The 57,671-nt window shown below is 73.0% G+C and carries 46 protein-coding genes (1 of these 46 running past the window's edge); 40 read left to right on the top strand and 6 right to left on the bottom strand.

Translation table 11 applies throughout. From position 1 onward, the window contains the following. On the top strand, positions 1-921 hold the 3' portion of the coding sequence (locus tag FYW99_RS26605; RefSeq protein WP_150254770.1) for a DUF11 domain-containing protein. 102 nt of this gene lie to the left of the window's left edge; 921 of the gene's 1,023 nt are visible here — the last part of the coding sequence; its start codon lies off the left edge, out of view; its stop codon occupies positions 919-921. A 56-nt stretch (positions 922-977) separates the two neighbouring features. Here the strand turns inward: FYW99_RS26605 and FYW99_RS26600 are convergent, their stop codons facing one another. After that, positions 978-2,210: a DUF349 domain-containing protein gene (locus FYW99_RS26600; protein ID WP_150254769.1), complete on the bottom strand. Its 1,233-nt coding sequence runs from the start codon at positions 2,208-2,210 to the stop codon at positions 978-980. A gap of 453 nt (positions 2,211-2,663) precedes the next feature. Between FYW99_RS26600 and FYW99_RS26595 the strand changes: the two genes are divergently transcribed. The 4 genes from FYW99_RS26595 (at position 2,664) to FYW99_RS26575 (ending at position 9,503) form a co-directional block, all read left to right on the top strand. Next, positions 2,664-3,341: an MBL fold metallo-hydrolase gene (locus FYW99_RS26595; protein WP_150254768.1), complete on the top strand. Its 678-nt coding sequence runs from the start codon at positions 2,664-2,666 to the stop codon at positions 3,339-3,341. Between the two features lie 276 nt (positions 3,342-3,617). Next, positions 3,618-5,372 (top strand): aspartate--tRNA ligase, encoded by a 1,755-nt coding sequence (gene aspS / locus FYW99_RS26590; RefSeq protein ID WP_150254767.1) that lies wholly within the window; start codon positions 3,618-3,620, stop codon positions 5,370-5,372. A 726-nt stretch (positions 5,373-6,098) separates the two neighbouring features. Next, positions 6,099-8,129, top strand: coding sequence for a SpoIIE family protein phosphatase (locus FYW99_RS26580; protein WP_150254766.1), 2,031 nt, complete (start codon positions 6,099-6,101; stop codon positions 8,127-8,129). A 30-nt stretch (positions 8,130-8,159) separates the two neighbouring features. Continuing rightward, positions 8,160-9,503 carry a replication-associated recombination protein A gene (locus FYW99_RS26575; protein ID WP_150254765.1) on the top strand — a complete coding sequence of 448 codons (1,344 nt, stop codon included), beginning with the start codon at positions 8,160-8,162 and terminating at the stop codon, positions 9,501-9,503. A 102-nt stretch (positions 9,504-9,605) separates the two neighbouring features. On the opposite strand, the gene FYW99_RS26570 is transcribed toward FYW99_RS26575, so the two are convergent. Continuing rightward, entirely contained in the window at positions 9,606-11,198 is a 1,593-nt protein-coding gene (locus FYW99_RS26570; RefSeq protein ID WP_150254764.1) for a serine/threonine-protein kinase, read from the bottom strand. A 386-nt stretch (positions 11,199-11,584) separates the two neighbouring features. Between FYW99_RS26570 and FYW99_RS26565 the strand changes: the two genes are divergently transcribed. From FYW99_RS26565 to FYW99_RS26390, 34 genes are all read left to right on the top strand, one after another. Beyond that, positions 11,585-11,977 carry a DUF948 domain-containing protein gene (locus FYW99_RS26565; RefSeq protein ID WP_150254763.1) on the top strand — a complete coding sequence of 131 codons (393 nt, stop codon included), beginning with the start codon at positions 11,585-11,587 and terminating at the stop codon, positions 11,975-11,977. Further along, positions 11,974-12,252, top strand: a complete 279-nt coding sequence (locus FYW99_RS26560) for a hypothetical protein (protein ID WP_150254762.1) — start codon at positions 11,974-11,976, stop codon at positions 12,250-12,252. The genes FYW99_RS26565 and FYW99_RS26560 overlap by 4 nt, the downstream gene beginning before the upstream one ends. A 55-nt stretch (positions 12,253-12,307) precedes the next feature. Next, positions 12,308-12,892, top strand: coding sequence for a proline-rich domain-containing protein (locus FYW99_RS26555; protein ID WP_150254761.1), 585 nt, complete (start codon positions 12,308-12,310; stop codon positions 12,890-12,892). Between the two features lie 398 nt (positions 12,893-13,290). After that, positions 13,291-13,803, top strand: coding sequence for a hypothetical protein (locus FYW99_RS26545; protein WP_223839606.1), 513 nt, complete (start codon positions 13,291-13,293; stop codon positions 13,801-13,803). Between the two features lie 238 nt (positions 13,804-14,041). Further along, on the top strand, positions 14,042-16,708 hold the full coding sequence (gene alaS / locus FYW99_RS26540) for an alanine--tRNA ligase (RefSeq protein WP_150254759.1): 2,667 nt from the start codon (positions 14,042-14,044) through the stop codon (positions 16,706-16,708). A gap of 686 nt (positions 16,709-17,394) precedes the next feature. Next, positions 17,395-17,880 (top strand): Holliday junction resolvase RuvX, encoded by a 486-nt coding sequence (gene ruvX / locus FYW99_RS26530; RefSeq protein ID WP_150254758.1) that lies wholly within the window; start codon positions 17,395-17,397, stop codon positions 17,878-17,880. After that, positions 17,880-20,375, top strand: coding sequence for an endolytic transglycosylase MltG (gene mltG, locus FYW99_RS26525; protein WP_150254757.1), 2,496 nt, complete (start codon positions 17,880-17,882; stop codon positions 20,373-20,375). Before ruvX ends, mltG begins: the two co-directional genes overlap by 1 nt. Positions 20,376-20,387: 12 nt before the next feature. After that, on the top strand, positions 20,388-21,224 hold the full coding sequence (locus tag FYW99_RS26520) for a shikimate dehydrogenase (protein WP_190394819.1): 837 nt from the start codon (positions 20,388-20,390) through the stop codon (positions 21,222-21,224). Positions 21,225-21,624: 400 nt separating this feature from the next. Then, on the top strand, positions 21,625-22,209 hold the full coding sequence (gene infC, locus FYW99_RS26515) for a translation initiation factor IF-3 (protein ID WP_150254756.1): 585 nt from the start codon (positions 21,625-21,627) through the stop codon (positions 22,207-22,209). A gap of 176 nt (positions 22,210-22,385) precedes the next feature. Then, on the top strand, positions 22,386-22,580 hold the full coding sequence (rpmI, locus tag FYW99_RS26510) for a 50S ribosomal protein L35 (RefSeq protein WP_013154086.1): 195 nt from the start codon (positions 22,386-22,388) through the stop codon (positions 22,578-22,580). A gap of 163 nt (positions 22,581-22,743) precedes the next feature. Further along, the gene (gene rplT, locus FYW99_RS26505; RefSeq protein WP_150254755.1) at positions 22,744-23,115 is read left to right on the top strand and encodes a 50S ribosomal protein L20; all 372 of its coding nucleotides are present in this window, start codon (positions 22,744-22,746) and stop codon (positions 23,113-23,115) included. Between the two features lie 10 nt (positions 23,116-23,125). Next, entirely contained in the window at positions 23,126-23,977 is an 852-nt protein-coding gene (locus FYW99_RS26500) for a TrmH family RNA methyltransferase (protein WP_150254754.1), read from the top strand. A gap of 536 nt (positions 23,978-24,513) precedes the next feature. After that, complete coding sequence (locus tag FYW99_RS26495) at positions 24,514-25,653, top strand: sensor histidine kinase (protein ID WP_150254753.1); 1,140 nt, start codon at positions 24,514-24,516, stop codon at positions 25,651-25,653. 186 nt (positions 25,654-25,839) lie between these two features. Next, positions 25,840-26,958 (top strand): phenylalanine--tRNA ligase subunit alpha, encoded by a 1,119-nt coding sequence (pheS, locus tag FYW99_RS26490; protein WP_150254752.1) that lies wholly within the window; start codon positions 25,840-25,842, stop codon positions 26,956-26,958. Then, complete coding sequence (pheT, locus tag FYW99_RS26485) at positions 26,958-29,444, top strand: phenylalanine--tRNA ligase subunit beta (protein WP_150254751.1); 2,487 nt, start codon at positions 26,958-26,960, stop codon at positions 29,442-29,444. Before pheS ends, pheT begins: the two co-directional genes overlap by 1 nt. A 511-nt stretch (positions 29,445-29,955) precedes the next feature. Then, positions 29,956-31,182, top strand: coding sequence for an aminotransferase family protein (locus FYW99_RS26480; protein WP_150254750.1), 1,227 nt, complete (start codon positions 29,956-29,958; stop codon positions 31,180-31,182). A gap of 273 nt (positions 31,183-31,455) precedes the next feature. Next, positions 31,456-31,998 (top strand): MarR family winged helix-turn-helix transcriptional regulator, encoded by a 543-nt coding sequence (locus FYW99_RS26475; RefSeq protein ID WP_394350380.1) that lies wholly within the window; start codon positions 31,456-31,458, stop codon positions 31,996-31,998. A gap of 196 nt (positions 31,999-32,194) precedes the next feature. After that, complete coding sequence (locus FYW99_RS26470) at positions 32,195-33,718, top strand: NAD(P)/FAD-dependent oxidoreductase (RefSeq protein ID WP_223839596.1); 1,524 nt, start codon at positions 32,195-32,197, stop codon at positions 33,716-33,718. Between the two features lie 1,026 nt (positions 33,719-34,744). Next, on the top strand, positions 34,745-35,773 hold the full coding sequence (argC, locus tag FYW99_RS26465) for an N-acetyl-gamma-glutamyl-phosphate reductase (RefSeq protein ID WP_150254749.1): 1,029 nt from the start codon (positions 34,745-34,747) through the stop codon (positions 35,771-35,773). Beyond that, positions 35,770-36,540 (top strand): bifunctional ornithine acetyltransferase/N-acetylglutamate synthase, encoded by a 771-nt coding sequence (locus FYW99_RS26460; protein WP_150254748.1) that lies wholly within the window; start codon positions 35,770-35,772, stop codon positions 36,538-36,540. Before argC ends, FYW99_RS26460 begins: the two co-directional genes overlap by 4 nt. Then, complete coding sequence (gene argB, locus FYW99_RS26455) at positions 36,537-37,538, top strand: acetylglutamate kinase (protein WP_150254747.1); 1,002 nt, start codon at positions 36,537-36,539, stop codon at positions 37,536-37,538. Before FYW99_RS26460 ends, argB begins: the two co-directional genes overlap by 4 nt. Beyond that, positions 37,535-38,746, top strand: a complete 1,212-nt coding sequence (locus tag FYW99_RS26450) for an acetylornithine transaminase (RefSeq protein ID WP_150254746.1) — start codon at positions 37,535-37,537, stop codon at positions 38,744-38,746. Before argB ends, FYW99_RS26450 begins: the two co-directional genes overlap by 4 nt. After that, positions 38,743-39,690: an ornithine carbamoyltransferase gene (argF, locus tag FYW99_RS26445; RefSeq protein WP_150254745.1), complete on the top strand. Its 948-nt coding sequence runs from the start codon at positions 38,743-38,745 to the stop codon at positions 39,688-39,690. Before FYW99_RS26450 ends, argF begins: the two co-directional genes overlap by 4 nt. Then, on the top strand, positions 39,687-40,220 hold the full coding sequence (locus FYW99_RS26440; RefSeq protein WP_150254744.1) for an arginine repressor: 534 nt from the start codon (positions 39,687-39,689) through the stop codon (positions 40,218-40,220). Before argF ends, FYW99_RS26440 begins: the two co-directional genes overlap by 4 nt. Positions 40,221-40,344: 124 nt before the next feature. After that, positions 40,345-41,763, top strand: a complete 1,419-nt coding sequence (argH, locus tag FYW99_RS26435; RefSeq protein WP_150254743.1) for an argininosuccinate lyase — start codon at positions 40,345-40,347, stop codon at positions 41,761-41,763. Positions 41,764-42,068: 305 nt separating this feature from the next. Further along, positions 42,069-44,570 carry a nitrate- and nitrite sensing domain-containing protein gene (locus tag FYW99_RS26430; RefSeq protein ID WP_150254742.1) on the top strand — a complete coding sequence of 834 codons (2,502 nt, stop codon included), beginning with the start codon at positions 42,069-42,071 and terminating at the stop codon, positions 44,568-44,570. A gap of 1 nt (position 44,571) precedes the next feature. Then, on the top strand, positions 44,572-45,009 hold the full coding sequence (locus FYW99_RS26425; protein WP_150254741.1) for a roadblock/LC7 domain-containing protein: 438 nt from the start codon (positions 44,572-44,574) through the stop codon (positions 45,007-45,009). Next, on the top strand, positions 45,006-45,500 hold the full coding sequence (locus FYW99_RS26420; RefSeq protein WP_150254740.1) for a DUF742 domain-containing protein: 495 nt from the start codon (positions 45,006-45,008) through the stop codon (positions 45,498-45,500). The genes FYW99_RS26425 and FYW99_RS26420 overlap by 4 nt, the downstream gene beginning before the upstream one ends. Next, positions 45,481-46,077, top strand: coding sequence for a GTP-binding protein (locus FYW99_RS26415; protein WP_150254739.1), 597 nt, complete (start codon positions 45,481-45,483; stop codon positions 46,075-46,077). Before FYW99_RS26420 ends, FYW99_RS26415 begins: the two co-directional genes overlap by 20 nt. A gap of 156 nt (positions 46,078-46,233) precedes the next feature. Then, a complete protein-coding gene (locus tag FYW99_RS26410) occupies positions 46,234-47,151 on the top strand; it encodes a sirohydrochlorin chelatase (protein WP_150254738.1) in 918 nt (305 codons plus the stop codon). A 323-nt stretch (positions 47,152-47,474) separates the two neighbouring features. Next, the gene (locus tag FYW99_RS26405; protein WP_150254737.1) at positions 47,475-50,102 is read left to right on the top strand and encodes a nitrate- and nitrite sensing domain-containing protein; all 2,628 of its coding nucleotides are present in this window, start codon (positions 47,475-47,477) and stop codon (positions 50,100-50,102) included. Further along, on the top strand, positions 50,092-50,553 hold the full coding sequence (locus FYW99_RS26400; RefSeq protein ID WP_150254736.1) for a DUF742 domain-containing protein: 462 nt from the start codon (positions 50,092-50,094) through the stop codon (positions 50,551-50,553). The genes FYW99_RS26405 and FYW99_RS26400 overlap by 11 nt, the downstream gene beginning before the upstream one ends. A 47-nt stretch (positions 50,554-50,600) precedes the next feature. Next, entirely contained in the window at positions 50,601-51,812 is a 1,212-nt protein-coding gene (gene lhgO, locus FYW99_RS26395; RefSeq protein ID WP_150254735.1) for an L-2-hydroxyglutarate oxidase, read from the top strand. Between the two features lie 243 nt (positions 51,813-52,055). Further along, entirely contained in the window at positions 52,056-52,463 is a 408-nt protein-coding gene (locus FYW99_RS26390) for a hypothetical protein (RefSeq protein WP_150254809.1), read from the top strand. A gap of 7 nt (positions 52,464-52,470) precedes the next feature. Here FYW99_RS26390 and FYW99_RS26385 read toward each other — a convergent pair whose 3' ends face one another. From FYW99_RS26385 to FYW99_RS26370, 4 genes are all read right to left on the bottom strand, one after another. Then, the gene (locus FYW99_RS26385; RefSeq protein WP_150254734.1) at positions 52,471-53,178 is read right to left on the bottom strand and encodes an HNH endonuclease family protein; all 708 of its coding nucleotides are present in this window, start codon (positions 53,176-53,178) and stop codon (positions 52,471-52,473) included. Positions 53,179-53,324: 146 nt separating this feature from the next. Then, the gene (locus FYW99_RS26380) at positions 53,325-53,906 is read right to left on the bottom strand and encodes a permease (protein ID WP_150254733.1); all 582 of its coding nucleotides are present in this window, start codon (positions 53,904-53,906) and stop codon (positions 53,325-53,327) included. Positions 53,907-53,909: 3 nt separating this feature from the next. Continuing rightward, positions 53,910-54,518: a TetR/AcrR family transcriptional regulator gene (locus FYW99_RS26375; protein WP_150254732.1), complete on the bottom strand. Its 609-nt coding sequence runs from the start codon at positions 54,516-54,518 to the stop codon at positions 53,910-53,912. Continuing rightward, a complete protein-coding gene (locus FYW99_RS26370; RefSeq protein WP_150254731.1) occupies positions 54,511-55,320 on the bottom strand; it encodes an alpha/beta fold hydrolase in 810 nt (269 codons plus the stop codon). Before FYW99_RS26370 ends, FYW99_RS26375 begins: the two co-directional genes overlap by 8 nt. 255 nt (positions 55,321-55,575) lie before the next feature. Here FYW99_RS26370 and tyrS point away from each other — a divergent pair, with 255 nt between their 5' ends. Further along, positions 55,576-56,874, top strand: coding sequence for a tyrosine--tRNA ligase (tyrS, locus tag FYW99_RS26365; protein WP_150254730.1), 1,299 nt, complete (start codon positions 55,576-55,578; stop codon positions 56,872-56,874). Positions 56,875-57,671 lie beyond the last annotated feature (797 nt).

Genomic DNA, 57,671 nt, shown 5'->3' with positions numbered 1-57,671 from the left:
GTCGTGCCCGGCGCGGACAGCCTGCACGTGGCCCTGGAGTCCCGCGCCGACGCGCAGCGGCCGGGTCCGGGCGACCGGATCCACTACACGGTCAACGTGCGCAACACCGGCGAGGAGGCGGTGTCCGACGCCGAGATCGTGCAGTTCCTCCCCCCGACGGTGCGCTACGTCTCGGGGACGTCCGGGGCCGAGGCGGGGGAGGGGCGGGTGACCTGGTCGCGGTCCCTGGAACCCGGCGACCGCGCGACCATGCGGTTCACCGGCGAGATCACCGCGGTCCGCGGCGGGGGGCTGCACCCGGTCGCCACGGTCTGCGCGCGCCCGGAGCCGGGAGCGGTGCTGGTCTCCTGCGACGCCGCCGTGCACCGGGTCCACGGTGTGGTGCCGCCGGTGTGGGTGGTCACGGTACTGGCCTTCGCGGCCTCCGTGGCGCTGTGCGTCGGCGGCCTGGTGCGCCACCGCGACACCCGGGCGCGGCTGGAGCGGGAGCCCGGACCGGGGGCGGTGCTCGTCTCCGCGGGCGCTGACGGAGCGGAGGGGACCGCGGCGAGCGCGCCCCGGGAGCCCGCCGGGGCCGGGTCCCTCCCGGAGGCGGAGAGGGCCGCTGACCGGCCGCGGACCGTGCTCGAGTCGCTGATCGTCCACAGGGCGGCGCCCGATCGCGTCACCGGGGAGACCGCCGGAGCACGGGCCCGGGCGGTCCTCGCGACCGCGGAGGAGCCCGAACCGGCAGAGGCGCCCGAGGCCGTCCGCGTGCCCGGCCTCGGGACGGAGCCCGAGGCCGGTCCCCGGGCCGAGCGGGAGCGCGTACCCGCCGAACCCGCACCCGAGTCCGCGGAGGAGTCCGAGTCCGCACCCGAGTCCGCGGAGGAGCCCGAGTCCGCGGAGGCACCCGAACCGGTCGCCGGGCCGCGCGCCTGACACGCGGACGGGCCGCGCCCCCGGTGCATTCCGGGGAGCGCGGCCCGTCCGGGGGCTCAGCTCAGCTCGTCGAGGGCCTTCTCCGCCTCGGCCAGCCACGAGCGGCGGGCCTCCAGCGCGTCCTCGTACTCCCTGACCCGGCGCTCGTCACCCTTCTCCCTGGCCTTGTCCAGCTTGGCCTCCAGGTCGGCGATCGCCGACGCCAGCTGGGCGGCCGTGTCCCTGGCGCGGGCCCGCGCCTCGGGGTTGCTGCGCTCCCACTCGGCGTCCTCGGCCCGGCGCACACCGTCCTCGATCTGGCGGAAGGCGCCCTCCAGCTGGTCGCGCACGTCGCGCGGCAGCTCACCGGCCTCCTCCCAGGCGTCCTGGAAGTCGCGCAGCCGCGCACGCGCCCGGCGCGGGTCGGAGATCCCCGGGATCTCCGCCTTGGCCTCGGCCAGGATCCGTTCCTTGGCCTCGGCGTTGACCCGCAGTTCGGCGTCGCGCTCGGCGAAGGTCGCGTTGCGCGCGTCGAAGAAGGTGTCCTGCGCGGCCTTGAAGCGCGCCCACAACTTGTCCTCGCTCGCCCGGTCCGCGCGGCCGCTGCGCTTCCACCGCTGCATCAGGTCGCGGTAGGCACGGGCCGTGGCCCCCCAGTCGGTGGAGTCCGACAGGGACTCGGCCTCCACCACGATGCGCTCCTTCTCCACGCGCACCGACTCGCGCTCCTGGTCCAGGTTGGCGAAGTAGGCCTTGCGCCGCTTGGAGAAGGAGTTGCGCGCCGCCGACATGCGCTTCCACAGCGCCTGCTCGGTGGGCCGGTCGGCCCGCGGGGCCTTCTTCCACTCCTCGATGAGCTGGAGCATCCGCTCGCCGCCGGACTTCCAGTGCGTCGTCTCCACCGCGACCCGCTCGGCCTCGGCGACGATGCGCTCCTTGACCTCCCGGGCCTGGCCGCGCGCCTGCTCCTGCGCCTGCTTCTGCTCGACCTTGCGCTCCTCGGCGCGGCCCGCCAGCGCGTCCAGGCGTCCCATCAGCGACTCCAGGTCGCCGACCGCGTTCGCCTCCCGGACCGAGTCGCGCAGCTTGTCGATGTTCGACATCGCGGCGGAGGCGGACAGGTCGGTGTTGCGGAGCCGGTTCTCCAGCAGCTCCACCTCGGTGACCAGGGAGTCGTACTTGCGCCGGAAGAAGGTCAGGGCCTCCTCAGGCGCCCCCGCCTGCCACGATCCGACGACCCGCTCGCCTTCGCTCGTGCGCACGTAGACCGTGCCTTCGTCGTCTACGCGGCCCCAAGGGTCCGTGGTCACCGTGTCCTCCTGCTGTCATGAACCCGGCCGTGGGGCGGGTTCGGGTCGTCGCGTCGCACTCCTCGCCGGTTCGTGATGGGAACCACCGTGCTGAGCACGATATCCCCGCGATCCGGTGAGGGGCGCCGCGCCGTGAATTCACGTCTGCGCGGATCACGCTGGTCCGCGCGCCCTCGGGTATCGGGCCGGGCCGCCCTCCCGCCCAGCGCAGGCGCAGGTCGGGGCCCCGGCGTGCACCAAGGACGGTGACCAATATGGCATTACCACGCGGTTTGGCAAAGAGGCCAGCCGCGGGCGGTGATCGAATGGTGATCAAACGCGTACCGGGGCAAGACAACCGGGTCGCCGACCCTCCCGTGCCTCGATAGGCTGCACCCGGGGGACGCTGCGTCCGGACCGCGGACCCGCCGCCCCGCGACCGCGTACCCGACCGAGGACAGGACGACATCCGCCGTGCTCATCGCCGCACTTCCCACCGGGCCCCTCGCCGCGAACTGCTACGTGCTCGCACCGGCCCCGGGCGGCGACTGCGTCATCGTCGACCCCGGCCAGGAGGCCACCGAGCAGGTCGACAAGGTCCTGTCCGAGCACGGGCTGACCCCCGTCGCGGTGCTGCTCACCCACGGCCACTTCGATCACGTCTGGTCGGCCGCCGACCTGTGCGCGCGCCACGGCGTCCCCGTCCACCTGCACGCCGAGGACCGCGGGCTGCTCACCGAGCCCGCCGCGGGGGTGGACCCCGGTTTCGCCGCGCAGCTGTCCGCCCTGCTGGGCCCGGGCCCGCACGCCGAGCCCGACGACCTGGTCGAGGTCTCGGGCGGCGAGACCCTCACCCTGGCCGGACTGGACTTCGGGGTCGAGCACACCCCCGGCCACACCCCCGGATCGGTCGTGTACACGGTGACCACCGAGGACGGCGTCCCCGTGATGTTCGCCGGGGACCTGGTCTTCGCCGGTTCCATCGGCCGCACCGACTTCCCCGGCGGCGACCACACCGCCATGCTGCGCAGCCTCGCCAGCGCGGTGCTGGGCCGCCCCGACGCCACCCAGGTCCTGCCCGGCCACGGCCCGGCCACCACCGTCGAGCGCGAGCGCGCCACCAACCCCTACCTGCGCGATATCACCGGCTGACCCCGCCTCCCGGCCGCCCTCCCGTCCCGCAGGAACGACGTATGACCACCCCACGCCACCGAGGCGCCCACCGTCCGAGCGCGCCCGCGCGGCCGCGCGGCGGACGAGATACCCGCACCGGCCCCGCCTGAGGGCGGGCTGCCGGTGGCTTCGCACGCCCTTCCCCGGGCTTCCCCCCAGCGGGTGCCCGAAGGCCGTGTGCGCAGGATCTGGCCCGCACCCGAGCGCAGGTCGGGCACACTTGACACGAACTGAAGACGCTGAAGGAGTAGTCCGTTGATACGCACGCATGAGGCAGGTGCGTTGCGCGCCGAGCACGCAGGCGCGACCGTCGTCCTCGCCGGGTGGGTGGCACGCCGCCGTGACCACGGCGGGGTGGTCTTCCTCGACCTGCGCGAGGCCTCCGGGGTGGTCCAGGTCGTCGTCCGCGAGGACGACCTCGCCCACGACCTCCGCGCCGAGTACTGCATCAAGGTCACCGGCTCGGTCCGGGTCCGCCCCGAGGGCAACGAGAACCCCGAGATCCCCACCGGCGCCGTCGAGGTCGTCGCGGACGAGATCGAGGTGCTCAGCGAGGCCGCGCCGCTGCCCTTCCAGCTGGACAGCGCCGCGGACGTGGCCGAGGAGACCCGGCTGCGCTACCGCTACCTGGACATCCGCCGTCAGGAGATGGCCGACAACCTGCGCCTGCGCTCCAAGGCGACCTACGTCGCCCACGAGGTCATGCGCGACCTGGGGTTCACCTACGTCGAGACCCCCTACATGACCCGCTCCACGCCCGAGGGCGCCCGCGACTTCCTCGTCCCGGTCCGCCTCCAGCCGGGCCACTGGTACGCGCTTCCGCAGTCCCCGCAGCTGTTCAAGCAGCTGCTCATGGTCGGCGGCATGGAGCGCTACTACCAGCTCACCCGCTGCTTCCGCGACGAGGACCTGCGCGCGGACCGCCAGCCGGAGTTCACCCAGATCGACCTGGAGATGAGCTTCGTCGACGAGGAGGACCTCTTCGCCGTCGGCGAGAAGCTGTTCACCCGCCTGCTGCGCGAGGTGCGCGGCGTCGAGCTGCCCGAGCGCTTCCCGCGGATGCGCTACGCCGAGGCCATGGACCGCTTCGGCTCCGACAAGCCGGACCTGCGCTTCGGCCAGGAGCTGGTCGAGGTCACCGCCTACTTCGCCGACACCCCCTTCCGGGTCTTCAAGGCCCCCTACGTGGGTGCCGTGGTCATGCCGGGCGGCGCCTCCCAGACCCGCAAGGAGCTGGACGCCTGGCAGGAGTGGGCGCGCTCGCGCGGCGCGAAGGGCCTGGCCTACGTGCTCGTCCAGGAGGACGGCTCCCTGGGCGGCCCGGTGGCCAAGAACCTCTCCGAGGCCGAGCGCGAGGGCCTGGCGGCCCAGGTCGGCGCCGCGCCGGGCGACGCGGTGTTCTTCGCCGCGGGCCCCCGGACCGGGAGCCAGGAGCTGCTGGGCGCCGCCCGCCTGGAGATCGGCAGGCGCTGCGACCTGATCGACACCTCCCGGTGGGAGATCCTGTGGATCACCGACATGCCCCTGTTCGAGGAGGCCGACGAGGAGGGCTCCTGGAAGCCGGTGCACCACCCCTTCACCGCTCCGGCGGTGGAGGACGAGGCCGACTTCCAGGACCACCCGGGCACCACCGACTCCCGGGCCTTCGACCTGGTGCTCAACGGCTACGAGCTGGTGTCGGGCTCCATCCGTATCCACCGGGCCGAGATGCAGCAGCGGATCTTCGACGTCATCGGCCTGAGCAAGGCCGAGGCCGAGTCGAAGTTCGGGTTCCTGCTGGAGGCGTTCAAGTTCGGCCCGCCGCCGCACGGCGGCCTGGCCGTGGGCTGGGACCGCATCGTCATGCTGCTGGCCGGGCAGCCGACCATCCGCGAGGTCATCGCCTTCCCCAAGACCGCATCGGGCGGCGACCCGCTGACGGGCGCGCCCACGCCGATCACCGCTGACCAGCGGGCCGAGGCCGGGGTGGACGCCGACCCCGAGGCCGAGGAGAGGGAGAAGCAGAAGTAGGGGGACGCGGACCCCGTCGGGGGGGGGGGGGGGCGCCCGCGCCCCCCCCCCCCCCCCCGGGGGGGGGGGGGGGGCCCCCCCCCCCCCCCCCCCCCCCGACTCGTGTTCCGGGGGAGGGCACCGAAGGACCGGATCCGTCCTCCGGGCGTCCCCGGGGGCCGAAGAATTTCGCGGCTTCCGTGAGGTGCCCGAATTCATCCTATTTTGAACCTGTCTCATTCGGTCACTCGGCGAAAACAGGCGGTTATCGGGCGTCATGAAAGGGTGTGCGCGTGGCCGGACACGGCCCCGGGGCCCCGGTACGGATGCGCGGACAGCCGTCATCCCCTACCGTTGAGGGCGAATCACCCCTTCCGAGCCGCGATGAGAACGTGTTGTGGAGTGGACACGGATCTCACGGGGACGCCCCGCCCGCGGGTGGAAGTGGTGGCGGAGTGCATTCTGCGCTGTTGAGTCACACGGGCGTAACGATTTCCATCCTGCGGTCGATCGGGTGCGACCGCGGGTGCGGAGTCCGGCGCCCTCCCGTCGCGCCGATGGAGTACGCGGGTCCGCGTCCAGCCAGTTCACACGGACACCGGACGACGCGTGCGTCGGCCCCGCCCCCGTTCCGGCACCGGATCCGGCCCAGCCCCGGACACTAGGATGAGCCGGTCGGAACGTTTCAAGGGTGACCGCGCCTGAGCGCGGGTGTGACGTCCGAGACGACATGAGGATGAGTCATACGTGAACGGAAAACGCGCTTCAGGCGATGGTTCCGAGAGCGCTCTCGCGGAGGCGTTCTCCCACGCACCCGAGCCCATGGCGCTCGCCCTGGCCGACGGCGCGATCGTGCACGCCAACCTGGCCTTCACCGAACTCTTCGGCCGCGACGCCCCCGAGCTCGCCGGGGGAGCCTGGTTCGACCTCCTCGACGGTGACGACGCCCAGCGCGGCGCACGCGTCCACGACGAGGCCCTCGCCGGGCGCTGGGGGCGCCGCTCCCGCCTGCGCCTGAACGTCGCCGACAAGGCCGCCCACCTGGTGGAGGCCGAGCTGCGCCCCCTGCCCGGGGACGGTGCGGAGGGCGCCCGCGTGGTCGTCCTGCTGCACGTGCTCTCCACCGAGGAGGCCGATCTGCGCGTGATCGGCGAGCTGCGCACCGACAACTCCGACTCCGTGCTGTGGAGCCTGGACCCGGTCAGCGGACGCCTGCGCGAGATGTTCGGCCCCACCCCGCTCGGCGCGCTGCTGGCCGGGAACGACCGCGAGCTCGAACGCATCCTGGAGCGCGTCCACCCCGACGACATCGCCCGCGTGCGCGACGCCATCTCCGCCTCCTTCGCCGGACGCGACTACGAGCAGCGCTTCCGCGTCTTCGACCGCCTCGGCGACGAGCGCTCCCTGCACGTGCGCGCCCGCTACGTGCCAGGCGACCCCGACCGCCTCGTGGGCATCGTCGACGACGTCACCGAGCACGTCCAGCTCGTGCGCCGCCTCGCCGACCGCCGCCGCACCGAGGCCGAGCACGGCCGCCTGGTCACCGAGCTGTCCTCCAAACTCGTCTCGGCCACCACCGTCGACAAGGTCATGGACCTGCTCAGCGAGGAGTTCCTGCCCATCTTCGGCGGAGTCCACGCCGTCGCCCTCTACGTCGAGGGAGGGCTGCTGCGCAGCTCGCCCAGCGCCCACACCAAGGGCGGCGACAGCAACATCGACCACATCGACGGCCGCCGCGCCGACGACACCGACTTCCCCATGGGCGCGGTCATCCAGGACCGCCAGCCCCGCTTCTTCGAGAGCCGCGCCGAGATCATCAGCCGCTTCCCCGCCGCCGTCGAGCTCATGCGCCAGGTGCGCGGCCAGGCCTGGGCCACCGTGCCCATCTTCGGCGACGGCAAGGTCGCCCTGGGCGTGTGGCAGATGGTCTGGGACCGTCCCCACCACGCCAGCCGCGACGAGCGTGCCCTCATGCTCACCTTCGCCGGGCTCGCCGGGCAGGCGCTCCAGAGGATCAAGGCGCAGCAGGCCGAGCTGGAACTGGCCGACGCGGTCCAGCGCCGCATGCTGCCCCGCCAGGTGGCCAGCTTCCCGGACATGGACATCGCCACCAAGTACCTGCCCTCCCGCGCGGACTGGCGCATCTGCGGCGACTTCTACGACGTCATCGAACTCCCCGAGAACAAGGTCGGCCTCCTGGTCGGTGACGTCCAGGGGCACGGCGTCGAGGCGGCGGCCGCCATGGGCCAGATCCGCGTGGCCTTCCGCGCCTACGCCACCAACCAGTCCGACCCCGGCGTCGTCCTGGGCGAGACCAACCGCCTGCTCACCGAGACCGGCGAGATCGTCTTCGCCACCTGCGGCTACCTCGTCGTGGACCGCGAGAGCGGCGTCATGCAGGCGGCCTGGGCCGGACAGCCGCCCGTCGTCCTGGCCACCCGGAGCGGCTACGAGCTCTGGGAGCCCGAGACCGGTCCTCCGCTGGGCGTGCTCTCCGACCCCGAGTACACGGTCACCACCCGCATGCTCCCGCCGGGCACCGCCCTGCTGCTGTGCTCCGACGGACTCGTGGAGAGCTCCGAGGTGCCCATGGGGGACGGGCTGGCCCGGGTCGGCGCGGCGCTCGCCGAGCACCACGAGAGCCCCGAGGCCGCCGCGCACGTCATCGCCGAGATGGCCCCGGCCGGACGCGGCGACGACATCGCCCTGCTCATCACCCGCATGATCCCCTCGACCGAGCCCGCGCGGAACCGCGCCGCCGTGGTGTCCACGACCTGACCGGTGCCCTTGGCCGCCTACTCTGGACAGGTGTCCGAAACGCTCTTCGACGACGCCGGTGCGGAGGCCGCCAGGGGCCAGGAACCGCTCGCCGTGCGCATGCGCCCCCGCACCCTCGACGAGGTCGTGGGCCAGCGCCACCTGCTCGGCGGGGGTAGCCCGCTGCGCCGCCTGGTCGAGGACGACGCGCCCATGTCCGTGTTCCTGTGGGGACCGCCCGGCACCGGCAAGACCACCCTGGCCACCGTGGTCAGCCGCGTCACCAAGCGCCGCTTCGTGGAGCTGTCCGCCGTCAACGCCGGAGTCAAGGACGTGCGCGCCGTCGTCGACGACGCCCGGCGCCGCATGGGCATGCACGGCACCCGCACCCTGCTCTTCGTGGACGAGGTCCACCGCTTCAACAAGACCCAGCAGGACGCGCTGCTGCCCGCCGTGGAGAACCGCTGGGTCAGCTTCATCGGAGCCACCACCGAGAACCCCTTCTTCTCCGTGGTCAGCCCCCTGCTGTCGCGTTCCCTGCTGCTGTCCCTGGAGTCGCTGGAGGACGCCGACATCCGCGCCCTGGTGGACCGGGCCCTCGCCGACGAGCGCGGGCTGGACGGCCGCTACACGCTCTCCGACGAGGGCGCGGACCACCTCGTGCGCCTCGCGGGCGGTGACGGCCGCCGCTCCCTGACCTACCTGGAGGCCGCCGCGCTCGTCGCCGGCCCGCCCGCGGCCGAGCCGGTCACCATCACCGCCGAACACGTCGAGCGCGCCGTCGACCGGCACGCCGTGCGCTACGACCGCTCCGGCGACCAGCACTACGACGTCGTCAGCGCCTTCATCAAGAGCATGCGCGGCTCCGATCCCGACGCCGCCCTGCACTACCTCGCGCGCATGATCGAGGCGGGGGAGGACCCCCGCTTCATCGCCCGCCGCGTGGTCGTGCACGCCAGTGAGGACGTCGGCATGGCCGACCCCACCGCCCTCCAGACCGCCGTGGCCGCCGCCCAGGCCGTCGAGCTCATCGGCATGCCCGAGGCCCGCATCAACCTCGCCCAGGCCGTCATCCACATCAGCCTGGCCCCCAAGTCCAACGCGGTCGTCTCCGCCATCGACGCCGCCGCGGCCGACGTGCGCGCGGGTCTGGCCGGACCCGTCCCCGCCCACCTGCGCGACGGCCACTACCGAGGCGCCGCCGAACTCGGCCACGGCAGGGGCTACCGCTACGCCCACGACTTCCCCGGCGGCGTCGCCCCCCAACAGCACGCCCCCGACGGGCTCGCCGACCGCGAGTACTACCGGCCCACCCAGCACGGCGCCGAACGGCGCTTCAGTGAGGTCCTCCAACGCATCAAGGAGGTCCTGCGGGGCGGCGGCCAGCGCGGCTGAGCGCAGGGGGAGCGGGCCCGCGATACCGCCGGGAGCCGCGCCGTGCGGCGGCCGGGCCCGGCCGCCGCACGCCTTCGGGGGACGGGTGCCCGTCCACGGCGGTCAGTCGGTGAAAAGCTCCGTGACCTGCACGATCTCGCGGGGGCCGTCGTCCCCCTCCTCGGCGGGCTCGGCGAAGGTCACCTCCACGATCACCACCGGACCCCACGACAGGTAGTCGACGAAGTCGCTCCCGGTCAGCTCCCAGGTGCCCCGGCCCTCCTCGTCGATGAACAGGTGCTCGGGCGCGGCGCAGAACTTCGCGCAGAGCACCGCGGCGTCGGGGGCGATGACGGCCTCGCCGGGCTCCCCGGCCACGTCCCACTGCTCGGCCCAGGCCGTGTGGCTGGGGATGCCCTGGCCGCGGACCGGCTCGTCCTCGCGGTCGACGGGGGTGTACACCCACGGCCCCGACTCGGGGGACTCCTGCTCGGCGGGGTCGAACCGCACCACCAGGGTCAGCGGGTCCTCCTCTGCGACGGGGCTCGGTGACGCGCCCCCCTCCCCGGCGGCACCCGCGACCAGGGCGTCCCCCTGCTCGGGGGCGAGCAGCCGGGAGACGCCCCACACGCCGCCGCCGACCAGTGCGAGCGCGAGCACCGCGCTCCCGGCCAGGAACACGGCCCGGGCGGGACGCCTGTTGGACATGCGCCCCTCCAGCCGGATGACCTCGGGCACCCGCGCGGGGGGCTCCACCGCGTGCCACTCGCGCTCCAGGACGCGCGCCAGCTCGTCGCGGTCCGGTACGGCGGCCGTGCCCCCGCCGAGGGAGCCCGCGGCGCCCCCGCGGCCCTCCGCGGCGTTCTGGGCCTGCCACACCGCGATGACCGCGCCGATCACCTCGCGCAGGCTGGGGCGGCCGTCCGGGTCGGGGTCCAGCGAGCGCCCGACCACCGGCTGGAGCCCCCTGGCCAGACCGGTCAGGTCGAACGAGCCCTGCGCGGCGCGCTCGGCGATCTCCTCGGGCTCTCCAGGGCCGAAGGGCAGGCGCCCGGTCCCGGCGAAGGCGACCACCGCGCCCCAGGCGAACACGTCGGCGGCGGGTGTGGCCGCCCCGCCCCGGAAGCGCTCGGGGCTCAGCCAGGTGGCACCCGACCCGCGCATCCGCTCCGGGGAGGCGACGACCGCGCACTCCATGATGTGCGGGCCGTGCGACTCCAGCAGGATCTCGCTGGGGCGCAGCGACCCGTGCGCCACGCCGCGCGCGTGCAGCGCGGACAGCCCCTCGGCCAGGCCGGTGGCCAGCGCGATGAGCTTGCCGGTGCCCAGCCCGCCGCGCTTGGTGACGAAGTGGGACAGCCGCTCGCCCGCCATGTAGGGCATGGACAGCCACGGGGGGTTGGCGTCGCTGTCGAAGACCAGGGGGATGACCACGCGCGCGGAGTCGACGTTGGACAGGGCCCGCAGGCGCCTCTCCAGCGCGGGGTAGGCGTCCGCGGACTCCAGTTCGGGGGATGTGAGGACCTTCACTGCCACCAGGCGGTCGCCCGCGCTGGCGGAGGCGGTGTCCACGGCGGCGTAGACGGTGCCGCTGCCCCCCTGTCCGAGGCGCCCGAGGACGAGGTAGGGACCGATCCGCGAGGGGTCGTCCGGATAGAGGGGGGCCAGGTCCGGCGGTACCAGTACGGAGATCTCTCGGGGAGAACGAGGGCTCATGAGCGTCCTGTCGATGCTTCTGGGGCCGAGGGGGGTGGCTGAGTGTCCGCACATCGTAGTCAGCTTTTCGGAAGGACCGGGCTTGCGGACGATTGTCCCCCGGGGCGGGCGGACCGTCGATCCCCGTGGCCCGGACCGGCCATCCCGCAGGGGGTGCGGACGCGCCGTGGTGTCCTCGCTCACCCGGAGACGGGACGCGATAGGGTCGGCCGAAACCGGCCCGTCCCGCGCGGACCACAGGGGAGGATCCGCCGAGCCAGGGAACGCCCGTTCACGGCGCCCGGCCCGGCGCGGTCGCCGGCGTCCTCCGGCCCCCGGTCCCGGCGCGTGCGCGAGGGGCCGCCGCACACCCTCGAAGTCACCCTCTATCTGCCCACGGAGCCCGCATGCTTACCGGAGGAGAGGTCGCCGCGCTCGTCGCCGCGGTGGTCTGGGCGGTGCTGGCCACGTTCATGTGCGTGGCGCTCGTCAAACTCATCAAGCTCATCAACGAGGCGACCAAGGTCGTGTCGGAACTGGGGGACCGCACCCCGCCCCTGCTGGACGACGTCGCGTCCACGGTGGAGCGCACCAACACCTCGTTGGAACGGGTCGAGGAGATCACCGCCAACGTGCAGGCCAGCTCCGAGGACGTCTCCACGATGACCGCGCTGACCCGCTCGGTGCTCACCGGTCCGCTGGTGAAGGTGGCCTCGCTGTCCTACGGCGTGCGCCGCGTCCTCGGCCAGCGCAGGGCCCTGGCGGTCGTGCGCACCCGCAGGAGGAAGGCGACCCGGTGATCGGCAGACTGTTCTACCTCGCCGCGGGGGCCGCCATCGGCGGTTACGCGGTCCACCGCGTCCACCGCGCCCGGCGCGCGCTCACCCCGGACGGTATCGCCGAGCGCGTGGAGGGCAGGGTCGGCGAGTACCGGGGCGCCCTGCGCGAGCTCAACGAGGACCTGGCCGAGGCCGTGCGCGAGCAGGAGGAGGAACTCCTGCGCCGGTACGCCCCCGAGAAGGGGCGCAGGCCCCTGCCCGGGGCCGACGACCGCGGGCTTCCCGGGGCCGGTTGACCGTCCCCTAAAGTGGTCCGGGAGACACGTATTCCCCCTCACGTTGGAGCCGCACGTGCATCCGCAGCAGCCTCCGAACGGTCCCTACCAGGGCGGTTATCCGCAGCAGCCTCCGAACGGCCCCTACCAGGGCGGTTATCCGCAGCAGCCGGTGCCCTACGGGGGCCACTTCCCGTCGGGCCCGGTCAGGATGCCCGGCGCGGCGGTTGCCGTGCGGGTGCTGATGTTCATCGGCGGCGTCTGCGGCCTGCTGTTCGGCGGGCTGCTGTGGCTGGCCGCCGCGATGGCCTCCGGTGACAGCCGGTTCAGCGAGGAGTTCATGCAGGGCGTGCAGGAAGGGGCGGGTTTTCCCATCTCCTCCACCGACGCGGGGCTGCTCTTCGCGCTCGTCGGCGCCATCCCGTTCGTCTACGGAGTCCTGTCCACCCTCCTCGCCGCGCTGATGGGCCGCCGCAGCGCGGTCGTTCTGTGGTCGGTCGTGGTCTTCCAGGCCCTGGCAGCGCTCACCCTGGTGTTCAACACGGTCACCGGCGCCGTGGGATCAGTCGTCCCTCTGGCCTTCGCCGTCCTCATGATCGTGCTCATGCTGCTGGGGGGCACGCGCGCCTACTACACCCGGTCCGCTCCCGCCGCCTACTGAGGTGGGCCGCCCCGTCCGCGCCACAGGGGGACCGCGAGGGATCGCGGTCCCCCTCGCTGCGTGTGGTACCGCGTTCCACCTGCGCGTTTCGTGTCCTGTCGGGGACTCTCGGTAGAGTCGTGCCCCGGTGGCCGGGGTTACGGAAAGGCCGAAAGGGAAGCCTCCGGCTCCGTGCCCGAGACCTCCCGCCGCCTCGGGTCCGCCCCGGCGGGGCAGTCGTCCCCGCCGCTCCTCGGTCCCCCCGGCCTCAGACGCTCCTCCCCCTCGCGATCCGGAAGGGATCACCCGTGCACCCCTCGCCGCAGCCCGACCCCCGCCAGCCCCTCCCCGGGCAGCTCCCGCCCGGTTATCCGGCACCCGGCCAGCCCGTCCCGGGGCGACTTCCAGCAGCTCAGCCGATGCACGGCTTCCCCGTTTCCGGCCAGCCCGCCCCCGGCCAGCCCCCGGTCGGCTACGGCTTCCCCGGCCAGGTTCCCCCGCCCCCCGTGTACCAGGCCTTCCAGGGCATGCCGGGGCAGGCCGTCGCCGTCCGGGTGCTCATGTTCATCGGCGGACCCATCGGCATCCTGCTGGGCGCTTTTCTCGGTGCCATCGCCCTCCTGGGCTTCGGCGTGGGAGAGATGGCGGGAGAGGCCGACGAGGGCGCCTTCAGCTTCCTGGCCGCCTTCACCGGAGCCGTCGCCCTCGTCCCCCTGGCCTACGGCATCGTCTCCACCACCCTGGCCTCCCTGATGGGACGCCGCCGCGGCGGCCTGCTGTGGGGCGTGGTCGCCTTCCACGGCGTCGCGTCCCTGATCCTGCTCGTCGCCGTCATCGCCGGCGACTACTTCTCCCTCGTCCCGCTCGCCTTCGCCGCGGTGATGATCGGCCTGATGCTCACCCCCCGGGTCCGGGAGTTCTACCTGTCCTAGCACCGTCGCGGCCCCGTCCGGACGGGGCCGCGACGGTGGCCGGCGGCGATAGCCTTGGAACAACCAGGCCGCCGCCGTTGTCCTGATCAGGGCGGCCCCGGCGGCCACCCGCAAACCACGCGCGCTGGCAGCACGGTTCCCTCTACGATGGGCGCCTACCGACCACGCGTGACAACGGTCCCGCACAGGGACACGCACGCCGCCCGGGGCGGCGGAGCCGAGCAGCAGGAGGGCATCAATGGAGACGGCAGAGATCGCGCGCCGCTTCCTCAGTTTCTTCGAGAAGAACGGACACACCGTGGTGCCCTCGGCAAGCCTCATCGCCGAGGACCCCACGCTGCTGCTGGTGCCCGCAGGCATGGTCCCGTTCAAGCCCTACTTCCTGGGCCAGCGCACGCCCCCCCACGACACCGCCACCAGCGTGCAGAAGTGCATCCGTACCAAGGACATCGAGGAGGTCGGCAAGACCTCCCGGCACGCCACGTTCTTCCAGATGCTGGGCAACTTCTCCTTCGGCGACTACTTCAAGGAGCGGGCGATCCCGCTGGCCTGGGAGCTGGTCACCACGCCCGTGGAGGAGGGCGGCTTCGGCATCGACCCCGAGCGGCTGTGGGTCACCGTCTACCTCGACGACGACGAGGCCGAGGCGATCTGGCGCGACAAGGTGGGCGTGCGGCCCGAGCGCATCCAGCGCATGGGCAAGGAGGAGAACTACTGGGACATGGGCGTGCCCGGTCCCTGCGGCCCCTGCTCCGAGATCTTCTACGACCGCGGTCCCGAGTACGGCGTCGAGGGCGGCCCCGAGGCCGACGAGGACCGCTACATCGAGATCTGGAACCTCGTCTTCATGCAGTACGAGCGAGGTGAGGGCAGCGGCAAGGAGTACCCCGTCCTCGGGGAGCTGCCCAAGAAGAACATCGACACCGGCCTGGGCCTGGAGCGCCTCGCGGCGGTCATGCAGGGCGTCGACAACATCTACGAGACCGACATCATCGGCCGCGTCCTGCACCGCGCCGCCGAGCTCACCGGCACTCGCTACGGCGACGACCAGGACCAGGACGTCATGCTCCGTGTGGTCGCCGACCACGTGCGCAGCGCCGTCATGCTCGTCGGCGACGGCGTGCGGCCCGGCAACGAGAAGGCCGGATACGTCCTGCGCCGCATCCTGCGCCGCTCCATCCGCAACCTGCGCCTGCTCTCGGGCACCGACACCGCCTTCCTGCACGAGCTGACCGAGGTCAGCATCGACGCGATGAAGGACATCTACCCCGACCTGCTGGACCGGGCCGACGTCATCCACGGTGTGGTCGACACCGAGGAGCGCAACTTCGCCGAGACCCTGCGCGCGGGCACCGCGCTGTTCGGCCGCGCCGCCGAGCGCACGCGTGCCGGGGGCGGCACCCTCCTCTCCGGTTCGGACGCCTTCCAGCTGCACGACACCTACGGCTTCCCCATCGACCTCACCCTGGAGATGGCGGCGGAGCAGGGCCTGTCCGTGGACGAGTCCTCCTTCCGCGAGCTCATGCAGCGCCAGAAGGACACCGCCAAGGCCGACGCCAGGTCCAAGAAGCTCGGCAACGCCGACATCTCCCTGTACGCGCGGTTGCTGGAGGGCGCGGGGGAGACCGACTTCCTCGGCTACACCGAGGCCGAGAGCGAGTCGCGCGTCAAGGGCATCGTCGTGGACGGCGTCTCGGCGCCCGCGGCCCGCGCGGGGGACAAGGTCGAGGTCGTCCTGGACAGCACCCCGTTCTACGCCGAGAGCGGCGGCCAGCTCGCCGACACCGGCACGCTGACCGTGGACGGCCGCGGCGTGGTGGACGTGGAGGACGTGCAGAAGCCGCTGCCCGGCCTGTTCGTGCACCGCGGCACCGTTCGCTCGGGGGAGGTGGTCCTGGACGACACCGTGCACGCGGGCATCGACACCGGCCGCCGCCACGCCATCGAGCGCTCGCACTCGGCGACCCACCTCATCCACTCGGCGCTGCGCAACGCGCTGGGCCCGTCCGCGGGCCAGGCCGGTTCGGAGAACCGCCCCGGCCAGCTGCGCTTCGACTTCACCGCCGACAGCGCGCTGGGCGGCGAGCGCCTGGCCGAGGTCGAGGAGGAGGTCAACACCGTCCTGGCGGGCGACATCCCGGTCCAGACCGAGGAGAAGAGCCTGGACGACGCGCTGAAGATGGGCGCCATGGCCATGTTCGGCGAGAAGTACGGCGACCGCGTACGCGTCGTGGAGATGAGCGACTACTCCGTCGAGCTGTGCGGCGGCACCCACGTGCCCTCCACCGCCAGGCTGGGCATCGTCAAGCTGCTCGGTGAGTCCTCCATCGGCTCGGGCGTGCGCCGCGTGGAGGCGGCGGTGGGCGTGGACGCCTTCCGGCGCCTGTCCAAGGAGTCGACACTGGTCGGGCAGCTGTCCGAGCAGCTCAAGACCCCGCGTGAGGAACTGCCCGAGCGCATCGACTCCATGGTCTCCCGGCTGCGCGCCGCCGAGCGGGAGATCGAGAAGCTGCGCGCCGCCCAGGTGCTCCAGGCGGCCGGTTCGATCGCCGAGGGCGCCCGCCGCCACGGCGCCGCGCTGGTCGTGGCCGCCCCCGCGCCGGAGGGCGCCAGCGGCGACGACCTGCGCAAGCTGGTACTGGACGTGCGCGGCCGCCTCGGTGAGGACGAGCCCGCGGTCGTGGCGATGACCGCCGTGCCCAAGGACCGCCCGGTCGTGGTGATCGCGACCAACAAGGCCGCGCAGAAGGCCGGGATCAAGGCGGGCGAGCTGGTGGGTATCGCGGCCCGCGCGCTCGGCGGCGGTGGCGGCGGCAAGCCCGACATCGCCCAGGGCGGCGGCAGCGACGCCACCAAGGTGGACGAGGCCCTGCGTGCCGTCGAGGAGCGCGTGGCCAGGGGCTAGGCCGTCTTTTTTGGGCCCCGCCTCGCTTCGGTCCGTGTTCGGGAGCCCGAACCAAACCCCCGGGGCTGGGGCCCGCCCGATGAACGGGCCCCAGGACAACCGCTCGAACGGGCGTGTGCGGCACCGGTGCCGCACACGCCCGACGCGTGTGCGCGGACGTGACGAGTACCACGGGGTCCGTCCGTTTTCCCCGGGTGCTCCAGTCGAACCCCACCTGGACACGAAATGAATATGTAGCATAACCAAGAGTGATCATGTGGAGGATTCCGCGGTGCTCGGGCACGGTGGTCCCCAGAGGCCTCGGGCCCGTCGCCACCTGCGGGGGAACCGCCCCGGGCCCGGCTGCCGGGTGCCGCTGCGGCGTCCGTCCGCGCAGCAGCGGCTCCGGGGTGTTTTACACTCTGACGGAGCGCGTCCGACCCGGGCCCCGCCGGAACCGCCCCGTACGAGGCGGCCGACGCGGCCCGCGGCCCCGCACGGCGACCAACGCCGTTGAGGCTGCGTGCTGTCATCGAATCGGGCATACTGTGGCGCGTCACAGCCGATCACACGGCTGTCTGTGCGGAGTTTCCCGCGATCCAGCTGACGAACAGGACCACCGTGTTGAGGATTTCCCAGCCGCGGTGCCGTGTCCGCAATGGCACGGCCCGCCCGAGCACCGCTCCCGGTTCCGGGGAGAGGTCCTCGTGAGGCACGGTGTGCGCCTGGCCGTCGACCCCGGCAACGCCCGCATCGGAGTCGCCGCGAGCGACCCCAGCGGTACGCTCGCCAGCCCGGTCGAGACCGTCCGGCGCGGAAGGGGCGACACCCAGCGCATCGCCCTGCTGGTCCTGGAACGGGAGGCACGGGAGGTCGTGGTGGGCTACCCCGCCTCACTGTCGGGGGAGGAGGGCCCGGCGGCCCGCTCCGCGAGGGAGTTCGCGCGTACGCTCGCCGCTCTCCTGCACCCCGTCCCCGTCCGCCTGGTCGACGAACGCCTCACCACGGTGACCGCCCAGAGCCAGCTGCTCTCCGGCGCCTCCTTCGCCGCCAAGGGCGCCAAGGGCGGCCGGGCCCGCAGGTCGGTCATCGACCAGGCCGCCGCCACCGTGCTCCTCCAGAGCGCCTTGGACCAGGAACGGTCAACAGGCCATCCCCCGGGCGAGATCGTCCGCTCCAGCCAGGGAGAATGATGAACGACAGGGACGACTACCCCGACACTCCCTATCGTGGGCGAGCCGACCGCGAGCGCGGTTACGACTACGACCCGCTCAGCGACCCCCCGCCCGCGCAGCCGCCCCCGCGCGGCCGCAGGGCGCGCCCCGAGCCGGCGGACTGGAACGAGGACTCCGGCGCGGGTGAGTTCCGCACGCCCCGGTACGGACCCCGCGGCGGCGGATACGACCCGCTGAGCCCGGAAGGGCAGCCGTCCGGGCGTCGGCACCGCGCCGAGCCGCCCGCGGAGGGCCCTTCGGGCCCCGCCCGGCGCGGAGGCGCCGCCGACGCCCTGCGCGGCGGACGCGCGGCCCGCTCCAGCGCCCCCCGCCGCCAGGACCAGGAGGCTCCCCGGCCTCCGGAGCCCGCGCCGCCCCGCTCCCAGGGCCCCGCGCGCTCCCCGCAGACCGGCCGTCCGGCGGGCGACCCGACCCAGGACGCCCTGGCCGCCCTGGCCAACCTGGGCGAGCCCGCCGCGCCCGCCCGGCCCGAGCAGAGCGCTCCGGCCGCGCCCGCCGCGGAGGAGGAGCCGACCCGGCGCGGCCGCCGCGCCCGCCCCGAGCACGACCCCGAACCCCCGCCCGAGCCCCAGCCCGAGGCGCCCCGCCGAGGCGGAGGGCGACGCAGGCGCGGCGCCCCGGCCGACGAGGCCCCAGCCGCCGCGGCCCCGCCCCCCGAGGAGGAGCCCCGCGGCCGTCGCGCGCGCCGCAGGCGCGGCAGGCGCGACGACGAGCCCACCGGCGGCTTCCTGGACGACGCCCCCGAGGACAGCGGGGTCTTCGACTCCGGGACCTTCCCCGGCGTCAGCGGCTCCGCCGACACCGGCGCGTTCGCCGCGGTCGAGGAGCCCCCGGCCCGTCGCAGCCGCCGCGCGCGCGCCGACCGTGACTCGTGGGACGAGCGTTCCGACGCCCCCGCCGACAGCGGCGCCTTCCCCGGGACCGACGCCTTCGCCCCGGCCCCGGAGTCCGACTCCGGCGCGTTCGAGGCCCAGGACTTCGACGAGGAACCGCAGGAGGAGCCCGAGCAGCGTTCTCGCCGCTCCCGCCGCAGGCAGGCGGAGGAGGACCGGGGAGGCCGCCGCCGTGGCGGACGCCGCAGGCGCGGTGCCCCCGTGGAGGAGGTCCCACCGGAGGACGAGGCTCCTGAGGAGGAGTCCGCCGAGTCCTTCGCCGAGGAGGAACCCGAGCCCCGTCCCCGCCGCTCCCGCCGCGCGTCCGCGGCCGACGACGGCGGTCGGCGTGGCGGACGCCGCAGGCGCGGCCGCCGCGAGGAAGCGGAGGAGGAGCCCGAGGAGGAGGACGACTACGAGGAGCCCAACCTCGCCGACATCGCCGAGGCCTACGGCGGCGGCCGCAGCAGCCGCAGGAAGGCCAAGGAGCTCAAGAGGGCCCGCGCCAACGCGGGCAAGGGCGGCAGGAAGCGCCGCCGCAGGAGCAGGGCCCTGACGATCGTGCTGGCCCTCGTCCTGCTCCTGGTGGTGGCGGGCGGCGGCTACGCCGTCATCCGCACCTACGTCCTGCCCGCCGACTTCGACGGCCAGGGCAGCGGCGAGACCGTGTTCGTCATCGAGGAGGGAGACGCGGGTTCGGTCGTGGCCGACAACCTCGCGGAGGCCGGGGTCGTGGCCAGCTCCCGCGCGTTCCTCAACGCGCTGGGCGCCGTCCCCGAGGAGGAGCTCGGCTCCGGGCTGGCCCCCGGAACCTACTCCCTGGCCCAGGGGATGAGCGGCGAGGCGGCCGTGGCCGCCCTGCTCGACCCGGCCAGCCGTGTCGGCGGGCGCGTCACCATTCCCGAGGGGCTGCGCACGGACGGGATCTTCGAGAGGATCTCCGAGGCCACCGACCTGAGCGTGGAGGAGCTGGACGCGGCCTACGCCCAGACCGACGAGCTCGGTCTGCCCGACTACGCCACCGAGGGGCCCGAGGGCTACCTGTTCCCGTCCACCTACCGGTTCGACCCGGGCACCGAGGCGCTCTCGGTGCTCAGGACGATGGTCACCCAGCACACCCAGGAGGCCGAGGAGATCGACCTGGAGAACAGGGCCGAGGCACTGGGCTACGACGCCAACGAGATCATGGCGATCGCGGCCATCGTCCAGGCCGAGACCGGCACCAGGGAGGACATGCCCCTCATCTCGGCGGTCGTGCACAACCGCCTGGAGCGGGACATGCCGCTCCAGATGGACAGCACGTGCTTCTACGTCCTGGGTGAGGAGGGCACCTTCCTCAACGACGAGCAGCGCGCCTCCTGTGAGGCCGACCCGCGCGGCTACAGCACCTACGGCATGATCGGACTGCCCGCCGGGCCGTTCGTGGCCCCCGGAGTGGACGCCATCGAGGCGGCGCTGGAGCCGGCTGACGAGGAGTACCTCTACTTCGCGCTCGTCGACCCCGAGAGCGGTGAGACCGGCTTCTCCAACACCCTGGAGGAGCACAACCAGATGGTGGCCGAGAACCAGGCCGAATGGTAGGGGGAGGGTGACATGGGACCGGTGCGCGCCGCCGTCCTGGGCTCGCCGGTGGCCCACTCGCTCTCACCGGTCCTGCACACCGCCGCCTACGCGGCGATGGGCCTGGACCACTGGTCCTACGGCCTGCACGAGTGCGGGGAGGAGGAGCTCGCGCCCTTCCTCTCCGGACTCGGCGGGGAGTGGGCCGGGCTGTCCCTGACCATGCCGCTCAAGCGCCGCGCCCTGGAGCTGGCCGACACGGTCGACGACCTGGCCCTCCAGGTGGGCGGGGCCAACACCCTGGTCAGGGGGGTGCGAGGGTGGCACGCCTCCAACACCGACGTCGCCGGGATCGCCGCGGCCCTGACCGAGGCCGGTGCGGGTGCCCCGCGCAGCGCGGTCGTCCTGGGCGCCGGGGCCACGGCGGCCTCCGCGCTGGCCGCCCTGCGCCTGCTCGGCCTGACCGCCCCGGTCACCGTGCTGGCCCGCGACACGGCCCGAGCCGGGCAGGTGGCCGCCGCGGCCCGCCGGATGGGCCACCCGCTGGAGGTCGCGCCGCTCGCCGAGGTGGAGGAGCACCTGGACGCGGACCTGGTCGTGTCCTCCCTGCCCTCGGGTGCGGCCGACGTCCACGCCGGCCTGCTCGCCGCCTCGCGCGCCGACCTGTTCGACGTCGTCTACTCGCCCTGGCCCACCCGCGCCGCGGCGGCCGTCGCCGCGCGCGGCGGCCGCGTGGTCGGCGGCTTCCCCATGCTCCTGCACCAGGCTGTCGAGCAGGTCCGCCTGATGACCGGTGTCCGGGACGTGCCGGTGGAGGCCATGCGCGCGGCGGGTGAGGCGGAACTGGCCCGCCGCTCGGTCTCCGCCTGAGCGCGGTCGGAGGCGGCGTCCGGCAGGGTGGGACGAGCGGGCCTCGGGCACTGGTACTATGAGGTATCGACTTGGTCCGGTGTGTCCCACACCGGAACCGCAAGCGGAGATGATCCTCCCACCTACCGGGTACCGCCCGCGTAGGTTCCGGCCCGGCGATCGATCGTGCCGCGTTCTGTCGACCGAGCACCCGTGTCCGGGGTGCCTGGTCCGCGCGTCCGTCCTCGCTGGGAATATCCGGTCGGATCACCCCGCTTGCACACGCTGGCGGGGTTTTCGCTGTATGCGGACCCCGACGCGACCGGCGGCCCGACGGACGAGGGCGGCCCGGTCCACACGGCCGTCCGCCACCAGGCGGGCGACCGGTCCCAGGTAATCGACATAGCTAGGGAGGGGTCTCATCAGCGCAGAGCCCCGCATCAATGACCGCATCCGGGTGCCTGAGGTCCGTCTCGTCGGACCCAACGGCGAGCAGGTCGGTATCGTCTCCGTGCAGGACGCCCTGCGTCTCGCCCAGGAGTCCGACCTCGACCTCGTCGAGGTCGCGCCGACCGCGCGCCCGCCGGTCGCCAAGCTGATGGACTACGGCAAGTTCAAGTACGAGTCCGCGGTCAAGGCCCGAGAGTCGCGCAAGAACCAGTCGAACACGATCATCAAGGAGATCAAGCTCCGCCCGAAGATCGACCCGCACGACTACGAGACCAAGAAGGGTCACGTGGTGCGGTTCCTCAAGAGCGGGGACAAGGTCAAGGTGACGATCATGTTCCGCGGACGCGAGCAGTCCCGGCCCGAGCTGGGCCGCCGCCTGCTGGCGCGCCTGGCCGAGGACGTCCAGGACCTCGGCACCGTGGAGTCGCAGCCCAAGCAGGACGGTCGCAACATGGTCATGGTGATCGGCCCGCACAAGCGGCGGTCCGAGCACAAGGCCGAGGCCCGTGCGGCGGCGGGGGACAAGACCCGCCGCGAGCAGAGCTCGGACGCCTAGCGACGCGAGGTCCTCCACCGCCCGGTCGCCGGCAGGGACCGGGTGGTGAGCAGGGCTGCGCACGGCCCGGATGCGGCGCCCCGACGCGCGGTGTCCCCGCCACAGCAGCGGAAGAACCGTGTCGTCCGCCCCCTCGGGGCGGGTGGCACTCCGACGGAGTAGGAGACGACGGCGACATGCCGAAGAACAAGACCCACAGTGGGGCCAAGGACCGTTTCAAGGTCACCGGCTCCGGCAAGATCATGCGCCGCCGTGCCAACAAGAACCACATCCTTGAGCACAAGACCTCCAAGCGCAAGCGCAAGCTGGGCAACGAGGCCGTGCTCTCCCCCGCGGACGCCAAGAACATGCGCAAGCTGCTCGGCAAGTAGTCCCGGGCCCCTCCCCTTCCGCGGAAGCGCCCGTCCGCCGGCCACGGCCGGTGCGGTGACGGCCCCCGGGAGGGAACCACCGAAGCAACACGGCCGCCGGGTTCGACGCAGCCGGGCCGGTCGGCGCGCCGCGCGCGCCGGAAGAGACAACTAGGGAGTTCCAGTGGCACGCGTGAAGCGGGCTCTCAACGCCAAGAAGAAGCGCAAGGTCGTTCTCGACCGGGCAAGCGGCTACCGCGGGCAGCGCTCGCGCCTGTACCGCAAGGCCAAGGAGCAGATGCTCCACTCGATGACCTACTCCTACCGGGACCGCAAGGACCGCAAGGGGCAGTTCCGTCGCCTGTGGATCCAGCGCATCAACGCCGCCTCCCGCGCCCAGGGCCTGACCTACAACCGCTTCATGCAGGGTCTGAAGCTGGCCGGCATCGAGGTCGACCGCCGTATGCTCGCCGAGCTGGCGGTCAACGACGCGGCCGCCTTCGCCAGCCTGGTGGAGACGGCCAAGAAGGCCCTCCCCGCCGAGGCCGCGGCCTAGGCGAGCGGTGATGGCGAGCCACGAGTTCACGAGCATCCGCTCACCCAGGATCAAGGGGGTTCGGCGGCTCGCCAAGCGCACCTTCCGCCAACGCGAGCGGCGCTTCCTCGCCGAGGGCCCGCAGGCTGTGCGCGAGGCCCTGGCCGCGGCGGTCGACGGTACCCAGGGGCGGTCCCCCCACGGAGGGGCCGCCCCCGGAGTGGTCGAGGTCTACGCCACGGCGGAGGCCATGCAGCGCCACATCGACCTGGTGGACGCCGCCCGCGCGGTGGACGTGCCCACCCACAGGGTCAGCCTGGACGTGATGTCGGAGCTGGCCCAGACGGTCACCCCGCAGGGGATCATCGCGGTCTGCGAGTTCGTCGACGTCCCCCTGGAACAGGTCGGCGACGTCCGACTCGCGGCCGTGCTCTCCCACGTCCGCGACCCGGGCAACGCGGGCACGGTGCTGCGCACCGCCGACGCGGCCGGCGCCGACGTCGTCATCTTCACCGACGCCTCCGTCGACCCCTACAACGGCAAGTGCGTGCGGGCCTCCGCGGGAAGCCTGTTCCACCTGCCCGTGGTCGTGGGCGTCCCCGTGGCGCGCGCCGTCGACTTCCTGCGCGGCGCGGGCGCGCGGGTGTGGGCCGCGGACGGCAGCGGCCAGCGCGACCTGCACGCCGTCGCCGACAGCGGCGACCTGGACGGCCCGGTCGGCTGGGTCTTCGGCAACGAGGCCTGGGGCCTGCCCGAGGAGACCGTCGCCCTGACCGACGGCGCGGTCAGCGTTCCGATCTACGGCGGGGCCGAAAGCCTGAATCTGGCCACCGCGGCAGCGGTCTGCCTCTACACCACCGCGCGACAGCAGCGGCGTTCCTGAGCCGGTCCGGACGGGTTCGGATCGGCCCAGCTCACGACAGGGTCAATCACTGCGCGTGACTGCTCGGGTGCGTTTTCGGGGATCCCGTGCGCGGGCCCGGCCACCGGCGTCCGTGCGGGTTCCGGGTACCGCGTTCGTCCGAAGTGCACGTGCACCGGCACCGCGTGCCTATAGGGTCGGGGCCGAGGGACCCGGGGAGGGTCCATGCGCTTCGCGCGTAGGGCCCGGCGGGCTACCCGTGTCGCGGGTGCGACGCTGTGTCCTTCCTGCCCCACCCGGCAGGCTTGACGACACCGCGTGAGCACGCGCCGCGCGCCCGGGCCCGCGGTCCCCGTTCCCGGGCGGCGGGTCGCCGGGAGGGGGCTCGTACGCTCGTCTGTCGTCGGGCGCCCGTTCCCGGGTCGCGAGGCGTACCAGGTGGAAGTGCAGGGTAGACAACCCGCGGTGGTGTCCACGGGTGTTGCGGACACGACCGGTCAGCGGTCCTCGGCCCAGGAGCCTGTGGTCGTGGACCTTCAAGGGGAGCGGGGAGAGGCGTGGGCAGCGGCCGGCAGGTGGACCACCCGGCGGAGGACTCGGGCAGCGGGACCGCTCACGTTCCCGCTGTCCTGTGGGAGGTCGACGGCGGCTCGCCCGCGGGGCCGGGCGGCACCCCGCTGCACGCGGACGACCTGCCCGACGGCGTCGTCGTGGCCGACTCCCGCGGTCGCGTCGTGCTCTTCAACACCCAGGCCGCCCATGTCCTGGGCGTCCCCGCCGAGTCCGCCCTGGGCCGCGACTACCGCGCCGTCCTGCCCCTCCTGGGCATCGACGGCAACGACTGGTGGCAGGCCAGCGACCCCTACGGCGGCGCGCGCGACCGCGTCCGCCAGGCCGAGCGCGCCCTCCTGCTGCCCGACGACCGCGAGGTCCTCGTCGCCGCGCGCTACGTGCGCGCCCGCCCCGGGGGAGAGCTCGTCCGCCTGGTCGTCACCCTCCGGGACGCCTCCGCGCACGCCGAGCGCTCCCGCGCCGACCTGGTCTCGGAGGTCGCCCACGAACTGCGCTCACCCCTGACCAGCGTCAAGGGCTTCACCTCCACCCTGCTCGCCAAGTGGGAACGGCTCACCGACAAGCAGAAGCTGTTCATGCTGGAGACGGTCAACGCCGACGCCGACCGCGTCACCCGCCTCATCCACGACCTGCTCGACGTCTCCCGCATAGAGTCGGGCCGCCTGGAGGTGCGCCGCCAGGTGGTGGACCTGCCCGAAGCCGTGCGCCGGGTCGTGGCCGGCCGCGTCGCCTCCGGGGAACCGGAGGAGCGCTTCCGGGTCGAGACCCGCGGGGAGCTCCCGCGCATGTGGCTCGACGCCGACAAGATCGAGCAGATCCTGTCGAACCTCGTGGAAAACGGGGTGCGGCACGGCGCTGGTACTGTCAGTGTCGTGATCGAGCCCTGCGAGGGAGGAACAGCGGTGTCGGTGCGCGACGAGGGCCAGGGCATAGCGCCCGAGACCATTCCGCGCGTCTTCCGCCAGTTCTGGCGCAGCAAGCGCCGGGGCGGAACCGGCCTCGGACTGTTCATCGTCAAGGGCCTCGTCGAGGCCCACGGCGGCACGATCACCGTCGGACGCGCCCCCAGCGGCGGCGCGGAGTTCCGATTTACCATGCCCGCCGGGGCACCCGAGTTCGTCTGAGGCCCTCAGACACTCCAGCCTCCCCGGTGGGCGCAACGGCGTGCCCCGGGCTCCGCGACACACGTCCTTGGCCGGGCCCGCCCGAAATCCGCCTGTGCTCTTCCTGTCGGCTTCGTCCGCCCCGCCGCGGACCGTGACTGCCGCCCGTCCTCCATGCCGGGGACGTCGGCGGCGAGGCAACCAACCATGTCTGCACCGAACAATTCCTTCGACCCGGTCGAGGTGACCCCCCTGCACCCCGACGAGGTCGCCCGCATGCGCGAGGAGGCGCTGGCCGCCGTCGAGGCCGCCGCCGACCTCGCCGAACTCAAGGAGGTCCGGCTCGCGCACGCCTCGGACCGCTCCCCGCTGGCCCTGGCCAACCGGGAGATCGGCGCGCTTCCCCCCGCGGCCAAGGCCGACGCGGGCAAGCGCGTGGGCGGCGCCCGCCGCGACGTCGGCCAGGCCCTCAAGGCCCGCCAGGCGGTCCTGGAGGCCGAGCGCGACGAGCGCGTCCTCATCGAGGAGCGCGTCGACGTCACCCTGCCCTGGGACCGGGCCCCGCGCGGCTCCCGCCACCCGCTGACCACCGTCGCCGAGCGCGTGGCCGACATCTTCGTCGGCATGGGCTTCGAGATCGCCGAGGGCCCCGAGGTCGAGGCCGAGTGGTTCAACTTCGACGCCCTCAACTTCAAGCCCGACCACCCCGCCCGTACCATGCAGGACACCTTCTTCGTGCAGGGACCCGACGGAGGCGAGTCCGGCCTGGTCATGCGCACCCACACCTCGCCGGTGCAGATCCGCGCCCTGCTCTCGCGGGAGCTGCCGGTGTACGTGGTCGCGCCCGGAAAGACCTTCCGCACCGACGAGCTCGACGCCACCCACAGCCCCGTCTTCCACCAGCTGGAGGGCCTGGTCGTGGACCGCGGCGTCACCCTGGCTCACCTGCGCGGGGCCATCGACGCCTACGTCGAGGGCGTGTTCGGCGAGGGACTGCGCACGCGCTTCCGCGCCTCCTACTTCCCCTTCACCGAGCCCTCCGCCGAGGTCGACATGGAGTGCTTCGTGTGCCGGGGCGCCTCCGTGGGCAACCCGGACGCGTCCTGCCGCACCTGCTCCAGCGAGGGCTGGATCGAGATCGGCGGCTGCGGCGTGGTCAACCCCCGCGTGCTCACCGCCGCGGGTGTGGACCCCGAGGTCTACACGGGCTGGGCCTTCGGCCTGGGAATCGAACGGACACTGATGTTCGCGCACGGGGTGCGCGACATGCACGACATGGTCGAGGGCGACATCCGCTTCACCTCGGCGTTCGGGAGTGAGAACTGATGCGCGTCCCCCTGAGCTGGCTGCGGGAGTACGTCGACCTTCCGGTCGGCACCACCGCCCGCGAACTCGCTGGCCGCCTCACGCTGGCGGGCCTGGAGGTCGAGACCGTCGACGAGCTCGGCTCCGACATCACCGGCCCCATCGTGTACGGCCGGGTGCTGGAGATCGAGGAGCTCACCGGGTTCAAGAAGCCCATCCGCTACTGCAGGGTCGACGTGGGAGGGGCCAACGGCACCGGTGAGCCGCAGGAGATCGTCTGCGGCGCCCGCAACTTCTCCGAGGGCGACCTGGTCGTGGTCTGCCTGCCCGGCGCCGAACTGCCCGGCGGCTTCCGGATCGGCGCCCGCAAGACCTACGGCCGGATGTCGGCGGGCATGATCTGCTCCGCCAGCGAGCTGGGCCTGTGGGAGGACCACAGCGGCATCGTCGTCCTGCCCGAGGGCTTCGGCACGGTGGGCGAGGACGCCATCGGGCCGCTCGGCCTGCGTGAGGACGTCCTGGACATCGCCGTCACGCCGGACCGCGGCTACGCGCTGTCCCTGCGCGGAGTGGCCCGCGACGCCGCCGCGCTGTACGGGGTGGACTTCCGCGATCCGGCCGACGTCGCCGTCGCCGGGTCCGGCGGTGAGGGCCACCCCGCCGAGATCGACCCCGCCCTGTGCGACCGCTACGTCCTGCGCGGCGCCACCGGGTTCGACCCCGACGCGCCCAGCCCGCTGTGGATGAAGCGCCGCCTGCACCAGTGCGGCGTGCGCCCGGTCTCCCTGGCCGTCGACGTCACCAACTACGTGATGCTCGAACTCGGCCAGCCGCTGCACGCCTGGGACCGCGCCCAGCTGCGGGGGGCCCTGCGGGTGCGCGCCGCCGAGGCGGGGGAGAAGCTGGAGACCCTGGACCACGTCCAGCGCTCCCTGGACACCGACGACATCGTCATCGCCGACGACAGCGGCCCGGTCAACATCGCCGGGGTCATGGGGGGTCTGACCACGGAGATCTCCCTCACCAGCACCGAGGTGCTGGTGGAGGCCGCGCACTTCGACGCCATGCACATCGCCCGGGCCTCACGGCGCCACCAGCTGTCCTCGGAGTCCTCCCGCCGCTTCGAGCGCGGCGTGGACTCGGCCGTGCAGCTGGCCGCCGCCACCCGCGCGGTCGAGCTGCTCGCCGACCTGGGCGGCGCCACGGTCGAGACCGCCTACACCCACCTGGACCGCACCGCCGCGCGCGAGCCGGTCACGGTGCGGGCCTCCCACGCGGGCGCCGTCGCCGGGGTGGACTACCCCGAGGGCACCACGCGGCGGTGGCTGCGTGCCGTCGGCTGCGAGGTGGAGGCCGACGGGGACCTGCTGAGGGTCGTTCCGCCCAGCTGGCGGCCCGACATCACCGACCCCAACGACCTCGCCGAGGAGGTCATCCGCTTCGAGGGCTACGAGAACATCCCCTCGATCCGCCCGCGCGCCTCGGGCCGCGGCCTGACCGCGAGCCAGCGCCTGCGCCGCGCGGTCGGCCGCACCCTGGCCGGGACCGGCTTCCACGAGGTGCTGAACTACCCCTTCGTCGGCGAGCGCGACCTCGACGGCCTCCAGTTGGCGGCCGACGACGACCGCCGCGGCGCCCTGCGCCTGGCCAACCCGCTCAACGAGGGCGAGCCGCTGCTGCGCACCACGCTGCTGCCGGGTCTGTTCAAGGCGCTGGCCCGCAACGCGGGTCGCGGGTTCACCGACGTGGCCCTGTACGAGACGGGCCTGGTCTACCGGCCCAGGCCCGGCGCTCCGCGCGCGCCCATGCTGGCGGTGGACCGCGGACCCGACGCCGAGGAACTGGCCCGGATCGAGGCCGCCCTGCCGGACCAGCCGCGCCGGGTGGGCGCGGTGATCTCCGGCCACGCCGAACGCGCCGGATGGTGGGGCCCGGGCAGGGAGGCCGGCTGGGCCGACGCGATCCAGACCGCGCGCGACGTCGCCCGCGTCGCGGGGGTCGAGCTGGAGGTCGAGGCCGACCAGCACGCTCCGTGGCACCCGGGCCGCTGCGCCGCGCTGTACGTGCGCGTGGACGGCGAGCGCCTGCTGGTGGGCCACGCCGGTGAGCTGCACCCGCGCACCGTCCAGGCGTTCGGGCTGCCCGAGCGCACGGCCGCGGTGGAGGTCGAGCTCGACCGGATCGAGCGGGCCCGCACCCCGGTCATCGCGCCGGAGATCTCCACGTACCCGGTGGCCACACAGGACGTGGCCCTGGTCGTGGACTCCTCGGTACCGGTCGGCCAGGTCAGCGCCGCGCTGGCCGAGGGCGCCGGTGAGCTGCTGGAGAGCGTGCGCCTGTTCGACGTCTACACCGGGGACCAGGTCGGCGAGGGCGGCAAGTCGGTGGCCTTCGCCCTGCGCTTCCGGGCCGCCGACCGGACGCTGACGGCGGAGGAGGCCGGAGCGGCCCGCGACGCGGCCGTCGCCCTGGCGACCGAGCGCACGGGGGCCGTCCTGCGCGGCTGAGGCAGGGGGCTGTTCCGCGCGGCCCGAGCGTGCGTGTTCGGGCCGGGGCGGGGCCGGTCACCTCCCGAATACGGGGGTGATCGGCCCCGCCCTCGTGTGTACGCGGCTCCGCGCGCCGAGTGTGGCGCGGGGGTCGCACACCGTCACGCCACGCCACGCGTGCCGGTGAAAGCTCTGACGGCGACACCGGATTCCAGATTGTTTTTCGGCGTGTTTTTCCAGCCCAGCAAGGGTTTTGCTGCCGACCCCCGAGGGTAGCCGGCATGAAGTTTGTGTTTCGGGGCATGGATCTTCGTTTTGGCTCTTGCTGTGAGGTGGGTCGCACGCTTAGCCTGCAAGCACCTGCCACCAACGGGCGCCCGTGTGCAGGCTGGATCAACCTGAGTTTTCCACTGCGCTCTCGCGCATGACACGGCTCGGAGGTCGCCATATGACCGAAACGGTTGTCTCGTCCGCACTCGCTCCCACGCAACAGCGGGAGCCCAGTCGCCTCTGGCACACTTTCTGCGATATGAACACGGTGGTCAGGGGTCCGGAGTTCATGGTGGCCCGCGCCGAGGGCGTGTGGCTCTGGGACAGCTCCGGTGACCGCTACCTGGACGGTACGGCCAGCCTCTGGTACTGCAACGTCGGCCACGGCCGCACCGAGATCGCGGACGCGGTCCACCGCCAGATCAGCACCCTGGACGCCTACACGGTCTACGGGGACTTCGCCAACGGACCCGCGGTGGAACTGTGCGAGCGCCTGGCCTCGCACGCCCCGGTGGCCGACCCGCGGGTGATCCTGACCTGCGGGGGAGGGGAGTCCATCGACACGGCCGCCAAGCTGGCGCGGCGGTACTGGGCGGTCACCGGCCAGCCCGCGCGCACCCACCTGATCAGCCGGACCGGCGGCTATCACGGCCTGCACGGGTTCGGCACGAGCATCTCGGGCATGGACCGGTTCCGCAGCGGCTACGGCAAGCTGGTCGAGGACACCTCCGTGGTGCCCCACGACTCGGCCGAGGCCCTGGAGGCCGAGATCCTCAGGGTCGGCCCCGAGCGGGTCGCGGCCTTCTTCGCAGAGCCGGTGGTCGGCGCGGGCGGGGTCTTCCTGCCGCAGGACAACTACTTCGCCGAGGTGTCGCGGATCTGTCACAAGTACGGCGTCCTGTTCGTCGTCGACAGCGTCATCTGCGGTTTCGCCCGGATGGGGAACTGGTTCGGCATCGAGCGCTTCGGTGTCGACCCGGACATGATCGTCTTCGCCAAGGGCGTCTCCAGCGGGTACCTGCCGCTGGGCGGCGTCGTGGTCAGCGGACGCGTGGCCGACCCCTTCTACAACGGCGAGGGCAACCCGTTCCTGCACGGGACCACCTACGCCGGGCACCCGACGGCGTGCGCGGCGGCGATGGCCAACCTGGACATCCTGGAGCGCGAGGACCTGTTCACGGTGTCGCTGGAGATCGAGCGCCAGCTGGACGGCGCGCTGCGCGGTCTGGCCGACCACCCGATGGTGGCCGAGGTCCGCTCGGGCCTGGGCGTCATGGGCGCGGTGGAGCTCACCGAGGAGGCTCTGAGCGGCCGGGGCATCACCACCCAGGAGGTGTTCGCCGAGGCGCGGGCCCGCGGTGTGATCGTACGGCCCATACCCACGGCGCTGCTCGTCTCGCCGCCGCTCATCATCACCTGGGAGCAGATCGACCACATGGTGTCCACCCTGTCGGCCGCGCTGGACGCGGTCGCCGCCCGGCACTGACCACGGGGCCCCGCCGTGTCCCCGGCGGGGCCCCGTGGAGGAAACCTCCTCCCGCGGCCGCCTTCCTCCGGCCCGTTCCCGCAACCGCCTTCCTCCGGCTGTTCCCGCAACCGCCTTCCCGAGCCCGGTGCGCTACTCCGCGCGCCGGGTGTGACGCGTTCGGGGCAAAACCACTGGGCGAAACGCCCCGCGTCGAGTAAAATTTACTGGGAAGATATTTCTTGTGGGTGAGATGCGCGTCGGTGTCCGCCCCGGGAGGGACAGGGAGCGGACATGACCACAGAGCCGACCGAGGCCACGGACAGTGCGGACAGTGCGGACAGTGCGGGCAGCGTAGGTGGGTCGGGTAACGCCGGCGCCGCGGGCAGCGCGACGAACGACGACGACCTCATCACCGCCTGGGGGCTGGTCCACGAGGCCATGAGCGTCATCCAGCCCAAGCTCCTGGGCGGCATCACCCCCGACGGAAGGGACATGGCCGGGCCGTGGTTCGAGGTGCTCATACGCCTCCAGCGCACCCCCGGCCACCGGCTGCCCATGAGCCGTCTGGCCCGCGAGGTCAGCCTGAGCACGGGCGGGTTCACCAAGCTCGCGGACCGCCTGGAACGCGAGGGCTACCTGGCACGGGAGAACTGCGCCTCCGACCGCCGTGTCGTCTACGCTGTCCTCACCGACAGGGGCCTGGACTTCATCGGCCAGGCGCGCACCAGACACGTCGAGCGGCTGCGCGAGCACGTCCTGGGCCCCCTCGGCGAGGACGGGGTGCGCCAGCTCGCCGCCATCGCGCGCACGCTCCGTGACAGCTCCTGCTGCTGACGGCGCGTTCGGGTCGGAACTCTCGGTAGCCGAATCCGCGCCCTCCCGGTGCGCCACCGGACCCGAAGGCGGGGAAGACATCCCACCGGCCGCCGTTCCCGTGTAGGTTGGCGGAAGTTCGTGGGTCCCGCGGGGTGGACCGTGAGCGCACAGTTTTTCGGGGGGAATGATGGGACTGTTCACCACTGCCGCGCAGATGAGAGCGATTCCACGGTCCTCGCGCTTCGCCAACGGAGGGGTCTCCTTCTGGTTCCGCGAGACCGGGCTTCCCGAGCGCCGCGCGCCCCTGCCCGGCACCGCCGACTACGACGTCTGCGTGGTCGGAGCCGGCTACACGGGCCTGTGGACCGCCTACTACCTCAAGAAGGAGCAGCCGGATCTGCGCGTGGCGGTGGTCGAACGCGAGTTCGCCGGGTTCGGCGCCTCGGGCCGCAACGGAGGGTGGCTGTCGGCGGAGTTCGCGGGATCGCGGGAGCGCTACGCGCAGTCACACGGCAAGGCCGCGATGGTCGCCCTGCAGCGGGCGATGATGGACACCGTCACCGAGGTGGCCTCGGTCGCCGAGGCCGAGGGCATCGACGCCGACATCGTCCGTGGCGGCATGCGCCTGGTGGCCACCAACGCCGCCCAGCGCGAGCGCCTGGCCGAGGACATCGAGTACCTCCAGGAGTGGGGCTACTGGCCCGACGACATCCACCTGCTGGACGGTGAGCGTGAGCCCCGCCTGTCGGTGTCCGGAGCCGTCGCCTGCGCCTACTCGCCGCACGCCGCCCGCGTGCAGCCCGCCAAGCTGGTCACGGGACTGGCCCGGGTGGTGGAGGACCTGGGCGTGGCCCTCTTCGAGGGCACCTCGGTGGAGGAGATCCGCCCCCGCCAGGGCGCGGCCCGCCCGGCGGTCGTCACCGAGCACGGCACCGTCTACGCCGACCACGTCGTGCGCGCCACCGAGGGCTTCACCTCCACCCTGCGCGGCCAGCGACGCGACTGGCAGCCGGTGAACTCCTCGATGATCGTCACCGAGCCCGTTCCGGCCGAGCTGTGGGAGAAGATCGGCTGGGAGGGCCGGGAGTTGCTGGGCGACACCGCCCACTCCCACGTCTACGCCCAGCGCACGGCCGACGACCGCATCGCGATCGGCGGACGCGGCGTCCCGCACCGCTTCGGCTCGGCCCAGGACGGGGCCAAGGCCAGGGAGAGGGGCGGGGACGGAGGCGGGGACGGAGGCGGGGGCGGATCCAAGGACGGGGCCAGGGACGGCGTCAGGGGCGGGGCCAGGGACGGGGAGGGCGCCACCCAGCCGCAGGCCATCGCCGAGCTGTGGCAGGCGCTGACCCGCATGTTCCCCGACGTGGCCGATGTGCCGGTCGAGCACGCCTGGTCCGGTGTGTTGGGGGTGCCGCGCGACTGGCGCCCCACCGTGCACCTGGACACGGAGACCGGCCTGGGCTGGGCGGGCGGCTACGCGGGCAGCGGCGTGGCCGCCAGTAACCTGGCCGGTCGCACCCTGCGCGACCTGGTCCTGCGCCGCGAGACCGACCTGACCCGCCTGCCGTGGGTGGGCCACCGCGTCCGCGGCTGGGAGCCCGAACCCCTGCGCTGGGTGGGCACGCAGGTTATCCACGGGCTGTACCGGAGCGCCGACCGTCGCGAGTCGCGGACCGAGGACAGGGCGCACACCTCGCGTCTGGCCGGGATCGCCACCCGTATCTCGGGTCGCTGAGGTCGGGAGAGAGACGCTGAGGTCGGGAAAGAGTCGCTGAGGTCGGTAGAGGCCCGCGTTGGGAGAGAGACGCTGAGGTCGGTAGAGGCCCGTGTTGGGAGAGAGACGCTGAGGTCGGTAGAGGCCTGTGTTGGGAGGGCTCCACGCGTTGGAGGAGCCTCATGCGTTGGGAGAGCCCCAGGTCGTCCCGGCTGGGGCTTCCGGGGTGCGGGGCAGGGATGCGGGTGTGCTGGAGGTTCTACGCCGACCCCGTTGTCTCCAGCGTCTGCCCGGGCCCTACGGGTGCGTGGCCACGGAACCGGTCCGCTCTACGTCAACCCTGCTGGTTCGAGCGTCTGCCCGGGCTCTACGGGTGCGTGGTTGCTGACGCAAGGATGCTCTACAACGTGCGGGCCCCCTACGACGCGCGGTCACGTGCGGGGCTTGGTGGCTGATGTTGGTCTGAACCGTATTGACCCCCTGCCCCTGGATGGCTGAGGGGTCACTCCCGGTGGGCGTTCCTCCTGGTGTTCTTCCGAACGCCTTCGTGACGCCCACCAGGCCCCTGGAGTGATCGGAGTCAAGGGATCTCCTTCGCCAAGTTCGCTAGGCGAACTTGCCCTCAGTCGGTCCCCGCCCCCAGCACTGAACCTTGGAGCCAGTGCCCACCACGACCGCCCACCCCCCAGGGGCAGGCGGGGAACCCGCACGCTCTACGGGTGCCCGGTTGGGGTCGTCTGGAAAGGGTCACCCCCTGCGGCGGGCCGTCAGCCCGGGCTCTACGGGTGCCCGGTTGGGGTCGTCTGGAAAGGGTCACCCCCTGCGGCGGGCCGTCAGCCCGGGCTCTACGGGTGCCCGGCTGAGGTCGCCTGGAAAGGGTCACCCCCTCGGGCGGGCCGCCGCTGTGCGCTCTACGCCCATCCCCGGGGTTGTACCGGAGCCGGGCGGTTCTGTGACGAGATGCCGCCCACACTGCCGGGAACCTGGTTGCATAAATTTACACGTGAGTGCATGATAGTTCAGTCGAACTGATCAGGGGGCACCACCATGGGACACACAGCGGCCATCGCCGGAGCCAGCGGTTACGCGGGAGGCGAGCTGCTGCGCCTGCTCCTGGGACATCCCGAGATCTCGATCGGCGCGGTCACCGCCGGAGGCAACGCGGGGACCCCCCTCATCCAGCACCAGCCGCACCTGCTGCCGCTGGCCGACCGGATCCTGGCGCCCACCACCGTCGAGGAGCTGCGCGGCCACGACGTCGTCTACCTGGCCCTCCCGCACGGCCAGTCCGCCGACATCGCCCAGCAGCTCGGCGACGACACCCTCGTGGTCGACTGCGGCGCCGACTTCCGCCTCAACGACGCCGCCGCGTGGGAACGCTTCTACGGCACTCCGCACGCCGGGACCTGGCCCTATGGTCTCCCCGAACTCCCCGGACAGCGCGAGCGACTCACCGGGGCCCGCCGCGTCGCCGTCCCCGGCTGCCACGTCACCGTCGCCACGCTGGCCCTCTTCCCGGGCCTGGCCGAGCAGCTCGTCGAGCCCGACCTGACCGTCGTCGCCGTCACCGGCACCTCCGGCGCGGGCAAGGCGCCCAAGCCCAACCTCGTCGGCAGCGAGGTCATGGGCGCCCTCAGTCCCTACGGGGTCGGCGGCACCCACCGGCACAACCCCGAGATCGTCCAGAACCTCACCTCGGTCACGGGTGAGCCGGTCAGGCTCTCCTTCACCCCGGTCCTGGCTCCGCTGCCCCGCGGCATCCTGGCCACCTGCACCGCGCCCCTGAAGGAGGGAGTCACCGCCGAGCAGGTCCGCGCCGCCTACCAGACCGCCTACGCCGACGAGCCCTTCGTCCACCTGCTCCCCGAGGGCACCTGGCCCAGCACCGCCATGACGCTGGCCGCCAACACCACCCTCGTGCAGGTCACCGTCGACCCCGACGCGGGCCGCATGGTCGCCGTCGCCGCCCTGGACAACCTCACCAAGGGCACCGCGGGCGGCGCCGTCCAGAGCACCAACCTCGCCCTCGGCCTGCCCGAGGACACCGGTCTTCCGCTCGCGGCGGTCGCCCCGTGAGCGTCACCGCGCCCCGGGGCTTCCGCGCCGCCGGAGTCGCCGCCGGGCTCAAGGGCGGCGGCGCCCGGGACGTCGCCGTGGTCGTCAACGACGGTCCCTCCCGGGCCGCCGGAGCCGTCTTCACCGCCGCCGAGGACAGGGCTGCCCCCGTCCTGTGGTCCCAGCAGGTCCTCTCCGGCGAGCGCGTGCGCGCCGCCGTCATCGACTCCGGCGTGGCCGACGCGGGCTTCCAGGACGTCCACGCCGCGGCCGAGCACACCGCGGACCTCCTCGACGACTCCGCCGCCGAGGTCGTGCTCTGCTCCGCCGGTCCCGTGGGCGGGCGCGCCGAACCGGGCGCCCTGCTCCGGGGCGTCACCGCCGCCCTGGGCCAGGCCTCGCGCGGCGGCGGACTGGACGCCGCCGACGCCATCCGCACCACCGACACCGTCGCCAAGATCGCCTTCCGGCGCGGCGGCGGCTACACCGTCGGCGCCATGGCCAAGGGCCCGGACGCCTCCCTGTCCACCGCGCTGTGCGTGCTCACCACCGACGCCGACGTCACCGCCGACCAGTGCCAGCGCCTGCTCGCCGACGCCGTCGCGGCCTCCCTCGACCCGCTGACCGCCACCAACGACACCGTGCTGCTCATGGCCAGCGGAGCCAGCGGCACGTCCCCCCACGAGGACGACCTCGCCGCACTGCTCACCGAGGTGCTGGCCGAGCTGGCCACCCAGCTGCGCGCCGACACTCCCGCCACCGACCACGACCGGGCCCAGAACTCATGATCGCGCGCTCACCCCACACCACCGACGATCCGGCCAGGGCCCACGCCCTGGACAAGGCGGCCCACCTCATCGAGGCGCTGCCCTGGCTCTCCCGCTTCCACGGCCGCACCGTCGTGGTCAAGTACGGCGGCAACGCCATGATCAGCGAGGAGCTGCGGGTCCGCTTCGCCGAGTCCATCGTCTTCCTGCGCTACGCGGGCCTGCGACCCGTCGTCGTGCACGGCGGCGGCCCCCAGATCAGCGCCCAGCTCAAGCGCTCCGGCGTGGAGTCCACCTTCACCGCCGGGCTGCGCGTGACCACCGACGAGGCCATGGACATCGTCCGCATGGTGCTCACCGGCCAGGTCAACCGCGAGATCGTCGGCCTGGTCAACCAGCACGGCCCCTTCGCCGTCGGCATGTCCGGCGAGGACGCCAACCTCCTGTCCGCCGTGCGCAAGACCGTCGAGGTGGACGGCGAGACCGTCGACATCGGCCGCGTCGGCGAGATCACCGGGGTCGACCCCGGAGCCGTCGCCGCGCTCCTGGACGACGGCCGCATCCCCGTGGTCTCCAGCGTCGCCCGCGCCGACGACGGCGGCGTCTACAACGTCAACGCCGACACCGCCGCCTCCGCCCTCGCGGTCGCCCTGGGCGCCAGCAAGCTCATCATGCTCACCGACGTCGAGGGGCTGTTCTCCGACTACCCCAGCAACACCGAGCTGATCAGCCGCCTGGACGTCGACGAGCTGCGCGCCCTGCTTCCCTCCCTCTCCTCGGGAATGCTCCCCAAGATGGAGGCCTGCCTGCACGCCGTGGAGGGCGGCGTCCCCCAGGCCCACATCATCGACGGCCGCGTGCCCCACTCCCTGCTCCTGGAGGTCTTCACCGACCAGGGCGTGGGCACCATGGTCGCCGACGAGGAACTGGAGGCCGCCCTGCTCGCGGGCAACGGCCACACCCCGCGCCCCTGGCGCAACACTCACACCACCGTCACCAACGCAGGAGGCGCACAGTGACCAGCGGTTCCCACCTGCGCGAGCGCTTCGCGGCCTCGCTCATGCCCACCTACGGCGTCCCGCCCGTGGCCCTCACCCTCGGGCGCGGCTGCGAGGTCTACGACGCCGACGGCCGCCAGTACCTCGACCTCATCGCCGGGATCGCCGTCTCCAGCCTCGGGCACGGACACCCCGCCCTGGTCAAGGCGGTCGCCCACCAGGCGGCCACGCTCGCCCACACCAGCAACCTGTTCGTCCACGAACGCGAGGTCCAACTCGCCGAGCGCCTGATCGGCCTGGTCGGCGGCGACGCCAAGGTCTTCTTCACCAACTCCGGTACCGAGGCCAACGAGGCCGCGCTCAAGCTGGTCAAGCGTGCCGCCGGACCCGGCCGCCACTACTTCGTCGCCGCCGCCCACGGCTTCCACGGCCGCACCTCCGGCGCCCTCGCCCTCACCGGCAAGGAGGCCATCCGCGAGCCCTTCGGTCCCTTCGGCATGGACGTGCGCTTCGTCCCCCACGGCGACCTGGACGCCCTCGCCGAGGCCGTCGACGAGCACTGCGTCGCGGTGTTCACCGAACCCACCCAGGGCGAGGCCGGGGTCGTCCCCGCCCCCGAGGGCTACCTCGCCGGGGTCCGACGGATCTGCGACGACACCGGCGCGGCCTTCGTCCTCGACGAGATCCAGAGCGGCATCGGACGCACCGGCCGCTGGTTCGCCCACCAGGAGGAGGACGTGCGCCCCGACGTGCTCACCCTCGCCAAGGGTCTGGGCGGCGGCCTGCCCATCGGCGCCTGCGTCGGGTTCGGCCGTTACGCCGACGCCTTCGACAAGGGCGACCACGGCTCCACCTTCGGCGGCAACCCCGTGGCCTGCGCTGCGGCCCTCGCCGTCCTCGACACCATCGAGAGCGAGAACCTGCTCGCCCACACCGCCGTCATGGGCGACCTGCTCGCCGAGCAGATCGACGCCATCGACCACCCCCTGCTGGCCGGACAGCGCGGCAGCGGGCTGTGGCGGGCCCTGGAGCTCACCGCACCGCACGCCGCCCACGTGCAGGAACAGGCGGCCGTCCGCGGCTTCCTCGTCAACGCCGTGGCCCCCGGCGCGGTCCGGATCGCCCCGCCCCTGGTCATCACACCCGAACAGATCGGCCTGTTCATCGAGGCGCTGCCCACCATCCTGGACGCAGCCGAGGCCGCAGCGACGAAGGAGCAGCAGCCGTGACCCGCCACTTCCTGCGCGACGACGACCTGACCCCGGACGAACAGGCCCGGGTCCTCGACCTCGCCGACGACATGAAGAAGGACCGCTTCGGCCACCGGCCGCTCACCGGTCCGCGCACCGTCGCCCTGATCTTCGACAAGCCCTCCACCCGGACCCGGCTGTCCTTCGCCGTCGGCGTCGCCGACCTGGGCGGCAGCGCCCTGGTCCTGGACACCGCCAGCACCCAGATGGGCCGCGGCGAACCCCTGGAGGACACCGCCCGCGTCCTGGAGCGCCAGGTCGCCGCCGTCGTGTGGCGCACCTTCGCCCAGAGCGACCTGGAGACCCTGGCCGCCCACATCTCCGTCCCGGTGGTCAACTCCCTCACCGACGAGTTCCACCCCTGCCAGATCCTGGCCGACCTCCAGACCGTCCGCGAGCACAAGGGCGCCCTGGCCGGGCTCACCCTCGCCTACCTGGGCGACGGCGCCAACAACATGGCCCACTCCTACCTGCTCGGCGGCGCCACCGCCGGACTCCACGTGCGCGTCGGCGCCCCCGAGGGGCACCAGCCCGACCCCGGCGTGGTCGCGCGCGCCACCGAGATCGCCGCCACCACCGGCGGATCGGTCACGGTCACCGCCGACGCCCGCGAGGCCGCACGGGGAGCCGACGTCCTGGCCACCGACACCTGGGTTTCCATGGGCCAGGAGGACGAGGCCGCCGACCGCGAGGCGCCCTTCCGCCCCTACGCGATCGACGCCGACCTGCTCGCCACCGCCCACCCCGAGGCGGTCGTCCTGCACTGCCTGCCCGCCTACCGCGGCAAGGAGATCTCCGCCGAGGTCATCGACGGGCCGCAGAGCGTGGTCTGGGACGAGGCCGAGAACCGCCGCCACGCCCAGAAGGCCCTGCTCGCCTTCCTGCTGGAGGCCAGCGACAACCCCGGAGCCGTCCGGCCATGACGGCGGAGAACGGCGGCACGGCGCCGATGACCAAGGCGGCCAGACACGCCCGGATCACCGACGTCCTCACCCGTGAGGACGTCAGGTCCCAGGGCGAGCTGGCCAGGCGCCTGGCCGAGGCGGGCGTCCAGGTCACCCAGGCCACCCTCTCCCGGGACCTGGACGAGCTGGGCGCCGTCAAGCTCCGCACCGCCGACGGCCACCTGGTCTACGTGCTGCCGGGGGAGGGGGGAGAACGCCTCCAGCGCACCCGCCCCGACAGCCTGGACCTGGAACAGGTCTCCGGCGCGCGCCTGACCCGGCTCGCCGAGGACCTGCTGGTCTCGGCCGAGGCCTCCGCCAACATGGTCATCGTCCGCACCCCGCCCGGAGCGGCCCAGTACCTGGCCTCGGCCATCGACCACACCGACTTCCACGCCATCCTGGGCACCATCGCGGGGGACGACACCATCCTGGTCATCTCCCGGGCCCCCCAGGGCGGCGAGGACCTGGCCGCCGCCCTCCTGCGACTGGCCGACCGCAGACCGTAACCTCGTACGAGGACGTCCCGGGCACCCCGCCGGGCCGCGCGACCGGCGCCCGCACACGTAGCACCCGCGCGGACGCGGGGCCCCGGCCCCGTACCGCCGCACCACACGTCAAGGAGAGACCACCATGGCCGACCAGCCCGAGGCGCTGCGCCTGTGGGGAGGCCGCTTCGAGGGCGGCCCCGACCAGGCCCTGGCACGCCTGTCGCTGAGCACCCACTTCGACTGGCGCCTGGCCCGCCACGACATCGCCGGATCGCGCGCCCACGCCCGTGCCCTGCACCGCGCGGGCCTGCTCACCGGCGACGAGCTGGACCGCATGATCGAGGGCCTGGACCGGCTGGAGGCCGACGTGGCCTCCGGGGCGTTCACCCCCGTCCTGGAGGACGAGGACGTGCACACCGCCCTGGAGCGCGGCTTCATCGAGCGGGTCGGCGCCGAACTGGGCGGACGGCTGCGCGCCGGGCGCTCCCGCAACGACCAGATCGCCACCCTCGTGCGCATGTACCTGCGCGAGGAGGCCCGGCAGATCGCCGACCAGCTCCTGGACCTGGTGCGGGCCCTGGCCGACCAGGCCGCGGCACACCCGGACGCCGCCATGCCCGGCCGCACCCACCTCCAGCACGCCCAGCCCGTGCTGCTCGCCCACCAGCTCATGGCGCACGCCTGGCCGTTGGTGCGCGACGTCGAGCGGCTGCGCGACTGGGACCGCCGCGCCGCGGTGTCGCCCTACGGCTCCGGCGCGCTGGCCGGGTCCTCCCTCGGACTGGACCCCCGCGCGGTCGCCGCCGAGCTGGGCTTCCCCGACTCGGTGGACAACTCCATCGACGGCACCGCCGCCCGCGACGTCGTCGCCGAGTTCGCCTTCGTCACCGCCATGATCGGCGTGGACCTGTCCCGGCTCTCGGAGGAGGTCATCCTGTGGGCGACGAAGGAGTTCTCCTTCGTCACGCTCGACGACGCCTTCTCCACGGGTTCCTCGATCATGCCGCAGAAGAAGAACCCCGACGTCGCCGAACTCGCACGCGGCAAGGCCGGGCGCCTCGTCGGCGACCTCACCGGGCTGCTCACCACCCTCAAGGGGCTCCCGCTGGCCTACAACCGGGACCTCCAGGAGGACAAGGAGCCGGTCTTCGACGCGGTGGACACCCTCCACCTGCTGCTGCCCGCGATGACCGGCATGGTCGCCACCCTCACCTTCCACACCGGCCGGATGGCCGAACTCGCCCCGCAGGGCTTCTCCCTGGCCACCGACATCGCCGAGTGGCTGGTGCGCGAGCGCGTGCCCTTCCGGGAGGCGCACGAGATCGCGGGCACCTGCGTGCGCGTGTGCGAGGAGCGCGGCATCGACCTGCCCGACCTCGGCGACGACGACCTCGTCGCCGTCTCGGAGCACCTGACCCCGGCGGTGCGCGAGGTCCTCACCGTGTCCGGTTCCCTGGCCTCGCGCTCGGGCAGGGGCGGTACCGCCCCCGTGCGCGTGGCCGAGCAGCTGGAGAAGCTGCGTTCGGACGTCGAGGAGCACCGCAAGGCCTTCACCGCCTGATCCCCGCGAGGGTCCGTGTACGGGCGCGCTGATCACCACCGTGGTCAGCGCGCCCGTACGCGTTCGCGGAGCCCTCTTCCGCGACCGTGTTCGCGGCAGCCGCGCCCACGTCACACCCATTTTGGAATTCGCCCGGCACCCGCGGTGAGAGTGCGGTAGCGTCCTGAGTCTGCGGGCACCAGGCGTGGTCTGCCCTGTGCGGACCGTGACGACTCCTCGGTGCACGGCACTTCCGGCGCATCCGCGCGTCGTGCGGTGCGACCACGTCCGACAGGCGCCCGCGACCAGTCCGTGGGAGGAACGCAATGAGGAACACGGGAGGCACCGGCCGCAGCGCCATCAGGGCTCAGATCAACAGGATCGTACTGATCCCCAGCATCACCTTCCTGGCGCTGTTCGTCGTCCTCAGCACGGCCATACTCGCCCAGGCGGTGTCGCTGCGCTCCTCGGTCGGCGACGGCCGCGCCGGGATCCGGCTCGCCGCCGCGCTCACCCTCCTCCAGGAGGAACGCCGCCTGAGCGCCGAGTACCTCGCCGACCCCGCCGAGGACGGCCGCGCCGCCCTGGTCGAGGCGGTCTCGCGCACCGACGAGGCGCTCGTCCCCGTCCACGACCTGCGCGGCACCATCGGCGACCAGGACGACCCGGCGACCGCGCCCCTCACCGAGGACTTCTTCGCCTCCCTGACCGAGGTCGCGGAGCTGCGCGCCCAGAGCCTGGCCGATCCCGGCCCGCCCGAGGACGCCCTCACCGTCTACACCACCGCGATCGGGCAGGGCATCCGCCTCTACGCCGGCACCGCCCGCTCCCTCGACAACGGCCCCGCCACCGCCGAGGCCGCCGCCGTCACCGACCTGATGTGGGCCCAGGAGAGCTTCAGCCACGCCGACGCCCTCATCGGAGCCGTGCTCGCCGAGGACTCCCTCGACCGCTTCCAGCAGGCCCAGGTCACCGCGCTCACCACCGACGCCCGCCACCGCGTCGACATGGCCCCTCCCGGATTCGCCGCCGACGACGGCGACCCCCCCGCCCTGACCGCCCTCGCCGGGAGCCGCCCCTGGCAGGACGCCCTGGCCATCGCCGACACCCTCGCCACGTACCAGGCCCCGGTCACCGTGGACGCCCTCACCGGCGAGCAGGTCCGCGAACCCGCGCCGCCCGAGGGGCTCGGCGGTTGGCGCGAGGCCGCCGACCAGGTCAACACCGAACTGGCCGACATCACCGCCGCGCGCGCCGCCGGCGTTGTCACCGCCACCGAGCAGGCCAGTTCCTGGATGCTCACCCTCGCCGTGGGCGGCAGCATCACCTCCCTGTTCGCGGGCACCCTCGCCTACGGCGTGGCCGCCCGCTCCGCCGGACGCCTCACCTACCGGCTCGCCCAGCTGCGTGCCGACACCCTGGGCAGCGCGCGCAGCGACCTGCCCCGCATCGTGCGCCGCCTGGAGTCGGGGGAGCACGTGGACCTCGACACCGAGATGAAACAGCTCGACCACGGCGACGACGAGGTCGGACAGGTCGCCGACGCCTTCAACATCGCCCAGCGCACCGCCGTCGCCGCCGCCGTCAAACAGGCCGACATCCGCGCGGGCGTCAACCGGGTCTTCCTCGGCATCGCCCACCGCCACCAGTCCCTCCTCCAGCGCCAGCTCCAGCTGCTGGACCGGGTCGAGCGCGAGGAGGAGGACCCCGACCTGCTGGAGAGCCTCTTCCAGCTCGACCACCTGGCCACCCGGGGCCGCCGCCACGCCGAGAACCTCATCATCCTGGGCGGCGCCCAGCCCGGCCGCCGCTGGCGCCACCCTGTCCCGCTCGTGGACATCCTGCGCGGCGCCATCTCCGAGACCGAGGAGTACACCAGGGTCCGGCTGACCTCCGTGCCCGACCTGTCGCTGTCCGGCGCCGCCGTGGCCGACGTCATCCACATGCTCGCCGAGCTGGTCGAGAACGCCACCGCCTACTCGCCGCCGCACACCCAGGTCACCATCGCCACCGAGTCCGTGCCCAAGGGGGTGGCCGTGGAGATCGAGGACCGGGGCCTGGGCATGACCGAGGAGGTCCTGACCAGCTCCAACCGCACCCTCAGTGAGGCTCCCGAGTTCGACGTCATGACCTCCGGCGGGGACTCGCGCCTGGGCCTGTTCGTCGTCGCCCGCCTCGCCGCCAAGCACGCCATCCGGGTGCAGCTGCGGCACTCGCCCTACGGCGGCACCCGGGCCGTGGTACTCGTTCCCGGTGCCCTGGTCGCCTCCTCCTCCAGCGCGCCCGAACGGCCCCGCGCGGCCATCCGCCAGGGCGCCCACTCGGTGTCCCCGGAGCCGTCGGGTCAGCACAGCGACCTGCTCACCGTGCAGGACGCCCCCCACCGGACCCGGCCCCTCCTGCGCCCGGTCCCACGCGACGACGACGGCGTACGCCCGGCCCGGAGCACGCCCCTGCTGCGCCGGGTACCGTCGCCCGCCACCGACCCCGAAACCGCGGACGCTGCCCCCGGGACCGAACCCGGGACCCAACCCGGGTCCGGCCGGGTCGGTGCCGGGCCCGACCGCCCCGGACTTCCCCGACGCAGGAGGCAGGCCAGCCTCGCCCCCCAGCTCAGAGCCGCGGACCCGCCGGAGTGGGAGGAACCCGACCCCCCGGGCTCCTCACGGCGCACCCCCGAACAGGCGCGTCGGATGATGGACGCCTTCAGCACCGGGACCCGGCGCGGCCGGGCCGCGGACATCGGGGCCGACGCCGACGGACGTGAACACAGCAGTGACGGTCAGGTCGGTGCGAGCGCCGACGATCACACGGGAGAAAGCGACTGACATGGTGGGCAAGAGCAAGGCCACTGACAACCTGGACTGGCTCCTGGACGACCTCGTCGACCGCGTCGTCGGCGCCGAGAACGCGATCGTGCTGTCAGCCGACGGACTGCTGCTCGGAGGCTCGCGGGGGCTGGCCTCCGAGGACGCCGAGCACCTGTCCGCCCTGGCGTCGGCGTTTCAGAGCCTGGCGCGCGGGACGGGGCGCCACTTCGGCGGCGGCGACGTCCGCCAGACCGTGGTGGAGATGGAGCACTCCTACCTCTTCGTCACCGCCGCGGGCGCGGGAGCGTGCCTGGCGGTGCTGGCCACCGAGGACGCGGACGTCGGACTGGTCGCCTACGAGATGAACCTGCGGGTCAAGCGGGTGGGCCAGTTCCTCACCGCCGCTCCGCGCCGCTCTCCGGACCACCTCACCGTCACCGGGAGCGCCGGTTCATGAGCACGTCCGGAGAGCGGCGCGGAGCGCCACCGGCCGTACCCTCGACCCCGGACGAGGCGGCGCAACCGCTGTCCGGCCGCCGGGCGCTGGCCTGGTACCGGGGCCGCGGGCACCCGACGTCGGAGGGGCCCTCGCCGGGTGTCGTGCTCGGTGACGCCCCCTCGGGTCAGCTCGTGCGCCCGTACACCATGACCGGGGGCCGCACCCGGCCCCGCACAGGTCCGAGCCTGGACCTGGTCACCATCGTCGTCGCCGCCGCGGACCGCGGGGACCGGGAGGGGGAGCCCGAACAGCAGGCCATCCTGAGCCTGTGCCGCAGACCCATATCGGTGGCCGAGATCTCCGCCCGGCTCGACATCCCCCTGACCGTCGTCAGGGTGCTCCTGGGAGACCTCCTCGCCGACGGCGACGTGCGCACCCGGGCGCCCATGACCCAGCTCCCCGAGAAGAAAGTACTTCAGGCGGTACTCGATGGCATCCGCAGACTCTGACACCAGGCCGCAGGAGGCGATCCCCCAAGCGGTCAAGATCATCGTGGCGGGGGGATTCGGCGCGGGCAAGACCACACTGGTCGGCTCCGTCAGTGAGATCGCCCCGCTGAGCACGGAGGAGGTGATGACCGAGGCCAGCTACGGCGTGGACGACCTGGGGGGAGTGGAGGACAAGACCACCACCACGGTCGCCCTGGACTTCGGCCGTATCACCATTAACCCCGACATCGTCCTGTACCTGTTCGGCACCCCCGGACAGGACAGGTTCTGGTTCATGTGGAACGAGCTCTCCCAGGGGGCGCTGGGCGCGGTCGTGCTGGCCGACACCCGCCGCCTGGACACCTGCTTCCACGCCGTGGACTTCTTCGAGCGCCGCGGGGTGCCGTTCGTGGTCGCGGTGAACCGCTTCGAGGGCTCCACCACCTACCGCCGGGAGGAGGTCCGCGAGGCGCTGGACATCTCCGCCGAGGTGCCGGTCGTCATGGCCGACGCCCGCGAGCGCGAGTCCTGCAAGGAGGTGCTGGTGGAGCTGGTCACCCATGTGATCCGGGGCCGGAATCCCGTCATGAGCGGGTGACACGTGCGGGTCGCCGACCCGGACAATCCCCTCGGATCCGATCCGGTATACGTTCGGGGGACACGCCCATGAAACAGGGTGCCGAACGCTACAATGTCGCGGCAGTGACCACCGGCCCCACCGGGCGCCCCATCCGCCTCTCATCTGAATCCTGGTATGCGAAACTCTGACCGACTTCCCCCACGCGAACTGCCCAAGCGGCGCTCCGGCCGCCACCGCAACCCGCTGTCCTTCGACAACTGGTTCGGCACCCCCGCCCTGATCATGGCGGTCCCGGGCACGGCCGACCGGGCCAGGGGCGCCGACGGTGAGTCGATCGGTGCCCGGATGGCCGACCTCGTGCGCGCCTACCGCCCCGAGGTCACCATCCGCTACGGCCACACCGAGGGCGACGAGCAGAGCCTCACCGAGGCACTCACCGATCTCAAGGACGCGCAGGGCAGCCCCCTGTCCGCCGTCGTCGTCCCGCTGGTCACCGCACCGCACGCGGGCACCTCCGCCGCGATCGAGGCGGCCGTGGCCCGTACGGGCACCGAAGCGCGCGTCACCGAGGGCCTGGGGCCGCACCCCATGCTCGCCGAGGTGCTGCACCTGCGGCTGGCCGAGTCGGGATACGTGCGTGCGGACCGCATGCGCCTGATCAGCGTGGTCGCCCGTGACACCACCATGGCGGACGGCATCATCGTCGGGGCCGTGGGCGGTGAGGCCGCGGCCGGGGCCGCCGGGGTGAGCGCCGTGCTGCTCGCCGCGCGCCTGGGCCTGACCGTGCTGCCCGCCGACCTGGAGAACGAGGCCGCGGTCGAACAGATCGTGGGCCAGTTGCGCCAGGGCGGCTGCAAGCGCCCGGTGATCGCGCCCAGCGCCCTGGGGCCGGAGTTGCCCCGCGAGGAGCTGGAGGCGCTCGCCGCGCGCTTCGGCGCCAGGCTCGGCGCGCCCCTGGGCGCGGACAGCCTGCTGGGCAAGATCGCCGCCCTGCGCTACGCCGAGGTCCTCAACTCCCTGGGAGTGGAGCAGCCGCCCACGGTCGAGGAACTGCCCGCCCCGGTGGGCTCCCGGCACCGCCCGGAGTCCTGACGGCACGCGGCCGCGACGAACGCAGCCTCCCCGACAGCGCCCTGGGGGCGCGACACGCCGTACCCCGGCACACGAAGGTGTGCCCTCCCGGGGGCCGTCCGCGCAGCGGGCGGCCCCCGTCGTGTGCACCCGGCGTCCGGACCTGCGGATTCTTCGCCCGGGAGCGGTGGTAGCACGTCCACGGGGGAGAGCCGCCAAAGAAAAGGCAACTGATAGTGATCGTTTGACAGCATAAAGCAAGGATTTTTCGATAGCCTCGGCTCGACCGAAAGCCGCCGGGGCGCCCTCTCGCCGCCCGGCAACCGCACAGGCTGGAGGGGGCCATGCGCAGAACCCGCGACAACGCGCCCACGATCCGGAGGCAGCTCACCCGCATCGTGCTGATCCCGAGCCTGTGCTTCCTCGCGCTCTGGCTCGTCGTGGCCGCCGTCGGCACGATCCGCGCCGTCCAGTTCATGGGCGCCGTCGTCCAGGCGCGCGAGGGAGCACAGGTCTTCTCCGAGGCGGCGGAGGAGGTGAGCGCCGAACGCCGCCTCTCCCTGGTCCACCTGGGCCGCCTCGAAAGCACCGGCACCCGCGACGACGAGGTCGGCGCCTCCCTCGACGAGCAGCGGGAGAACACCGACGCCGCCATGGCCGAGGCCGTCGCGTTCGCCGAGCGACTGCGCGGAACCCGCGACGACGAGGTCAAACGCAGCGCGACCGCCCTGGTGGACAGCGCCGGAATCCTCGACGAGGTCCGCGCGGACGTGGACGGGCACGGCGTCGGGCAGGAGGAGACCATCCTGCGCTACGGCGAGGTCCTGGCGGGCACCACCGGCGCCACCACCGCGCTCGTGCACACCACCGACGGCGGGGAGAACCTCACCGACGCCGTCCTGACCAGCGAGCTCATGGGTGCCTCCTCCGCCTACTCCACCGCCGACGCGCTGCTCGCGGGCGCCATCGCCCGGGGCGAGATGAGCTACGAGGAGACGGCGCACTTCACCTACCTCACCGCCGCCTACCGCGACACCCTGGAGTCGGTCGACGCGGCCATGCACCCGAGCGTGGCCGCGCACCACGAGGAGGTGGTCTCCCTGCCCGCCTGGTCCCGTGCGGAGGAGCTCAGCCGCCAGATCGTCACCCGGCGCCCGCTCGCCGAGCCGGACGAATCCGGGGAGGGGGCCGGGGGCTCGAACTGGAACGCCGACGTCGACATCAGGGCGGACGCGTGGGACGACTCCTCCGCCGAGGCCGCCCTGGCGCTACAGGACCTGGCCGGAATCCAGGCCCGGCGCACCGTCGACCTGGCCTGGAGCGCCGCCCTGCTGCGGGTCTCCCTGGGCGTGGCGGCGGCAGCGCTCACCCTGGCGGGCGGCGCGGTGGCCATCGCCGTGGTCGGCCGCTCCTCGCGCCGCCTCACCGAGCGCCTGACCCACCTGCGCGAACAGATCCTGGACCGCGACGGTGACCTGCCCGACATCGTCGACCGCGCCCAGCGCGGCGAGAAGGTCGACGTGCAGGAGGAGCTGCCGCCGCTGGACGAGTGGGGGGACGACGAGATCGGCCAGGTCGCCGAGGCCTTCGACGCCGCCCAGCTCACCGCCGTGGAGTCGGCGGTGCTCCAGGCCGAGATCCGCAGGGGGGCCAACCGCGCCTTCCTGGGCATCGCCTTCCGCAACCAGGCCCTGGTCCAGCGCCAGCTCCGTCTGCTCGACGAGATCGAGTACCACGAACAGGACCCCGAGGCGCTGCGCCGCCTGTTCCGCCTGGACCACCTGGCCACCCGCGCGCGCCGCTACTCCGACAACCTCATCATCCTCGGCGGGGGGCAGTCGGCCCGCCGCTGGCGCCAGCCCCGTCCGCTCGTGGACGTTCTGCGCGCCGCCATCGCCGAGACCGAGGACTTCGAGCGTGTCCGGCTGACCTCGGCGCCCCGCGTGCTCGTGCACGGGCAGGTGGTGGCCGACGTGGTGCACCTGCTCGCCGAGCTGGTCGAGAACGCCACGCAGTTCTCCCCGGCGGGCACACCCGTGGACGTCGGCTGCACCCCGGCCGCGGAGGGGCTGGTGGTGGAGGTCGAGGACCGGGGCCTGGGTATGTCCGAGCGCGGCTACGCGGAGGCCGAGCGCACGCTCACCCAGCCTCCCGAGTTCGACGTCATGGCCCTGCCCGAGGACCCCCGGCTGGGCCTGTTCGTGGTGTCCCGCCTGGCCGGGCGGCACGGGGTCCGGGTGTGGCTGCGGCCCTCGCCCTACGGGGGCACCCGGGCGACCGTGCTCATCCCCGCCTCCCTGCTGGAGCCGGTCGACAACCTCGTGACGGTCGCGGGCACGCCCACGGGCCGCTCTGCGGCGAACGGACGGGAGGGGGGCGTCCCGACCGGGTGGGGGGCGACTCCCGTGCGGGCCGCCATCCCCCTGCGCGGCCACACCGCGGGCGGCGCGGACGGCACCGTCCACGGACGGACCGGCCCGCAGGTTCCCGCCGCAGCCTCCGGACAGGACGGTCCGCAGTCCTTCGTGCCGCGGTCGGACCGGACCGGGCCGCAGGTCTCCGTGCGCGGAGGTCAGACGGGTCCGCAGTCTCCTGTGGGACGTGCCGGGCAGAGTGACCCGCAGGTTCCTGTGCCGCCTCTCGGGCAGAGCGGTCCGCAGTCCTTCGTGCCGTGGCCGGACCGGACCGGGCCGCAGGTCTCCGTGCGCGGAGGTCAGACGGGTCCGCAGCCCTTCGCCCCGCAGCCGGACCGGACCGGACCGCACGGCGTCGTCCTCACGCACACCGGACCGCAGGGACACGTTCCCGCGTCCGGCGGACCCGTCGCCGCCCCGCCGGGGAACACGGGGGAGTACCTGCTCCCCGACCCGCCTGGCCGCCCCCTCGGACAGGAACCCGCCCCCGAACCGTGGCCCGACGGCGCGGCGCGCGCACCCGCCCCCACGCAGCCGAGGGGGAACGGTGAGAGCTGACGGCACCCCCGGTCGCAGAGCGGCCGCCAACGCCCCCAGAGCCCACCCGGACCCGTCCCCGCCCCCGGTCCTCCCCTGCCCAGAGGAGGAACCCGGCCAGGAGCGCTTCCTGCGCCCCTTCGCCGTGGCCGCGGGCGACCCCGACGCCCGTGCCTTCGGCGTTCCCCGCTGCGGTCCGGACGAGCCCGACCTGCTCAGCCTCGTCGTCGCCGCGCGCGTCCCGGGCCGCCACGAGCTGCTGCGGCCCGAACGCGAGGCCCTGCTCCGCCACGCCCTGCGCGCGCGTACCGTCGTCGAGCTCGCCGCCGAGGTGCGCCTGCCGGTCGGCCAGGTCAGGGGCATCGTCTCCGACATGGTCGCCGACGGCTCGCTCCAGCGCTGCGGCCCCTCGCGCCCGCTGGGCCGGGAGGACCTGCTGCACGCCGTCCTCGTCGGTCTGCGCGCGCTGTGACCGGTCCGCCCGCCTCCCGTCCGGACCCGGGTTGCTAGCGTGCCGCCATGCGCAGCACCGAACACATCGGCGTCATCGGAGCGGGCATCGTCGGCCTGGCCCTCGCCCGCCGCCTCACCCTCCACCGCCCCGGCACACGTGTCACCGTCCTGGAGAAGGAGGACCGGGTCGCCGCGCACCAGACGGGCCACAACAGCGGCGTCGTCCACGCCGGGCTCTACTACAGACCCGGCTCCCTGAAGGCCACGCTGTGCCGACGCGGCGTCGGCCTGCTCCGGGACTACTGTGCCGAGTACGGGCTGCCCTACCAGGAGGTCGGCAAGGTCCTCGTGGCCGCCGACGCCGACGACGAGGCACGCCTGGACGACGTCGAACGCCGCGCGCGGCAGAACGGCGTCCCCGGCGTCACCCGACTGGGCCCCGAGGGCCTGCGCGCGATCGAACCCCACGCGGCGGGCGTCGCCGCCCTGCACTCGCCGACCACCGCCGTCACCGACTTCGTCGCCGTCGCCGAGCAGTTCGCCGACGACGTGCGCCGGTCCGGCGGCCGGGTACTGCTCAACACACCCGTGCTGGACCTGCGCCAGGAGCACGACGGCGTCCGCGTCCTCACCGGCGACCCCCGGGGCGAGCGGACCATCCACCGCTTCGACCGCCTGGTGGTCTGCGGCGGCCTGCACAGCGACCGCCTCGCCCGTATGGCGGGCGCCGCGGAGGATCCCCGGGTGGTGCCCTTCCGCGGCCAGTACCACGAGCTCGTCCCCGAGCGCCGCCACCTGGTGAACGGCCTGCTCTACCCCGTCCCCGACCCGCGGTACCCCTTCCTCGGGGTGCACCTGACCCGCCACGTCCACGGCGAGGTCATGGCCGGGCCCAACGCCATCCTCGCCACCGCGCTGGAAGGGTACCGGGCACGCGACGTGCGGACCCGGGAACTCGCGCGGACCCTGTCCTGGCCCGGTTTCTGGCGCCTGGCCCGCCGCCACTGGACGGTGGGCGCCCGGGAGACCCTCGTGTCCGCCTCGCGGGCCGCGTTCGCCGCCCAGGCCCGACGGCTGCTGCCCGAGCTGGCCGCCGCCGACCTGCGCCCGGCCCCGTCCGGAGTGCGCGCCCAGGCACTGGCCCGGGACGGCTCCCTGCTCGACGACTTCCACGTGGACACCCACGGGCGTGTGGTGTGCGTGCGCAACGCACCCTCGCCCGCGGCCACGTCCTCTCTGGCGATCGCCGAGTTCCTCACCGACACGTTCGTCCCCTGAACGGCGGGGTAGGGGGCTCCGACGCGGACCCCGTGCGTGTCGGCGGGGGTTGTCCACAGGTTCGAGGACACTCTGGAACGGGCCCTCGCGGCGTCCCACCATAAGAGGTGGCGGCGGTGTGGGAGGGTCCCGCGACCGCCGCCGGAGGTGACCATGCGTGTTCTCCGGTGGGTCGCGGCGGTCCTCGCCGCCGCGCTCGCACTCGTCGCGGCCCCGGCCGCAGCCAGCCCACGAGGGGGAGAGTTGGACGGATTCACCATCGGGCACCTGCCCGACCAGATCGACGACCAGACCTCGGTCTCCGACTTCGACTACGAGTGGGGCGGGGTGTCCTTCTCCAGCCGGGTGTGGGAGACGACCCTGGAGGGGGGAGGGGCCAGGGTGGTCCTCCAGGTCCTGGTCATGCGCGGCGACGGGCTCACCGACCTGCCCGCCGTCCGCGACTTCCTGACCGAGTACCACGAACGCTCGCCCGACTGGGGGCTCACCGAGTTCGACAACAACGGCCTTACCGCCCTGCACGGCGATACCGAGGCGTTCTGGACGCCCTTCCAGGGGGTGGCGGTGGAGGTCCGCGACGCCTTCGGCCTCGTCGGCCAGAAGGAGCTCCTGGCCACCGCCCGGGGCGTCAGAGTCGCCAATCCCGCCTGAACCGGCCTCAGCAGCCCGAGAGCACCTCGCGCAGCGCCGCCTCCTCGTCCGGATCGACGGTCAGGTCCCACACGTGCTTGACCTCGATCCACGAGACCACGTAGTCGCAGTGCGAGGACTCCAGCGGCGGCAGCCAGTCGGCGGGGTCGGAGTCGCCCTTGGAACGGTTGGTCGACGCGCTCACCGCCCACAGCTGGGAGGAGTCCAGGTCGTTGGCGAAGCGTCCGCGCTCCTCGGTCGTCCACGCGTGGGCGCCCGAGCGCCAGCCCTCCTTCAGGGCCACCATGTGGTCGATGTCGAGGTCCTCCGCCTCGGTCAGGGTCTCCCCGTCATAGGGGCTGTACCAGGACCCCGACACCGGCTGGCAGTCGTCGTCGACCCGCACGTCCTCGCCGTCGCGCAGCAGGACCACCTGACGGGTGGTGCAGTTGTCCTGCACGCCGCTGTCCCAGTGGGGGAACAGAGCCCGGTCGTACCCCGGCGGATCGTTCTCCTCCTCCATCCGCAACTCCTCCATCCGCTGTCGGGCCTGTTCCACCGACGAGGAGGCGCCGCCGTCCCCGGGCACGGACGAACCGTCGTCCCGGGGCTCGGCGGTGCGCTCGGGATCGGGTTCGATCACTCCCAGCTGGTACAGCACGAACGCGGCGACGGCGAGGACGCCGACCACGGCGGTCACCAGACCACCGATCTTCGACGCGGCCTTCTTGGGCATCAGGGGCTCCACAACGGGTTGGGCGCCGTACACGGACGGCGCACGGTCGTGTCCACCAGCTTGGCCCATGCCCGGGTGAGGCCGTAACACCGCTCGGAGCCAGGTGTTGCTCACCGGGAGCCGCGTCGACGGGGGCGAAGGGGACGTCAGGACGCGAGGAGGTCGAACACGAAGGAACCCACCAGCAGCAGACCCACACCCGCGCTGTAGAGCCGTGCCCGGCCCCGGTTCGGCTGGTCCCGGAGCGTGCGCCAGGCGTACAGGACCGTGCCCGCCAGCACCAGCGCGCCCTCCACCACGGCCGCCGCCACCGGCGTCTCCCACAACCCCAGGCCCAGCATCGGCAGCCCGCCCGCGCCACCGGGCAGGAACGGCATGTCCGGCCGGTGCACGAGCAGGTCCAGAAGCCAGTGGCTGAACACCACCCCGCCCAGAACCAGACCGGCGTCCCGGCCCCACCGCCCACGGAGCAACACGTGTGCCAGAGCGCCCACCAACAACGCGAGCGCCAGGTTGCTGGCCAGGGCGTGGGAGTACTCCGCGCGGACGAGGAGGGACCCGTAGCCGCTCAGACCGGCCTCGGCCGGTCCCCCGCTCTCCACACCCAGCGCCGCCAGGGGAAGGAAGACCAGGTCCGGCAACTGCGTCGCGACCAGGAGCGCACCCATGGGCAGCTCCGGGCGCCACGCCCTGACGAGGCCCGCGACCCCGAAGTGTCCTGCCAGCATCGTCTACCCCCTCCCCGTGTTCTCGTGTGCCACAACCGTGCCGGGCACGGCGCCCGGCCACTCCTGGAAGGCGCGGACGAACCCCTCCACCAGCAGCGCGTAGGACTGGTCCACGTCCTCGGGCAGACCGAAGCCGCCGCGCGTCTCCAGGTCCACGAACCCGTGCAACGAACTGCGCAGCGCCCGGATCGCGTGCACGTCCTGGTCCTCGGGGATGCCGAACCCGCGCAGGACGGCGGCCAGGACCCGCACAGGGTCGGTGGTCAGCTCGGCCCTGGCCCCGGCCAGCACCGGCAACTGTTGGAGGGCGACGTAGCGCCCCGGGTGGGCGTGCGCGTAGCGGCGGTAGGCGTCGGCCGTCGCGCGCAGCGCCTCCGGACCGGACCGGCCCACCGCGGCGCGCTGCACCTCCTCGCCGATCCCGTTCGCGCCCAGCAGCGCCACCTCACGGCGCAGCCCCGTCAGTCCGTCCACGTGCTTGTACAGGCTGGGAGTGGCCACCCCGAGCCGCTTGGCGACCGCGGCCAGGGACAGGGAGTCGAACCCCTCCTCGTCGCTGAGCCGTGCCGCCTCCTCGGCCACCACCGCCGGGGTCAGTCCCGCCCTAGGCACCGGCCACGACCTCCCCGACGAGCGCCTCCACGGCGGGCACGACCACGTCGGGCCGCTGCGCGTGGGCGTAGTGGCCGCACTCGGGCACCATCAGTACCGAACCCCCCACCACGGAGGCCACCCGTGCGGCATGGGCGCGCGGGTCCTTCCAGTCGGGGTCCTGCTCGCCCATGACCACCACGGCCCGGGCCCGCATCCCCTCGGCGTCGGCGACGGTCTCGTTGCGCGCGTAGATCGTCCGGTACACGGCGCGGTAGCGGTCGGCCGGACGCAGCATCTCGAGGACGAGCTCCAACTGGCGCCGGTGCCCCTCGGGCTTGCGGCCGGTGTGCAACTGGTCGTAGAAGGCGGTCAGGGCGCGGGGGCCCCAGGGGCGCATCAGGAGCAACCGCTGGCCGACGCGGGTGAACAGGCCGGGGGAGGGCGGACCCAGGAACGGGCCGAGCAGGGCGATACCCGCCACCAGGTCGGGCCGCTCCTTGGCCGCGATGGCGGCGGCGCCCGCGCCCAGGGAGTTGCCCACGATGACCACGTCCCCGCCGCCCAGCTCCTCGGCGAGAGCGAGGGCGTCGGTGGCCGCCGCCCGGCTGGTGTGGTCGTCGAAGGTGGTGTCGCTGTCACCGTGGCCGCGCAGGTCCATGGCGGCGACCCGGTACCCGGCCTCGGCCAGGCCCGCGCCGACGAAGCGGAAGGAGTGGCGGTGGTCGAACATACCGGGCACGCAGACCACGAGCGGTCCGGTGTTCCCGGCTCCGTAGAGGTCGTAGGCGATCCGCCCCTGGGGGCGTGTGAGGTGGTGCACTGTGCTCTCCCTGCCGTTTGGCTTTCCCTGATAACCAAAAAGCTAATGCCATTAGCCATTCGGGTCAAGGGGATCCCGTCGGTTTCTTCGGAGGGGGGTGTGTCCGTGTCGGGGCGGGGCCGTGCGATCTGCGGCTCCACCACAGCCGATAGCGTGGGGAGACGGGAAAACCGGATGGCGTTCCGTCGCGTCCGGCCTACACTTCAAGGCAGAACGAGCCCCGCGGGGCCCGCCTACACAACAGAGAGCAACACAGTGACCGACATCATCGACGAACTCCAGTGGCGCGGCCTGCTCGCGCAGACGACCGACCTTGACGCACTGCGCAAGGCGCTCGCCGATGGTCCGATCACCCTGTATTGCGGATTCGACCCGACGGCGGGCAGCCTGCACGTCGGCCACCTCACCCAGATCCTGACCCTGGCCCGTTTCCAGCAGGCCGGGCACCGCCCGATCGCGCTGGTCGGCGGCGGCACCGGTCTCATCGGCGACCCCAAGCCCAACGCCGAGCGCCAGCTCAACTCGCTGGAGACCGTGCGGGGCTGGGTCGACAACCTGGGCGGGCAGCTGTCCGCGTTCCTGCGCTTCACCCCCGAGGGCGAGCAGCCGGAGCCGACCGACGCCGTCCTGGCCAACAACGCCGACTGGCTCGGCGAGATCAACGCCATCGAGCTGCTGCGCGACGTCGGCAAGCACTTCAGCGTCAACCAGATGCTCGCCCGGGAGACGGTGAGGAGCCGGCTCGACGGCGAGGGCATGAGCTACACCGAGTTCAGCTACGTGCTCCTCCAGTCCTACGACTACGTCCAGCTCTACCGCCGCTACGGCTGCACGCTCCAGACCGGCGGCTCCGACCAGTGGGGCAACATCACCGCGGGCCTGGACCTGGTCCGCAGGATGGACGGCAACGAGCCGCACGGCCAGGCGCACGGGCTGACCACGAACCTGCTCACCAAGGCCGACGGCACCAAGTTCGGCAAGACGGAGTCCGGCAGCGTCTGGCTCGACCCCGAGCTGACCTCGCCGTACGCCTTCTACCAGTTCTGGTTCAACGCCGACGACCGCGACGTGGTCCGCTACCTGAGGACCTTCAGCTTCCGCGGCCGCGACGAGATCGAGGAGCTGGAGCGCCAGACCGAGGAGCGTCCGCAGGCCCGCGCCGCCCAGCGGGTCCTGGCCGAGGACCTCACCACCCTCGTGCACGGTGAGGAGGAGTGCCGCAAGGTCAAGGAGGCCAGCCTGGCGCTGTTCGGCCGCGCGGACCTGTCCGACCTGGACGCCCGCACGCTGGACGCCGCCCTGGCCGAGGTCCCCAGGGCCGAGGCCGACGGGACCGTCGACGGGCTGCTCGTGACCGACGCGTTCGCGCGGAGCGGCCTGACGCCGAGCAAGTCCGCCGCCCGCCGCGCCATCCAGGAGGGCGGGGCCTACGTGAACAACGTCAAGGTCACCGACGTGGATGCCGTGCTCAGTGCCGAGGACGTGCTCCAGGGGCGCTTCGTCGTGCTGCGCAAGGGCAAGCGCAACATCGGCGGCCTCGTCCTCAACGGTTGACGTCCCGCTTGGCGGGCCGGTGTCGACCACCGGCCCGCGGCCGTACCCGGGTACCGTCGCGTCCCCGTACCCGGGCACGGCCCGGCCGTCTCCTGATCCCGCGCCCGCTGCGCTCGTTGAGCTCCTACGAGGACAGCGGGCGCGGGGGTGTGGAACAGACAGGGGACCAGGAGCACAGGGCCAGCGGGTTTCGAGCAGGAACCTTCCGGGCAGGATGCCCGTTGTCTGAACAAAAGCCGACGTAACAGCGCGGACCCGGTGTGAGGTCCGCGCACGTCACAGGGGCCTGTACAAGCCGCCCGGCAGGGGCGACAGGGTCCCGGACCGCGCGGTTGACGCGCGTACCGGGCTCCGGCTTGACGTCTGCCCCCGCCCTCCCTATACTTGAACGAGTCGCTGCGGGACGGCGAGCGGCCCTCGGGTCGACTCGGCACCGGACCGGGTCCGGCGACATCCTTCCTCCCTCTCAATCGAGTCGGTTCGAGCACTGCTCCGAGTCGGCTAGGCTTTGGGAGGCGCTTCCAAGGAAACACGGAAGCGAAACGGGAAACGGGCTTTACCCCGACCAGGAACACCACAAACCGCCGATTTGGCGGGGTGCGGAACACCTGATAAAGTAAAGACACAACAAAGCGGAAACGCAGACGCCTTCGGCGGAAAAGCCCACAGTGGCTTGTAAGCGAAGAGCGGTTGTTTCTTGAGAACTCAACAGCGCGTGTTTGATTTTCTTTAAGCCATGTTTGTTTTGGCCCCGACACACAGAACCGCAAGGTTCGTGTGCGAGGTTCCTTTGATTA

The sequence above is a fragment of the Nocardiopsis deserti genome (assembly GCF_008638355.1).
Lineage (GTDB): Bacteria > Actinomycetota > Actinomycetes > Streptosporangiales > Streptosporangiaceae > Nocardiopsis > Nocardiopsis alborubida.
Note: the sequence above shows the minus strand (reverse complement) of the source record. Positions and strands in the feature narration are given on the sequence as shown.

Excerpts from the sequence above, each read along its gene's own strand:
- FYW99_RS26570 (WP_150254764.1), bottom strand. The coding sequence starts at position 11,198 with ATGAGCCCTCGTTCTCCCCGAGAGATCTCCGTACTGGTACCGCCGGAC.
- FYW99_RS26565 (WP_150254763.1), top strand. The coding sequence starts at position 11,585 with ATGCTTACCGGAGGAGAGGTCGCCGCGCTCGTCGCCGCGGTGGTCTGG.
- FYW99_RS26545 (WP_223839606.1), top strand. The coding sequence starts at position 13,291 with ATGCACGGCTTCCCCGTTTCCGGCCAGCCCGCCCCCGGCCAGCCCCCG.
- alaS (WP_150254759.1), top strand. The coding sequence starts at position 14,042 with ATGGAGACGGCAGAGATCGCGCGCCGCTTCCTCAGTTTCTTCGAGAAG.
- mltG (WP_150254757.1), top strand. The coding sequence starts at position 17,880 with ATGAACGACAGGGACGACTACCCCGACACTCCCTATCGTGGGCGAGCC.
- FYW99_RS26520 (WP_190394819.1), top strand. The coding sequence starts at position 20,388 with ATGGGACCGGTGCGCGCCGCCGTCCTGGGCTCGCCGGTGGCCCACTCG.
- rpmI (WP_013154086.1), top strand. The coding sequence starts at position 22,386 with ATGCCGAAGAACAAGACCCACAGTGGGGCCAAGGACCGTTTCAAGGTC.
- FYW99_RS26500 (WP_150254754.1), top strand. The coding sequence starts at position 23,126 with ATGGCGAGCCACGAGTTCACGAGCATCCGCTCACCCAGGATCAAGGGG.
- pheS (WP_150254752.1), top strand. The coding sequence starts at position 25,840 with ATGTCTGCACCGAACAATTCCTTCGACCCGGTCGAGGTGACCCCCCTG.
- pheT (WP_150254751.1), top strand. The coding sequence starts at position 26,958 with ATGCGCGTCCCCCTGAGCTGGCTGCGGGAGTACGTCGACCTTCCGGTC.
- FYW99_RS26480 (WP_150254750.1), top strand. The coding sequence starts at position 29,956 with ATGAACACGGTGGTCAGGGGTCCGGAGTTCATGGTGGCCCGCGCCGAG.
- FYW99_RS26475 (WP_394350380.1), top strand. The coding sequence starts at position 31,456 with ATGACCACAGAGCCGACCGAGGCCACGGACAGTGCGGACAGTGCGGAC.
- FYW99_RS26470 (WP_223839596.1), top strand. The coding sequence starts at position 32,195 with ATGAGAGCGATTCCACGGTCCTCGCGCTTCGCCAACGGAGGGGTCTCC.
- argC (WP_150254749.1), top strand. The coding sequence starts at position 34,745 with ATGGGACACACAGCGGCCATCGCCGGAGCCAGCGGTTACGCGGGAGGC.
- argB (WP_150254747.1), top strand. The coding sequence starts at position 36,537 with ATGATCGCGCGCTCACCCCACACCACCGACGATCCGGCCAGGGCCCAC.
- FYW99_RS26440 (WP_150254744.1), top strand. The coding sequence starts at position 39,687 with ATGACGGCGGAGAACGGCGGCACGGCGCCGATGACCAAGGCGGCCAGA.
- argH (WP_150254743.1), top strand. The coding sequence starts at position 40,345 with ATGGCCGACCAGCCCGAGGCGCTGCGCCTGTGGGGAGGCCGCTTCGAG.
- FYW99_RS26430 (WP_150254742.1), top strand. The coding sequence starts at position 42,069 with ATGAGGAACACGGGAGGCACCGGCCGCAGCGCCATCAGGGCTCAGATC.
- FYW99_RS26425 (WP_150254741.1), top strand. The coding sequence starts at position 44,572 with ATGGTGGGCAAGAGCAAGGCCACTGACAACCTGGACTGGCTCCTGGAC.
- FYW99_RS26420 (WP_150254740.1), top strand. The coding sequence starts at position 45,006 with ATGAGCACGTCCGGAGAGCGGCGCGGAGCGCCACCGGCCGTACCCTCG.
- FYW99_RS26415 (WP_150254739.1), top strand. The coding sequence starts at position 45,481 with ATGGCATCCGCAGACTCTGACACCAGGCCGCAGGAGGCGATCCCCCAA.
- FYW99_RS26410 (WP_150254738.1), top strand. The coding sequence starts at position 46,234 with ATGCGAAACTCTGACCGACTTCCCCCACGCGAACTGCCCAAGCGGCGC.
- FYW99_RS26405 (WP_150254737.1), top strand. The coding sequence starts at position 47,475 with ATGCGCAGAACCCGCGACAACGCGCCCACGATCCGGAGGCAGCTCACC.
- lhgO (WP_150254735.1), top strand. The coding sequence starts at position 50,601 with ATGCGCAGCACCGAACACATCGGCGTCATCGGAGCGGGCATCGTCGGC.
- FYW99_RS26385 (WP_150254734.1), bottom strand. The coding sequence starts at position 53,178 with ATGCCCAAGAAGGCCGCGTCGAAGATCGGTGGTCTGGTGACCGCCGTG.
- FYW99_RS26380 (WP_150254733.1), bottom strand. The coding sequence starts at position 53,906 with ATGCTGGCAGGACACTTCGGGGTCGCGGGCCTCGTCAGGGCGTGGCGC.